Annotated in this window: 34 protein-coding genes (1 of these 34 running past the window's edge); 17 read left to right on the plus strand and 17 right to left on the minus strand. The window is 70.1% G+C overall.

The genetic code is table 11. The features are described from left to right. Positions 1–170: 170 nt before the first annotated feature. Complete coding sequence (locus OEB96_RS13675) at positions 171–1,592, plus strand: Vgb family protein (RefSeq protein ID WP_266216073.1); 1,422 nt, start codon at positions 171–173, stop codon at positions 1,590–1,592. A gap of 69 nt (positions 1,593–1,661) precedes the next feature. Next, positions 1,662–3,380 carry a patatin-like phospholipase family protein gene (locus OEB96_RS13680; RefSeq protein WP_266216074.1) on the plus strand — a complete coding sequence of 573 codons (1,719 nt, stop codon included), beginning with the start codon at positions 1,662–1,664 and terminating at the stop codon, positions 3,378–3,380. A 21-nt stretch (positions 3,381–3,401) separates the two neighbouring features. Here OEB96_RS13680 and OEB96_RS13685 read toward each other — a convergent pair whose 3' ends face one another. Continuing rightward, positions 3,402–5,720, minus strand: a complete 2,319-nt coding sequence (locus OEB96_RS13685) for a S41 family peptidase (RefSeq protein WP_266216075.1) — start codon at positions 5,718–5,720, stop codon at positions 3,402–3,404. Between the two features lie 47 nt (positions 5,721–5,767). Next, on the minus strand, positions 5,768–6,874 hold the full coding sequence (locus OEB96_RS13690; protein WP_266216076.1) for a coproporphyrinogen III oxidase: 1,107 nt from the start codon (positions 6,872–6,874) through the stop codon (positions 5,768–5,770). A 135-nt stretch (positions 6,875–7,009) separates the two neighbouring features. Here OEB96_RS13690 and OEB96_RS13695 point away from each other — a divergent pair, with 135 nt between their 5' ends. Next, positions 7,010–11,629, plus strand: coding sequence for an SUMF1/EgtB/PvdO family nonheme iron enzyme (locus OEB96_RS13695; protein ID WP_266216077.1), 4,620 nt, complete (start codon positions 7,010–7,012; stop codon positions 11,627–11,629). 53 nt (positions 11,630–11,682) lie between these two features. Here OEB96_RS13695 and OEB96_RS13700 read toward each other — a convergent pair whose 3' ends face one another. Both OEB96_RS13700 and OEB96_RS13705 read right to left on the minus strand, forming a co-directional pair. Further along, positions 11,683–13,104: a trypsin-like serine protease gene (locus tag OEB96_RS13700; RefSeq protein ID WP_266216078.1), complete on the minus strand. Its 1,422-nt coding sequence runs from the start codon at positions 13,102–13,104 to the stop codon at positions 11,683–11,685. A 228-nt stretch (positions 13,105–13,332) separates the two neighbouring features. Continuing rightward, complete coding sequence (locus tag OEB96_RS13705; protein WP_266216079.1) at positions 13,333–16,593, minus strand: VIT domain-containing protein; 3,261 nt, start codon at positions 16,591–16,593, stop codon at positions 13,333–13,335. 191 nt (positions 16,594–16,784) lie between these two features. Here OEB96_RS13705 and OEB96_RS13710 point away from each other — a divergent pair, with 191 nt between their 5' ends. Next, positions 16,785–18,389, plus strand: a complete 1,605-nt coding sequence (locus OEB96_RS13710; RefSeq protein WP_266216080.1) for an MYXO-CTERM sorting domain-containing protein — start codon at positions 16,785–16,787, stop codon at positions 18,387–18,389. A gap of 46 nt (positions 18,390–18,435) precedes the next feature. Beyond that, positions 18,436–19,596 carry a DsbA family protein gene (locus OEB96_RS13715; RefSeq protein WP_266216081.1) on the plus strand — a complete coding sequence of 387 codons (1,161 nt, stop codon included), beginning with the start codon at positions 18,436–18,438 and terminating at the stop codon, positions 19,594–19,596. Positions 19,597–19,620: 24 nt separating this feature from the next. On the opposite strand, the gene ahcY is transcribed toward OEB96_RS13715, so the two are convergent. After that, positions 19,621–20,904, minus strand: a complete 1,284-nt coding sequence (gene ahcY / locus OEB96_RS13720) for an adenosylhomocysteinase (protein WP_266216082.1) — start codon at positions 20,902–20,904, stop codon at positions 19,621–19,623. 107 nt (positions 20,905–21,011) lie between these two features. Between ahcY and OEB96_RS13725 the strand changes: the two genes are divergently transcribed. Beyond that, positions 21,012–21,938, plus strand: a complete 927-nt coding sequence (locus tag OEB96_RS13725) for a LysR family transcriptional regulator (RefSeq protein ID WP_266216084.1) — start codon at positions 21,012–21,014, stop codon at positions 21,936–21,938. Between the two features lie 162 nt (positions 21,939–22,100). Beyond that, the gene (locus tag OEB96_RS13730; protein ID WP_266216085.1) at positions 22,101–25,694 is read left to right on the plus strand and encodes a hypothetical protein; all 3,594 of its coding nucleotides are present in this window, start codon (positions 22,101–22,103) and stop codon (positions 25,692–25,694) included. Positions 25,695–25,840: 146 nt separating this feature from the next. Here OEB96_RS13730 and OEB96_RS13735 read toward each other — a convergent pair whose 3' ends face one another. Next, positions 25,841–29,002, minus strand: a complete 3,162-nt coding sequence (locus tag OEB96_RS13735) for a hypothetical protein (RefSeq protein ID WP_266216087.1) — start codon at positions 29,000–29,002, stop codon at positions 25,841–25,843. A gap of 87 nt (positions 29,003–29,089) precedes the next feature. On the opposite strand from OEB96_RS13735, the gene OEB96_RS13740 reads away from it, so the two are divergent. The 3 genes from OEB96_RS13740 to OEB96_RS13750 all read left to right on the plus strand — a co-directional run bounded on the left by OEB96_RS13740 (position 29,090) and on the right by OEB96_RS13750 (position 33,231). Next, positions 29,090–30,115, plus strand: coding sequence for an AraC family transcriptional regulator (locus tag OEB96_RS13740; RefSeq protein ID WP_266216089.1), 1,026 nt, complete (start codon positions 29,090–29,092; stop codon positions 30,113–30,115). Positions 30,116–30,203: 88 nt separating this feature from the next. After that, positions 30,204–31,544 (plus strand): cytochrome P450, encoded by a 1,341-nt coding sequence (locus tag OEB96_RS13745; protein WP_266216091.1) that lies wholly within the window; start codon positions 30,204–30,206, stop codon positions 31,542–31,544. Positions 31,545–31,848: 304 nt separating this feature from the next. Beyond that, positions 31,849–33,231, plus strand: a complete 1,383-nt coding sequence (locus OEB96_RS13750; RefSeq protein WP_266216092.1) for a single stranded DNA-binding domain-containing protein — start codon at positions 31,849–31,851, stop codon at positions 33,229–33,231. A 1,167-nt stretch (positions 33,232–34,398) separates the two neighbouring features. Here the strand turns inward: OEB96_RS13750 and fusA are convergent. Both fusA and tkt read right to left on the minus strand, forming a co-directional pair. Beyond that, positions 34,399–36,504: an elongation factor G gene (gene fusA, locus OEB96_RS13755; protein WP_266216093.1), complete on the minus strand. Its 2,106-nt coding sequence runs from the start codon at positions 36,502–36,504 to the stop codon at positions 34,399–34,401. Positions 36,505–36,662: 158 nt separating this feature from the next. After that, on the minus strand, positions 36,663–38,702 hold the full coding sequence (gene tkt, locus OEB96_RS13760; RefSeq protein WP_323137376.1) for a transketolase: 2,040 nt from the start codon (positions 38,700–38,702) through the stop codon (positions 36,663–36,665). A 107-nt stretch (positions 38,703–38,809) separates the two neighbouring features. Between tkt and OEB96_RS13765 the strand changes: the two genes are divergently transcribed. Both OEB96_RS13765 and OEB96_RS13770 read left to right on the plus strand, forming a co-directional pair. Beyond that, positions 38,810–39,850, plus strand: coding sequence for an aspartate-semialdehyde dehydrogenase (locus OEB96_RS13765; RefSeq protein ID WP_266216094.1), 1,041 nt, complete (start codon positions 38,810–38,812; stop codon positions 39,848–39,850). A 172-nt stretch (positions 39,851–40,022) separates the two neighbouring features. Then, positions 40,023–41,459: a hypothetical protein gene (locus OEB96_RS13770; RefSeq protein ID WP_266216095.1), complete on the plus strand. Its 1,437-nt coding sequence runs from the start codon at positions 40,023–40,025 to the stop codon at positions 41,457–41,459. Between the two features lie 48 nt (positions 41,460–41,507). Here OEB96_RS13770 and OEB96_RS13775 read toward each other — a convergent pair whose 3' ends face one another. The 4 genes from OEB96_RS13775 to uvrC form a co-directional block, all read right to left on the minus strand. Further along, on the minus strand, positions 41,508–42,740 hold the full coding sequence (locus OEB96_RS13775; RefSeq protein ID WP_266216096.1) for an aminotransferase class V-fold PLP-dependent enzyme: 1,233 nt from the start codon (positions 42,738–42,740) through the stop codon (positions 41,508–41,510). A 273-nt stretch (positions 42,741–43,013) separates the two neighbouring features. Continuing rightward, positions 43,014–44,357, minus strand: a complete 1,344-nt coding sequence (locus OEB96_RS13780; protein ID WP_266216097.1) for a DUF1552 domain-containing protein — start codon at positions 44,355–44,357, stop codon at positions 43,014–43,016. 2 nt (positions 44,358–44,359) lie between these two features. Continuing rightward, positions 44,360–46,072 carry a DUF1592 domain-containing protein gene (locus OEB96_RS13785; protein ID WP_266216098.1) on the minus strand — a complete coding sequence of 571 codons (1,713 nt, stop codon included), beginning with the start codon at positions 46,070–46,072 and terminating at the stop codon, positions 44,360–44,362. Positions 46,073–46,201: 129 nt separating this feature from the next. Next, positions 46,202–48,460 (minus strand): excinuclease ABC subunit UvrC, encoded by a 2,259-nt coding sequence (uvrC, locus tag OEB96_RS13790; protein WP_266216099.1) that lies wholly within the window; start codon positions 48,458–48,460, stop codon positions 46,202–46,204. 106 nt (positions 48,461–48,566) lie between these two features. Between uvrC and OEB96_RS13795 the strand changes: the two genes are divergently transcribed. Together OEB96_RS13795 and OEB96_RS13800 are read left to right on the plus strand one after the other, a co-directional pair. Next, positions 48,567–49,520, plus strand: a complete 954-nt coding sequence (locus tag OEB96_RS13795; protein ID WP_266216100.1) for a hypothetical protein — start codon at positions 48,567–48,569, stop codon at positions 49,518–49,520. A 35-nt stretch (positions 49,521–49,555) separates the two neighbouring features. Beyond that, positions 49,556–51,067 (plus strand): kelch repeat-containing protein, encoded by a 1,512-nt coding sequence (locus OEB96_RS13800; RefSeq protein WP_266216102.1) that lies wholly within the window; start codon positions 49,556–49,558, stop codon positions 51,065–51,067. A 33-nt stretch (positions 51,068–51,100) separates the two neighbouring features. Here the strand turns inward: OEB96_RS13800 and OEB96_RS13805 are convergent, their stop codons facing one another. From OEB96_RS13805 to OEB96_RS13820, 4 genes are all read right to left on the minus strand, one after another. Then, on the minus strand, positions 51,101–51,433 hold the full coding sequence (locus tag OEB96_RS13805) for a type II toxin-antitoxin system RelE/ParE family toxin (protein WP_266216103.1): 333 nt from the start codon (positions 51,431–51,433) through the stop codon (positions 51,101–51,103). After that, positions 51,430–51,717 (minus strand): type II toxin-antitoxin system Phd/YefM family antitoxin, encoded by a 288-nt coding sequence (locus tag OEB96_RS13810; RefSeq protein WP_266216105.1) that lies wholly within the window; start codon positions 51,715–51,717, stop codon positions 51,430–51,432. Before OEB96_RS13810 ends, OEB96_RS13805 begins: the two co-directional genes overlap by 4 nt. Before the next feature lie 70 nt (positions 51,718–51,787). Next, positions 51,788–52,870: a M50 family metallopeptidase gene (locus OEB96_RS13815; protein WP_266216107.1), complete on the minus strand. Its 1,083-nt coding sequence runs from the start codon at positions 52,868–52,870 to the stop codon at positions 51,788–51,790. Between the two features lie 95 nt (positions 52,871–52,965). Then, positions 52,966–53,586 (minus strand): hypothetical protein, encoded by a 621-nt coding sequence (locus tag OEB96_RS13820; protein ID WP_266216108.1) that lies wholly within the window; start codon positions 53,584–53,586, stop codon positions 52,966–52,968. 333 nt (positions 53,587–53,919) lie between these two features. Between OEB96_RS13820 and OEB96_RS13825 the strand changes: the two genes are divergently transcribed. The 3 genes from OEB96_RS13825 (at position 53,920) to OEB96_RS13835 (ending at position 56,840) form a co-directional block, all read left to right on the plus strand. Next, on the plus strand, positions 53,920–54,510 hold the full coding sequence (locus tag OEB96_RS13825; protein WP_266216110.1) for a single-stranded DNA-binding protein: 591 nt from the start codon (positions 53,920–53,922) through the stop codon (positions 54,508–54,510). A gap of 226 nt (positions 54,511–54,736) precedes the next feature. After that, complete coding sequence (locus tag OEB96_RS13830) at positions 54,737–55,687, plus strand: dienelactone hydrolase family protein (RefSeq protein ID WP_266216112.1); 951 nt, start codon at positions 54,737–54,739, stop codon at positions 55,685–55,687. Positions 55,688–55,748: 61 nt separating this feature from the next. Next, entirely contained in the window at positions 55,749–56,840 is a 1,092-nt protein-coding gene (locus tag OEB96_RS13835) for a GH25 family lysozyme (RefSeq protein WP_266216114.1), read from the plus strand. Positions 56,841–56,851: 11 nt separating this feature from the next. Here OEB96_RS13835 and OEB96_RS13840 read toward each other — a convergent pair whose 3' ends face one another. After that, a protein-coding gene (locus OEB96_RS13840) for an RNA ligase family protein (protein ID WP_266216116.1) crosses the window boundary here: on the minus strand, positions 56,852–57,671 show its 3' portion. Its footprint extends 131 nt past the window's final position; 820 of the gene's 951 nt are visible here — the last part of the coding sequence; its start codon lies beyond the right edge, outside the window; it ends in the stop codon at positions 56,852–56,854.

Raw genomic sequence — 57,671 nt, forward strand, 5'->3', positions numbered from 1 at the left:
ATCGTGAACAACCCGCCCCCAGGGTGGGCCATGGTCGTGAACAAACCCCGGCTACGGGTGGGTCATGATCGTGAACAACGACAGACGGCGAGCTGCTCGTCGCGCTCGTAGCGGAGATCCTGCAGGTCCATGCGCGGGCACATACCACGGGCAAGGGGTCGGGTGTTACCGTGGCGGGGTTCGGGGGCGCGATCGACATGAGCGGTGAGCGACGGCGAAGGGGTACGACGGTCGAGGCGGGGATGCTGGTGCTGGGCGTGGTGGTGGGCACGGGAGCCTGCAACCAGAGCCCGGGCGACGGCGGGGTCTTCAACGACGGCACCGATTCGTCGATGGGCACGTCGACCATCATGGGCACGAGCACGGGCACCGTGGACGACGGGACCACGGCGGTGGGCACCCACGGCACGGGGACGTCGACCGCCGACTCGAGCCAGGTGGACTCGACCGGCGTGACCTTCGACGTGGGTGGCTTCGACGACCTGTGCGGCTGCGGCGGCTACTTCATCTGGATCGCCAACGCCGAGGAGGGCACGGTCTCGAAGATCGACGTACAGACGCTGGCGGAGGTGGGTCGCTACATTACGCGGCCCGATGGCGCGGGCAGCCCCTCGCGCACCTCGGTGAGCCTGACCGGTGACGTGGCGGTGGCCAACCGCTACGGGGGCCTGGTGAAGTTCCACGCGGACATCGGTCGCTGCGAGGAGTCCAATGGCATGCCGGGGATCCAGACCTCGAGCGGCCCGGGCGACGTGCTGGCGTGGGACGTGGAGGAGTGCCGGGCGTGGTACATGGACTTCCCTACCTCCAACCAGCGGCCGGTGGCCTGGGCCCCGCCCGACGATCCCATGGCGGTCGACTGCGAGGATCCCCCGCGACAGCGCCTGTGGACGGTGGGGAGCACCACGCTCGGCTTGCCCGGCACGGGGGGCATGGACGGCGTGACGGTGTGGCTGGTCGACGGCGACGATGGCTCGACGCTCGAGCAGATCGACGTGCCCGAGTTCAGCGGATTCCAGCTCGGTGCGTATGGCGGCGCGGTCAACGGGCGAGGCGACCTGTTCTTCTCCACCCAGGGAGCGCTCACGTTCGGCAACAACCGGCTCGCGCGGGTGGACATCGAGACCCTCGACGTGACGATCTGGATGGTCCCGCCCGAGATCGCCCCCTATGGGATCACGGTCGATCACGAAGGGCGGCCGTGGCTGTCGTCCATGCTCGGTCAGAGCGCGGTGCGCTTCGACCCCGAGACCGAGACCTGGGACATCGTGGACGGCAGCTTCACCAGCCAGGCGGGCCTGATGGAGCATCCGAGCGGGCACATGTGGATCGGCACCGACGTCGGCGCGATCGAGGTCGACGTGGAGACGCTGGAGCTCGGGAACGTGTTCGTCCCCACCGGCGGCGGGTTGGTCAAGGGGATCAGCGTCGACCGCGAGGGGTTCGTGTGGGCGGTCAACCAGATCGCGCACAGGTTCGACCCCGCCACGGGGGTGGCGGTCGGGACCTACAATGGGCTGTCGAGCCCGTATACGTACTCGGACATGACCGGGTGGGCGCTGCTCAACGCGGCCTGCGTGCCCGAGGGCTAGGAACCTCGCCTCGACGAGCTTGGTGCGAGCCCGGGAGGACGGTCGGGTATGGGTGAGACACGCTCCAGCTTGAGCCGGATCGTCGCCGAGAATTCGCTGTTCTCCGTGCTCCCCGAGGCGGCGCGCCGCAGCGTCGTGTCGTGCCTGCATCCGCAGTCGATCGACGATGGGGCCTATCTGTTCCACGCCGAGCAGGCGGCCGACCGCCTGTACGTGGTGGCCAGCGGCGAGCTCGAGGTGGTCCGCGTGGGCGAGGGAGGAACGGTGGAGCGCCTCAACCTGGTGGGGCCGGGGGAGCTCGTGGGGGAGCTGGCCTTGCTGCGTGGGGCCCTGCGCAGCGCGAGCGTGCGGGCCCACGGGCGCGCCCTGGTGTACTGGATGCACGCGGCCGACTTTGCCGCGCTCGTGCATCGCTGGCCGGCGCTCGCGATCGAGGTTGCCGGGAGGGTGGCGGACAACTTCGTGGTCTCGGAGCGACGCTGGCACGCCCGGACGCGCGCCCGCGTGTGGTGCGTGCATGCCTCGCTGCCGTTCGAATTCGTCGAGGCGCTGATCTCCGCCGCGATCGGGCATCTCGACCTCGATGCTCCGCGCCGCGTGGTGCTGGCAGCACGCGAGCCTCGCGAGCCCCGCGACCTGGGTGGATTTCGCGTGGAGGCGCCGACCTTGCCCTCCGAGCCCGTCGCGCGCCAGCAGCGGCTCGAGCACGAGGCCGAGCACTCCGCCCTCGTGCTGGTGCACGACGACGGGCCGGAGCTCGCGATGATGCTCCCCGGCAGCGACGCGCTGCTGGTGGGGGCAAGGGCCCCGCGGATCGAGCCGCCGGTCTCCGTGCGCAGGCTGGAGATCACGCGCACGGGTCTGCCCACGCGCGATCGGATCAAGGCCCGCCGCGATGCCCCACTGTCGAGCGTGGCGCCCCGCGTGGCCCGCACCCTGCTCGGCCGCAGCGTGGGGCTCGCCCTGGGCGGCGGCGGGGCGCTCGGCTACGCCCACCTCGGAGTGCTCGACGTGCTCGAGGAGCTGGGGGTGGGCATCGACTTCGTGCTCGGCACCAGCATGGGGGCGATCATCGGTGGCGCCCATCTCTGCGTCGGCTCGGAGGCCCTGCGTCGGCGCATGGACGAGCTGCGGCGCCCGCTCGACTGGATGACCGTGGTCGACCCCACGGTCGTGACCTCCGGGGTGCTCTCGGGACATCGCGCGAGCCGATTCCTCACCGATCTCCTGAAGCTCGAGCGCTTCGACGAGCTGTGCACCCCGTTTGCCGCCGTGGCGCTCGACATCGAGTCGGGCGAGGAGTGCGTGATCCGTGAGGGTTCGATCGTCGACGCGGTGCGAGCGAGCATCGCCATCCCGGGGGTGCTCATGCCCCATAGCTACGACGGCCCGTTCGGCCCCGGCGCCCGCTTCGTGGATGGCGGCATGATCAACAACGTGCCGGTCGACTGCGTGCGTGCGATGGGAGCCGACCGGGTGATCGGAGTGCACGTGATGGGCCGCGCTCCGCGGGGGCCGAGCGACCGCGGACGCTCCCTCCTGCGGAGGCGTCTGCCGGGCCTGGGCGGGCTCGACCGCCTCCATACGGCCGCCCTGACCTACGTGGTGGCGCTCGCCCGCAGCGGCGAGCGCCAGGTCTACATGGCCGACGTGGGGCTCATCCCCGACACCTCGGGCTATTCGGTCTACGAGCTGTGGCGTGGTCGCGAGATCGCACAGACCGGGCGTCGAGCGGCCGAGAAGGCCCGGGATCGGCTTGCCGTGCTCGCTCCGCGGCGGCTCGAGTGAGCCGCGGGAGCTCGCTGCGGATCAACGCGGCTTGCGTGCCCGCGGCCCCGGCGTGCGCCTGGGCGGTCGGACCACCTCCATCGCGCGCTCGAGCAGCTCGTCGCGACCCGCCCGGAGGCCCTCGAGCGTGGGCTCCATGGGGATCGTGGGAGTGACCCCCACGACGTGATGGGTGGAGCCATCGTGCTTGACCACCCGCATGCCGGTGGAGATCACGACGTAGCCGCCGGGCGTGGTGAACGGATTGACGTTGCCGTTGGCCCCCGCGGTGGGTCCCCCGATGATCTCGCCGAGCCCGAAGCCCTCGACGTAGCCCATGACCGACTCGGCGTAGCTGATCGCGCCCGCGCCGGTGATGAACGCCACCTTGCCCGTGATGCGCGGCTCCGCGGGGGTGAGGTCCCAGCCGTGCTCGGTCCACCCGGCCGGGGCCACGTGATCGGGTCGGATGATGCGAGGCACGAGCATCCAGCGATCGTTCTCGGGCGCGGTGAGCAGGTGCTGGAGCACGAGGAAGTTGTCGCCCTTGGGGTAGGCGCGCAGATCGAAGATCACCCCCGAGGCGGCGGCGAGGGTCGCGAGCTCGGGCTGGATGTCGGCCCAGACCGCTCGTGACAGGTCGACGTACCAGACTCCGCGCTCGAGCTCCTCGATCGGCTCGTGCTCGAACGAGGTGGGGGCGTGCGCGTTGCGGCGCTGCACCTCGACCGTCATCGTCTCGCCGCTGCGCTCGATCTCGAAGCTGGCCATGGAGCCGGGGGGACCCTCGGAGAAGCCCGACCACGCGAGCAGTCGATGCTCGACCCACTGAGGGGATCCCGAAGCCCGGGTGCTGGCGGCCGCCACCACCTCGTCGATGTCTCGGCCCTCGTAGCGCCGCACCACGTCGCCGCGCCGGAGCAGATCGGCCTCGGCTGCGGCCAGCACGACGACGCGCCCCTCCACGCGAGCGAACGACACGGGCACCGGCGCCGCCTCGCGGGCGAAGGGCGGCTGCACCCAGCCATGTCCGTCGTGCAGCGCGGACACCATGTGCTCGAGGGTCTGCACGGTGTCGGCCGCGCTGCCGTCGAGGAGCACGGCCGCGAGGGCCTTGTCGAGCACGGCCGACCAGTCGACGTCGACCGCGTCGAAGTAGGGGTAGAAGTGCTGGAACACGTTCCAGGTCACGATCACCGCGGCGATGCGTACCGCGGGGTCGTTGGCCGACCGTGGCACCGCGGACGGCAGGACCGGCTCGACTGCGCTCCAGCCGGGTGGAGGCAGGGTGTGGCCGCCCTTGGAGTAGAGCGAGATCGGGAGCTGGCACCAAAGACCCGCCCCCAGCGATGCGCGCAGCAGCTCGCCCGGCTCGGGCTGCTCCTCGAACGGCGCCTCGGTGAGCGTGATCGTCTTGCGAGCGAGCCACAGCGATCGATTGCCGCCGCGGGCCTGCGGACGGATCTGCTGGGTGAAGTTCGGGGCGTCGAGCTCCCAGCCCGTCGCCTCGGTGCCGTCCTCGAAGCCGGGGTTGACCAGGGGAACCGGGCGCCAGCTCGCGCCGTCGCGGACGTCGAGCGAGAACTCGTCGACCCAGACCGCGCCCTGGCCGGTGACCGCGGCGCCCAGCGTGATCGTCGTGGCGTCATCGGGGACCTCTTGCTGCACCGAGACCTCGCCCCACTCGAAGCCCTCGTGGTCGCCGCTCTTGGCCCACACGCTTTGCTCGGACGGTTGATGGATCCGCATGTGCAGCTTCGTGCTGGCCTGCGGGGCCTCGGGGTCGGTCCGCGCCCAGCCGCGCAGGCGGATGGTCTTGCCGCGCAGGGCCGAGGCCTCGACGTCCTGGACCGCGAGCACCGTGCGCTGCTGACCGGCGGGCACGTCGCGCCGCCGATGGGTCCGCTTGCTCGAGTACACCGTGGGCATGTCCCCAAAGCCGTAGCCCAGGTGCTGCCACGCCACGAGCTCGAGGCCCTCGGTGCTGGCGGGAAACAGGTCCGCGGCCGTGCGAGGCGACTCGCCGTCCACGAACACGTCGAGGGTGGGCGCGATGGGCAAGAACAGCTCCTCGAGGGCGGCGTCGAGCTCGGCCCGATCGGTGCCTCGCATGACCCTGCCGACCCCGTGCACCACGAAGCGATCCCAGTCGACGGCGGCAGCCTCGTCGCTGGGGTGGAAGTAGCGGGCATAGCCGTAGAGCCGGGCGAACGCCCGCAGCTCCTCGAGGTCGGTGGTGGCGGGCGCATCGACGGCCTTCCGCGCACCCACGGGCGGCGGCGGCTCGGAGGGCGCGGGGGAGCGACAGCTCGTCGGGATCGCCAGCGACGAGGCGAGGACGAGGGCGGTGCGAACGTTCATGAGGCGTAACTCCTGGCAGGAGGCTCGAGCCGACGGGATCATGATCCTCACACCGGGCGATGGTTGTCGACCGTGGGCGGCACGATGTCGGCCGAGGCCTGCATGTGGAGCGCGTCGGGGTGCCGCCGGTAGTGCTGCCGCACCGCCGACGCGAGCGCCTGCTTGACCTCGGTGGTCACCGGTGAGGCGCTCGGACCGACCTCCCTCGCCACTGGATCGGGCAGCGCGGCGACGAGCGCCCGCAGCAGCTCGTCCTGCGGCCCGGGCATCCACGGCTCCCACGAGGCAAGCCGCTCGCGATCCACGTGAGACGGCAGCGAGCCGAGGATCCCCACGTCGTTCTGGTCGTGCACGAGCAGGCCCGAGGTGGTGCCGCGATCGAGCGTGAGCACCTGGAACAGGTAGACGGTGTGGTACTCGAGCTGCCGCGCGCGATCGTCCTCGGAGACCTCGCGACGCTTCGCGAGCGCGTCGCTCAGGATCCCGCAGTAGGTGTCGATGCTGCGCTCGCCGACCGTGCGCACGAGCGTGGCATCGGCCTCGTGATCGCCGGTGTCGTGGCCCTCGAGGTAGAAGTGGATCACGCCGCGGTGCCGCTGCAGCGCGGGGATGTGGAAGTAGCGCGCGCCCTGGGCGATCGCATGCTCGTACCAACGCGGCGCGGCCCCGCGCAGGCTGGCCGCGAAGCACTCGCGATCGACCTCGACGGGAATCGACGGGTTGAGGTCGGCCATCAGGCGCCAGTAGCCGCTGCGGTTGCGCAGCTCGGTCCAGCTGAAGTGCATGTGCACCGACGGCGCGTGGGGATTGCGGGGGTGGATGATCGTGGACAGGGCGGTCGCCGACCCGAGCGGTCGCGCGGGGTCGTCGTCGTAGTGCACCTGCGAGACGTTGACCGAGCCGCGATCGAACACGGCAGTGTCGCCGAGCTCCCAGCGCGTGCCACCGCCGTGCCGCCCCTCGTCGCGGAGCCACGTGACGGCCCGGAACCGATCCCAGCGGGAATCATGATCGCGATCGGGGTCGGAGCCCCCCCCGGTCGATGCGTGGGCGTTGGCCACCGCCTCGAGACCATCGACGAAGCGGCGCTGGAGCGACTCGACGAGGGCGTGAGCCGCGATGGCACGGGGGGAGCGGGCGCGGGTGGGATCCACGAGCGGACGATAGCGCAGGCCAACCGGCTCCCATGCGCCAAACCATGCGCCAAACATGCACGAGTCTGGCGATCGCGGTGCCCCCCGCGGTTCGTGAGCCTTGCAACGGCGGGCCATGCGGGGGATCGTGGTGGCGTGGCGGACGGGCGCGCACGGATCGGCTGGCTGCATGTCTCGGATCTCCACGTGACCAAGCAGAAGGTGGGCCACCACCACCTGCGCCGGCCGGGCGGCGAGCTGTGGGCCGAGGTCCTACGGGAGTTCCTCGACGACCTCGACGCGCAGCTCGAGGCCACGGGACTGCGGCCCGAGCTCGTGCTCATCACCGGCGATCTGGTCTACAGCGGTGAGCCCGCGCAGTACGAGGATCTCGATCGCGAATTCCTCGGGCCGTTGCTCCGGCACCTGCGATCGCGCGGCGTCGACCCGGTGGTGTTCGGGGTGCCGGGCAACCACGACGTTCGCCGCCCCTCGGCGAAGCAGGCGCGGAACTATCGACTGCTGCGAGAGTACGACCGCCCCGACGACGAGGATCCGGACCTGCACGGCCTGCGAGAGGAGCTGTGGCAGGCCCGCGACGCCGGGTTCCTGACGCCGCTGTTCCCGGGCTACCTCGAGTGGATGGAGCGCACGATGCTCCCGACGCTGTCCTCGAGAGCGCTGTCCTCGGGGCTCTCGGTGGAGGGGCTGCACCGCTCGCACGTGCCGGGCGATCTGTCGGTGATCGTCGCGCGCGACGGCCTGCGGCTGTTGCTGGTGGGGCTCAACTCGGCGTGGATCCAGTTCGACGGCGGCGACTTCCAGGGCAAGCTCCACGTGCCGATCGAGCAGCTCTACGCCGCGCTGGCTTCCGACGTGCACGAGGCGCGGCAGCGCTTCGACCACGTGCACGGGGCGCTGCTGCTCATGCACCACCCACCCAACTGGCTGTCGAAGGCGGCCAGGCGGAGCTTCGACGTGCAGGTGTACCCGTCGCGGGACGATCGCTTCAGCGCGTGTCTCTTCGGCCACATGCACGAGGCGCGCTCGGAGATGGTCGCGGGCAACGGGGCTGCGATGCGCTACTTCTATCAGTCGCCGTCGCTGTTCGGGCTCGAGCACTACGGGCAATCACAGGCGCGACTCGACGTGGGGTACTCGCTCGGCGCGCTCTACGAGGACGAGGAGATCCGGCTGTGGGTGCGACGGCTGACCAAGCACGGGCGCTTCTCGGTGGACCCCGAGCTGGTGCTACGGCCAGACGGAGCGCTGCAGCTGCGACCGGGCCGTGCCCACCCGAGGTCGACGCGATCCGCTGCCTCCCCGACGGAGCCCCCGACGAGGATGGATCTCGCCGCGGCCGGGCTGGATCCCGTGCGACCCAGCGACGCGGCGATGCTGCGAAGCTGGCTGCTGACGCGCTACGATCGTCTCGAGCTGCTGGCGCCGATGTCGACGTTCTCGGTGCCGTTCGACGAGGTGTACATCCCGCTCTCGCTGTCGATGCAACCGGCGTGGCAGGGTCGACGACGCCACCGTCGTGGCCTCGAGCCCGGCGGCACCGGACGCGAGCTCGAGCTGCCGGAGCTGTTTGCGCGCGCGCAGGGCGATCGCGAGGTGATCGTCCTGGGCGAGCCCGGCTCGGGCAAGTCCACCACGCTGGAGAAGATCTGCCACCAGCTGCTGGTGGAAGGCGGAGAGGCCGTGGGGCTCCCCCCGCAGACGCTGCCGCTGCTGCTCCCGCTGCGGCACCTGACGGCGGCCGACCTCGAGCAGGACGATCCGCTGCGAGCGCTGGCGCGACGCGAGGCGGTACGAAGCGAGCCCCGGCTCCCCGTGGAGGTGATCGAGCGGCTGTGGTCGTGCGGAGGCTTGCTGCTGCTGCTCGATGGCCTCGACGAGGTCGCCGACGAACCACTGCGTGACGAGTTGTTCGCTCGCCTCGTGACGCTTGCCGCCAGGTGGCGGCGGCACGGCGTGCGCATGGTGCTGTCGTCGCGGTTCTCGGGGCTCACGTCGCGAGCGCTCGAGGGCCTCGATCGCAGCTTCTTGCGGCTCGACGTGCGACCGATGGAGCGCACGCGGCTCGAGGCGCTGGTGCAGCGATGGTTTCGTGCGGCCAAGCACTGGCAAGCGGCGCCGCGAACCGCCGACGAGCGTGCACGCGCGGACGCCGATGCCGGGGAGCACGCCGCGAGGGTGATCGTCGAGCTGCGGCGCATCGAGACCTTCGACTTCGAGTTCAAGGCACTGGTCGCCTCGCCGCTGTTGCTCACGCTGGTGTGCGCGGTGGCGCTGGCGAACGGGCAGATCCCCCACGAGCGACCGGAGCTCTACCAGCGCTGTCTCGAGGTGCTCCTGCGTCGCAGCACGCACAAGACCGGCGAGCCGGCGCCGCTGCCGGAGGCAGAGGCGCTGCGCGTGCTGCAGGTGGTCGCCTTCCGCATGCACGAGCAGCGCCGTCGCGATGGACTGACCGCCGCCCGACTCCAGCAGTGGGCGCTCCACGACCGCGAGCAGCGTCGGGGTCCCGGGGGAGAGGGACTCGATGCCGCGGCGCTGCTTCGCTGGCTGCACGAGCACGCGGGCGTGCTCACGGCCCACGGCGAGGACGACTACGGGTTCGCGCACCTGACCTACCAGGAGTACCTCGCGGCACTGCACGTGGCCTACGAGGGCGGCGAGGCGATCCGCGAGCTGGCCGAGCGCTTCGGGGATCCATGGTGGCAGGAAGTCACGCTGCTGAGCCTGGCGCAGCGGCACCGACGCACGTTCGAGACCTTCATGGACCACGTGCTCGCGGGCGACCGCTGGCTGGGGGACGAGGTACGGGACGAAGGTGATTCGCCGGAGCTCCGCCGCGGGGCTCGCCCGCCGATGGAGCTGCTGCGTCAGTGCTGGGAGCAGGCCAGCGAGCGCTCGGTCGCACCGTTCCTGCCGGTGCTCGAGCGACCTCGCGCGAGCGGCTGGTGGCGTCGCATGCTGGGGTTGTTCGGCCGCACCATGGACACCGGCGAGCTGCACCGACGGCGTGCCCGCGTGCTGCAGCTGCTGCTCGGGCAGACCGAGCCCGAGCTGCTCGATCGGGCCCGGCGGCTGCGAGACGACGAGAGCGAGGACGGTGACGTGCGAGCGCTGGCGCGCGAGCTGGTGGATCGCGCCGAGCGGAGGCGGCCGGTGCATGAGAGGCCGAACGTTGCCGCGGAGGTGACGGGCACCGCGTCCGTGATTCCGAAGGCCGAGCCGGAAGCGCCGCACAGCGAGGAAGAGTCGCTCGCCGACGAGGCACTGGTGGCCCTCGACGATCTGGAGCTGGTGGTCGAACGGCCCGAGGGCCTGACGGCCGAGCTCGCATACGACGGCGACTACGACGAGGATGATGGCGGATTCGCAGAGGACGACGGGATCGCCGAGGCGAGCCCCGTGGAGCGAGAAGCGGTACCCAAGGACATCGACGGCGACGACGATGACCAGAGCGGGTTTGCCGTCACGGCAAAGAGGTTGGGGCGTGCGATCGGTTCGGCACGAAGGTCTGCCCACCCGGGCGCCGCGAGACAGGAACGCCGCCGAAGCGAGCCGACGCGAGGACCCGCCAAGCCATCGATGACGTCCGACGAGCCGACGCCCACTCCGGCGCCGCAGCGCAGTCCCATGCCCTCGACGCTCGCCGCGCCTGCACCGGTACCCGAGCCCGAGCTCGTCGCCGAGCCGGCACCCGAGCCCGAGCCACTTCCTGACATGGCTCCTCCGCCTCCTCGACCCAAGCCGCGCCCGCGGCCGCCCGTCCAACCTCCGGCGAAATCCGCTTCGAGCCTCGGGGAGGAGGCCAAGCCCGTCATCGTCACAAGAGACATCCCGCGTGCCGAGGCCGAGCCGAGCGGGATGCCGATGATGGGCGCCCCCTTGCCTGGGTCCTTCGATGCACCTCCTCCCAGCCCAGCCGCGGCATCCACGGCCAGGCCTCCGGCCACGAAGCCGTGCGCCCCCGAGCCCGAGCCCAAGCCCGAGCCCGAGCCCGAGCCATGGATCGAGCCCACCACGGGCATTCGGTTCCTGTGGGTTCCAGGCGGCACCTTCGCGATGGGCTCGACCGACGACGATCCCGAGGCCGATCAAGAGGAGCAACCCTCGCACGTGGCCACGGTGACCGGCTTCTGGCTCGCCGAGACGCCCGTTACCAACGCGCAGTACCAGGCGATGCTCTTGGCAGACGCCGACGCACCGGAGCCCGCATACTGGCGCGCCTCCGGGTACTCCGGCCGCAACCATCCGGTCGTGGGCGTACGATGGTCCGACGCCCAACGCTTCTGCAGCTGGCTGAGCCGGATCACCCAGCGACGCATCGCGCTTCCCAGCGAGGCCCAGTGGGAGCGCGCCGCGAGGGGCGACGATGCACGCCGCCATCCGTGGGGCAACGAGCCTCCCAGCGAGCTTCGAGCCTGCTTCGGGCGCGGACCCATTCCCGGACGCACGAACCCAGTCGGCGACGTCCCGCTAGGACGAGGCCCCTACGGCCACCTCGACCTGGTCGGCAACGTCTGGGAGTGGTGTCAGGACACATGGGATCCCCGCGCCTACGCGCGAGCGAGCCTCTGGTCCAAGGTCGATCCCGTGGTCGTCTCGGAAGGAGCCGACGACCACACCGGTCGAGGCGGAGGCTGGAGCGACGATGCTTCGCGCATGCGCTCGGCCTGTCGAGTGGGGATCGCGGACGAGGTCTGGGACGTCGACGTCGGCTTCCGCGTGTGCGTGCTCGACCGAGCTCGCGGAGAGTGACGATCGACCAGGTCGGTCGCGGGGCGATTCGGAGCGAAGCGCCCCAAGAAGTCTCACCGACGGCGCCGCAGCCCCCACAGCCCCAGCAGCGCCAGCAGCCACGGTGCGCCCGACGGCGAAGTGCTGCGGCAGCCGCAGCCCTCCAGACCACCGCCCTCGTCGCCGCTGCCATCCTGGCCCGGCGGCAAGCCCGAGCCGGTGCCTTCCTCGCCACCCGTACCCATGGGCCCACCGGATCCGTCTGCGCCCGTACCCGAGCCGCCCTCGGTGTCACCACCGGTCGAGTCCTCGCCCTCCATCGGAGGCTCGGGCGGATCCATGTCGACGCCCACGTAGACGATGAGCGACTCGCCCACGTTGCCCGAGTAGTCGGTGGCGATGGCCTGGAAGGTGTACTGCCCCGGAGGATAGGACCCGTTCCACACGTAGGGCGGTGAGGTCAGCACCCCGCCGGGAACCTCGGCGCCATTGATGAGCAGCGAGACCGTCTCGACGCCAAAGCCCATGCCGTCCTCGGCGATCGCCTCCACCGGGAACGCGGCCTGTCCCGTCCCGGGGTCGCTCATGAACACGGCGTTGTTCATGGGGTTCTGGATCGCCACGACGGGGGCATCCACGTCGCTGCTGGCATCGAACGGATTGCCGCACGAGGCCGAGAGTCCGCCGAGCGGGCCGGGATCGCAGCCTTCGGCCCACACGCCACCGGGATTGGCGGGCTCGAGGGGGAAGCTCTTGCAATCGGGCGTGGGAGCCCAGGTGCCGTCGACGTCGTGGCAAGGGGTGAGGTCGAAGCCCGACTCGGACTCGAACCAATCGATCCCCGTGTGCATCATCGAGTAGTAGCCACCACCCCCGCATGCACCGCCGTACGAGGTGATGCCGAACACGCGCCAGGTGTCGTCGCCGCCCTCGGCGGCCGGCAGCCGCACGAACACGGGACCACCCGAGTCCCCCTGGCAGGTATCCAACCCACCGCCACCGATGAACGGCTCGTTGTTGGAGATGCCGTTCAGCTGCATCGTGACCTCGCGCTTGATCCCGTAGGGACCGGTGTTGGCGGTGCCGAAGCCCACCGCGACCACCTCGCGACCGGGGGTGAGGATTCCGGTTTCGCAGCCCATCAGGATCGGCACGATCTGGATGTCGTTCTGCGGCTCTTGCAGCACGCACACCGCCCAGTCGTCGCCACCCCCGGGACCTCCGCCGGGATACGTGCTGCAGAACTGCGTGGGCACGCTACGTCCCGGCGAACCGTCGATGGTCTCGCCAAACGTGATCGAGCCGTATCCCGTACCGCAGTGTGCAGCGTAGATCACCACTTGCGGATGGACCAAAGTGCCCGTGCACGAGCCCTCCAGCGAGACGGTCGTCGGCCATCCGCAGCTCACCACCTCGGTCCCGCCGTAGATCTCTTGGGTGGGGGTCGCGGAGGCAACGGGAAAGGCGAAGGCAAGCAGTAGCGGAATTCCCAACATTGCGGACGAGCCTTCCATGCGAGTGGCTGCGGCGGCAAGGGGTTTTGGTGCCGCGCGTATCGCCCAGTGAGAATTGTCGACCTGGCACAACGTCCCCGAAGGGGAGCCGAACCGCGGTTATTCGGACCGAGCCGAGATGACCGGTCGCACGATCGACCGCATGGGTGTGATCAGTCTCGTCGCGTCGTCACCGCGATCGACGACGACGCGAGCGCCGACTCTTCGCCTTCACTCGGCTTGGTAGATCACCTTCATGCCGGGGCGAGGCTCGTCTTCGAGCGCGGACCGAGCACCCGACGGCGGAGGTGGCTCGACGATCGTCGCCCCCACCGTGGCGAGCTCGACGTAGCCATCGTCCTTCATGATCACGAAGGGGTGCTCGCCAAAGCGCAGGTGCCCCGCGCCGTCGTGCTCGATGATCTCGAGCTTGCCCATGCCGTAGCCCATGGGACCCCGCGCATAGTAGTGCGCGAGCACCTGGTAGGGCCCGGCGCGGCGCTTGCCCTCGAGCGCGAAGCACTCGGGCCCATAGCCGGTGGTCACGTCGGCATAGAGCTGTCCGCCCGAGCCAAGCGTGCGGTTGCTGAAGTAGGCATGACCGCCCTTGGCGTCGTACACGTGCAGGTCGACGTCGTTGGCATCGGTCTCCCAGTTGAGCACGAACCGCGTGGAGGCGGTGGTGGCCAGGGTCGCGCCGTGCTTGGTCAGCGAGGCCTCCACCTTGGCGCGCTGGCTTGGATCGGCCGCGATCCAGGCGGCGCCGATGAGGCCGAGATCCTCGCGCAGCACCTGCTCGACTCCGGCGAAGCGACCGCCCGGGTAGCTGCGATCGAGCGAGGCCTCGATCGCCGCGAACGCCTCGGCGTGGCGACCGGCCTTGAGCAGCGCGTAGGCGTGGAGGCGATGGCTCGAGGGATGGTCGGGCCGCTGCTCCACCGCGTGCGCGTAGGTATCGATGGCCAGCGCCAGTGCATTGCCCCCCAGCCGCTCGAGCCGCTCGCCCGCCATGCGCCGCAGGTCGGCCCGCGAGGGGAACAGATCGATGAGCGAGCCGTACGCCCGCGCCGCATCGTCGCGACGCCCCCGGGCCTCGTGCACCTCGCCCACCGCCACCAGGGCCAGCACGTCGCCGGGACTCTCGCCGCGCCAGGCCACGGCCTCGCGCTCGGCTCCATCGAGGTCGCCGCGGGCGAGCGCGGCCATCACGATCGCGAACCGCCCCTGGTAGGGATCGGCGACCGGGGGCTTCTCCTTCGACGCCACGGCGCCACCATCCGCGAGCTCGGTCATGGGGCGAGCACGACGAGCACGTGCGGGTCGCTCCTCGTCGGCCGGGGCCGCCGAGGGCTCGGGAGGAGGCGCCGCCTGCGAAGGCTCTCCCACGCCGCCGCCACCGCTGCCGGTGCCACGCAGCCCGAGCCCGCCAACCCCGAATGCATCACCATCGTCCTCTCCGCCGCGACCTTCGGCCAGCGGCCCTCCGGGTGCCGGCGCCGAGGGCAAGAGCGACGACGGATCGGCCGGGCCGCCGAAGCCCTTGTCATCGTCCTTGCCGTCGACATCGGCGGCGGCCACCTCGGCCTTCTTCTCCACCGCCACGATCTCCTCGGGAACCTCCGGCTCCTCGATCGGCATCGGCTCGGCCACGATCGGCTCGACCCTTCGCAGGCGCTCGACCCCCGAGGGCCCCACCGTCAGGATGTCGGCCAGCGCCCTTCGATCGATGCCGAAGCGGGCGTAGTCGGCCTCGGTCTCGAGCACGAGCAGGGCCGTGAAGTCGCTCAGCACGCGGTGTCGCGTGGAGAGCCCCACGATCTCGTCCTGCAGCGCGCGGCGGCGTTCGTGCTCGTCGGCCGCGAGCGCGCCGCGCTCGGCCTGGAGCGCGGCGATCCTCGCCTGCGCATGCGCCCGACCGAGCAGCGCCTCGGGCACGGAGGCGAGCACGGGCTGGCGATCGCGCACCGCGGCCCCGTCGAGCTGGATCTCGAGCGGCAGCTCGGGCGGCAGCTGGACGTAGACGAGCCGCGCGTCGCCCGGCTGCACGCCGTCGAAGGTGGTGGGCCACACCCACTCGGCCCCGGGCACCGTCACCCGCAGGCCCGAGCGCGTGGCCTGGCCCAGGCGCTCGGCGAGCGTGGACGCGGGCATGCGAGCATCGAGCACCACGCCGTCTTGGGGCAGCTCGGCACGGGTGAGCGCCGCGAGCATCGCCTGGTCCTGGATCCCGCCGTCGACGATCGCATCGACGCGCCGCAGGCCATGGCTCATCAGCCCCCGCAGCGCGAGCTGCAGCTCGCTGGCCTCGTGGGCACCGGCCGTGACCACGCCGTCGCCCACCAGCACCAGGCGCGGCGAGGCGGCTCCGAGCCCGGGCAGCGCGGCCAGAGCCTGCGAGAGATCGGAAGCCCCCATGGCCCCGCGCTCGCGCAGACCCTCCAGCATGGCGGTGCTCAGCCCGTCGGCGCGGCCCGAGTAGACGAGCTCCGTGCGCTGGTCGTACGCCACCACGTGCACGCGGGCCTCGCCCGGCAGCGACGCGACCAAGGCGCCGAGGCGCTCGACCTGCCCGCGAAAGTCGAGCGCTCGCGAGGCGCTGGTGTCCATGAGGATCGTGAGCGCGGTGATCGACTCGGCCGGGTTGTCGAGCACGGGCACCACCCGGGCCACCGCGAGGTCTCCGTAGCGCAGCCCCTCGGCGGGCACGTGGCCCACGCGCGCCTCGAGATCCTTGGTGGGTGCGAGCTTCTCTCGCTGGAGACCGAGGTGATAGACCGACGTGCCGACGCCTCCGAGCGAGGAGTCGCCCCCCACCGTGCCCTGCACGATCGCCACGTCCACGTCGAGCAGGTCGAGCTGCGGCAGGCCGCACAGCGGCAGGCGATAGGGCTCGGCCTCGTGGACCAGCTCTTGCGAGTACGAGAGCACGAGCTCCTTGCGCGCCCGCGGTGGAATGGGAAACACGCGCGCACGAAACACGTTGCCGGCGTCGTTCTCGAGCAGCGCGGGATCCTGGCGGCGGTGCAGGAAGTCCTCGTAGGCCACGCGCGCGGCCTGGCGCTCGACCACCTCGCCCTCCTGCCAGCGACCGTCGATCTGCATGGCGAAGCGGCTGATCGCGGACCCGGGCGGCAGCGTGATGGAGAAGCGTCCCTCGAGCTGGCGATCCTCGGGGTTGTCGAACGAGAGGCGCAGCTCGGTGAACGCCAGCGGCCCCTCGACGACCGCACGCGCCGTGAGCGAGGCCAGCCGCAGGCCCGTGCCATCCGAGGCGGTCAGCGACATCGGAGCCGCGTCCTCGCAGGCGTTGGCACGGACCCACGCGAGCTCGGCCCCGGGTGGAGCTGGCACCTGCACCACCTCGACGGGGACGGACGGCGTGCCGGGGGGAACCGTGGGCGCGGGCTCGGTGGGTTCGGCGGGCGCCTGGTCATGGTTGGTCGACTCGGGGGGCGCTTCTCGCGACGTGCAGCCCGTCACGGCCAAGGCCATCGCAATCGAACAGAGCAGTGCGGAGCACGACAGGGCACGGACCAGGCGGTGATTCACGGCCCGTCGAACGTATCAGCGTCGCGATGGGTGTTGTGTGGATTCCAACGCACCCCCGGGGCACCAACTCCGGTAGAGTGACCGGTGCGGTGTCGGCAAAGCTCGTAAAACCCACGCCCCCTGCCTTCCTCTCCATGGCGTTGGTGCTCGCTGCCACCGCTCGGCCCGACGTGGCCGAGGCGGCACCGCCCGACCCCGGTGGTTCCGCCGTGGTGCAGAACCCGTCGATCGAGCCGGTCGCGGACCCGGTGGTGATCGATTTCTCGAGCGACGCCAGGCCCGAGCACCGCCCCCGGATCGATCGCGATCGTCCGGCTGCGATCCGGTTCTCGGACCTCGACGCGCACCAGCGCGACGTCGAGCCGAGCGAGCCCGTCCCTCACGCTCCGTGGGCAAGCCGTCTTCCCGAGGGGCTGGCCCAGGTGGGCGGGATGGTGGTCCCGGAGGCCATGCTCGATGGCGCCACCATGGTGCCCGATGCGGCCACCGCCCTGACCCAGGGAACCGATCCCCAGGCGGGCGGACCCGATCTGAACGAGATCTGTGCCTTCCCCGACGAAGTGCCGCCCGGGATCTACGACTACGACCATCGCCCCGGCGGCGAGACCCCGCGCTTCCATACCGTGTACTTGAACTTCCTCGGCGGCGTGCTGAACACGGGCGCCGAGAACTCGGCCGAGAACCTCTCGAACATCGCGATCTCGGGGCACATGTTCCCCGTGTACGCGGGCGGCGAGGAGCGGGCGATCGCGGCCGCGCAGGCGGTGGCGGCCGACTTCGAGGACTGGGCCGTGCGCGTGGTGTACCTCGAGCGACCGCCCAAGGTGCTGCCCTACACCATGGTGATGGTGGGCGGCCACTACTCCGACACCACCGCGGGCCCGTCGGGCGGCGTCGCTCCGCTCGATTGCGAGGACTTCGGTCAGCGCAACGTGTGCTACGCGTTTCAGAACAACTCGCCCGCGACCACCCAGGCCAACGTGATCAGCCAGGAGATCGGCCACACCCTGGGCCTGGGCCACACCACCGCCAGCGACAGCGTGATGGCGTTCGGCTACGACAACACGCAGCCGGGCGACCTGGGCTTCCACGACGGCTGCGTGGACACGATCCAGGTGCAGGGCCAGAGCGCCGCCTGCGTGGGCGTCAACAAGTGCCATTGCGGCGTGGGCGACCAGCAGGACGACAAGGCGACCCTGTTCGCCACCTTCGCCCCGGCCGGCGTCGACGTGGTCGAGCCCACGATCGCGATCGTGCAGCCCCCCGACGGGGCGATGTACGAAGAGGGAGAGACGGTCCGGATCGAATTCGAACCGTGGGACGACGTGGGCGGCTACGGCTGGAAGCTGCTCGTCGAGAACGGCGCCGGCGAGGTGCTGGTCGACCAGGTCGACTACGACCGCGCCATGATCTTCGATCTCACGGGGCTGCCGCCCGACGTGTACACGATCACCGCCTACATCCAGGACCACGCCGATCACATCGTGACCGCCTCGGTGACGATCACGGTGGGCAGTTCCGAGGCGCTCGACGACAGCGGCGGGAGCGACGATGCGGGCTCGGGCAGCGGCGGGGGCACGCAGGGCGAGGACAGCGGTAGCTCGGGCGACACCAGCGCCAGCGCCGGCCAGGACACCGATCTCGACGACGGCTGCGGCTGCACCACCGGCGCTCCCCCGACCGCCGCGCTGGCGCTGTGGCTGCTGGGGCTGCTCGGCATGGCACGCCGACGGCGGTGACTCGCGGCTTGTCGCGGCCCCGGTGACACCGCATGCTTCGCCGACCATGCGGCGACCTTCCCCTGCCCTCCTGCTGCTCGCGGCCCTCGGCTGCGGCAGCTCGTCTGCGTCTCCTCCGGCCTCGGAGGGCGTGCCCGGTCCCGATGGTGTTCCGGCCGTCACGCCTCCCGCGGTCACGGCTCCGGTTGCCGCCGCCCCCTCGCGCCCCGCGGGCCCGGCCGACGATGCGTGCAGCAACGCGGCGCTCGAGCTGCCCGCAGGCACCGTGATCGCCACCGTCGACGGCGAGCCGATCCGCGCCGAGGCGCTCGGTGCCGAGAGTCGCGAGGCCGAGCGCGAGGCCCTGCACACGTACTGCCGCGAGGTGCATCGGATCCGCCAGATCACCACGCGCAACGCCATCGACGACCACCTGCTGGCCCGCGCCGCCCGCAAGGACGGCATCGACGTCGATCAGCTCGTGCGCAAGCACCTCGACGCCAACGTGCAGCGCCCGGACGCCAGCGAGGTCGATGCCTACTACGCGGCCAACAAGACCGAGCAGGCCCCGCCGCTCGAGCTGGTGCGTGGCCAGGTCGAGGAGGCCATGGTCAAGGAGCGCTCGCAGGCCGCCTACGACGGACTGCTGGCCGACCTTCACAAGGCCGCCAAGGTCGAGTCCAAGCTGCCCGACATTCGCCCGCCCGCCTACGACCTCGCGCCTCCCGATCACGCCGCGACCTTCGGCCCGGCCGACGCCAAGGTGCAGATCGTGGAGTTCTCCGACTTCGAGTGTCCCTACTGCTCGCGCGCGGCCACGACGGTGGCCGCGGTCAAGCAGCGCTTCGGCGACCAGGTGCAGTTCAGCTACCGGCACTTCCCGCTGTCGTTCCACCCGGCCGCGCGCCCTGCCGCCGAGCTGAGCCAGTGCGCGCTCGAGCAGGGCAAGTTCTGGGAGGTGCACGACGAGATCTTCGAGCACCAGAGCGAGCTGTCGGCCGAGAGCCTGCGCGGCATGGCGCAGAATGCCGGGCTCGACATGAGCAAGCTCGACGAGTGCCTGGCCTCGGGCCGGGCGCGCCAGCAGGTCGACCAGGATCTCGCCAAGGGCCAGGAGGTCGGCGTGCGCGGGACCCCGAGCTTCTACATCGACGGGCGGCCCTACGACGGCGACCTCGGCCCCGACGCGCTGGGGGCCGCGATCCAGGACGCGCTGGGGGCGTCGTAGGGCTCCACGCCTCACGAGCCCGGATCACGTCCCCACGCGCCAGCCGCCCAGGTAGCGCTGCTGCGCGTCGGTCATCACGTCGAGCTCGATGCCCCGCGCCTGCAGCTCGAGCCGCGCCACCTGCTGGTCGAGCGCCGGTGGCATCACGTGGACCGCCGCCGACAGCCCATGATCCGGGCGCGCCACGAGCTCGGCCGCGAGCGCCTGGTTGGCGAAGCTCAGGTCCATCACGTCGGCCGGGTGCCCCTCGGCCGCGCCGAGGTTGACCAGCCGCCCCTGGGCCAGCAGGTAGAGCCGACGGCCATCGGACAGCCGCAGCTCCTCGAGCGACGGCCGCACCTCCCGACGCGCCACCGCCATCTCGTAGAGCGCCGGCAGCTCGAGCTCCACGTCGAAGTGCCCGGCGTTGGCCACCATCGCTCCGTCCTTCATCACGGCGAAGTGCTCGCGGCGGATCACGTCGCGATTGCCGGCCACCGTGCAGAAGAAGTCGCCGATGCGCGCCGCCTCGGAGAGGGGCAGCACCTGGTAGCCGTCCATCACCGCCTCGAGCGCACGGATGGGATCGACCTCGGTGACCACCACCCGCGCGCCCATGCCCGCCGCGCGCATGGCCACGCCGCGCCCGCACCATCCATAGCCGCACACCACGAAGCACGCACCGGCCAGCAGCCGGTTGGTGGCGCGCAGGAACGCGTCGATCGTGCTCTGCCCGGTGCCGTAGCGGTTGTCGAACAGGTGCTTGGTCGCCGCATCGTTGACCGCGATCATCGGGAAGCGCAGCACTCCATCGGCGGCCATGCCCCGCAAGCGGGTGACGCCGGTGGTGGTCTCCTCGGTGCCGCCCACGATGCCGCTGCCGAGCGCGGTGCGCTCGGTGTGCACCAGCGTGGCGAGGTCGGCTCCGTCGTCCATGATGACCGTGGGGCCGAGCTGCGGACCGTGCTCGAGCGCCTGGTGCAGGTGGCGGTAGTAGGTCGGCCGATCCTCGCCGCCGACCGCGAACACGCAGATCCCGTCCTCCTCCGCCAGCGCCGCCGCCACGTCGTCCTGGGTGGACAGCGGATTGCTGGCGCACAGCCGCACCCGAGCGCCGCCGTCCCGCAGCGTGCGTACGAGCGCGCCGGTCTCGGCCGTCACGTGCAGGCAGGCCGACAGCCGCACGCCGTCGAGCGGGCGCTCGTCGCCGAAGCGGCGGCGGATGGCCGCGAGCGCAGGCATGGCTTGCTCGGCCCAGGCGATCCGATCGCGCCCCGCCGAGGCCAGCTCGATGCTCTTGATGTCCATGGTGGTGGTGGTCGTCGTCATGCTTCGTCGTTCACCCGCAGCACTGGCGGGTGCCTTCCAACGCCAGGATGACCGACCCCACGATTCGGTCACGTTGAACGATCTTTCATTTCGCATTAGCATGACTAATGCTTCCCGACTGGAACCGACTGCGGGTGCTGTTCCACGTGGTGCGGTCCGGCAGCGTGAGCGCGGCGGCTCGCGAGCTGCACGTGACGCAGTCGGCCGTGAGCCAGAGCCTGGCCAAGCTCGAGGCCGAGGTGGGCGCCCAGCTGTTCGTGCGACGGCCCCGACGCCTGGTGCCCACGCCGGCCGGGACCCGGCTGTTCGGCGTGGTCGCACCGTTCGTGGAGGCGCTCGAGGGCGGGGTGGAGGAGATCCACCGCGCGCATCACGAGCTCTCGGGGGTGGTGCGCCTGGGCGCGCCCGTGGAGTTCGGGACCCACCGCCTCCCGCCGCTGCTGGCCGCGTTTCGGCACGAGCACCCCGGGATCCGCTTCGAGCTGACCTTGGGTCATCCCTCGCTCCTGCTCCCGCGGCTCGACGAGGGTCGGCTCGAGCTGGCGTTCGTGGACGTGTTCGACGCCCCGGGGTCGCGCCCGAGCACCGCGGGTCTCGAGGTGGTCGAGGTGCTGGAGGAGCGGCTGGTGCTGGTGGGGTCGCGCGCCTACGAGGCCGAGCACCTCGCAGGCAGCCGCGCCCAACGACGACTCGAGGCCGCGAGCTTCGTGGCCTACCAGCCCGCGGCGCCCGAGATCCGCGGGTGGTTCCGCCACCACTTCGATCGGGTCCCGGCCCGGCTCGAAATCGCGCTGGCCGTGGAGAGCGTGCAGGCCGTGATCGAGGCGGTGAGGCTGGGCATGGGCCTGGGCGTGGTGCCGTCGCACACGGTGAGCGCGGATCTCGACACGGGTGCGCTGGTCGCGATCACCACCCGACGGCGGGCGATCCGCAGTCGCGTGACGCTGGTACGCCTGCTCGACAAGGTCCCGTCGCGCGCCGAGAAGGCATTCGTGCGCGCCTTGGGTCGCAGCCGCGGCTCGGGGGCGACCTAGTCCGCCACGAGTCCATCACCGGCCGCGGCCCCCATGGTTCGTTCACCCCTGTAAGGAGGTGCAGGTGCGTGGTCGGCCGCGCAATTGGCTTTGGGCGATCACGCGGCCTTCATGTACGATCGAATGCTGCTCGTACGCCGCGGACGAGCGAGGAATTCTGACATGCGTTGGTCTTGGCTCTTCTGTCTGGTTTGGCTACTGACGCTCGGCGCCTGCGGGCGGACGGACTTCGAGCTCGACCCGCCGCCATCGTCCTCGGCCACCGAGACGGGCACGGGTACCGACACCGAGACCGATACCGAGCCCGACCCAGACTCGACCACGGGGCCCGACGACTTCTGCGGTGACTTCGTGTGCAACGCGGGAGAGAGCTGCGGCACCTGTCCGATCGACTGCGGTCCTTGCGCGGTGTGTGGCGACGCGCTCTGCAACGGCGACGAGGACTGCGCGAGCTGTCCCGGCGACTGCGGCCCCTGCCCATCGTGTGGCAACGGCGACTGCCAGCCCGAGCTGCTCGAGAGCTGCTTCTCGTGCGCGGTGGACTGCGGGCAGTGCCCCTCGTGCGGCGATGGAGACTGCGATCCGGCGTTCGGCGAGGAGTGCCGGACCTGTCCCATCGACTGTGGTCCCTGCGGAGGCTGTGGCGACGGGCTGTGCGAGCCGATGGCCGGCGAGTTCTGCTTCAGCTGCCCCGAGGACTGCGGGCCCTGTGGCGGCGACTGTGGCGATGGCTTTTGCGATCCGATCGCGGGCGAGCTGTGCTTCACCTGCGAGGACGACTGCGGTCCGTGCGAGGACTGTGGCGATGGCGTGTGCGACCCCGCAGCCGGCGAGCTGTGCTTCAGCTGCCCCGAGGACTGTGGCCCCTGCGGGGCGTGTGGCGACGGCGTCTGCGACCTGATCTCCGGAGAGGTCTGCTTCACCTGCCCCGAGGATTGTGGCCCCTGCGGGGCGTGTGGCGACGGGCTGTGCGACGCCATGTCCGGTGAGTTCTGCTTCAACTGCCCCGAGGACTGCGGTGGCTGCGGAACCTGTGGCGACGGACTGTGCGATCCGGGCTCGGCCGAGTTCTGCTTCAACTGCCCCGAGGACTGTGGTCCCTGCGGAAGCTGTGGCGATGGGGTCTGCGATCCCGCCGCCGGAGAGACCTGCTCGACCTGCGAGGACGACTGCGGGCCGTGTGCCCAGTGCGGTGATGGGGTCTGCGATCCCGGGTCCGAGGACTGCGGCTCCTGCCCCATCGACTGTGGGCTGTGCCCGACCTGCGGCGACGGGGTCTGCGATCCCGCCGCGTTCGAGGACTGCGGCTCCTGCCCCATCGACTGTGGGCCTTGCCCGAGCTGTGGCGACGGCGTCTGTGATCCCGCCGCCGGAGAGGATTGCGGCTCCTGTCCCATCGACTGTGGGCCCTGCATCACGTGTGGCGACGGGATCTGCGATCCCGCCGCGGGTGAGGACTGCGGTTCCTGTCCCATCGACTGCGGACCTTGCAACCCCTGTGGCGATGGGATCTGCGATCCCGCCGCGGGTGAGGACTGTGGTTCCTGTCCCGTCGACTGCGGACCTTGCAACCCCTGTGGCGATGGGATCTGCGATCCCGCCGCGGGTGAAGACTGCGGTTCTTGTCCCGTCGACTGCGGGCCCTGCCCAACCTGCGGCGATGGCGTCTGCGATCCCGCTGCCGGCGAGGACTGTGGCTCCTGCCCCGTCGACTGCGGACCCTGCCCGACTTGTGGCGATGGCGTCTGCGATCCCGCCGCCGGTGAGGACTGCGGCTCCTGCCCCGTCGACTGCGGACCCTGCCCGACTTGTGGCGATGGCGTCTGCGATCCCGCCGCGGGCGAGGACTGCGGTTCCTGCCCCGGCGACTGCGGACCCTGCCCGACCTGTGGCGATGGCGTCTGCGATCCCGCCGCCGGCGAGGACTGCGGTTCCTGTCCCGTCGACTGCGGACCCTGCAACCCGTGTGGTGACGGGGTCTGCGATCCCGCCGCCGGCGAGGACTGCGGCTCCTGTCCCGTCGACTGCGGTCCTTGCCCGACTTGTGGCGATGGCGTCTGCGACCCCGCCGCGGGGGAGAGCTGTGGATCTTGTCCTGCCGATTGTGGCCCGTGTGCGGTCTGCGGTGATGGATCGTGCGATGCGGTGGCCGGGGAGACCTGCGGTTCCTGCCCGGCCGATTGCGGCATGTGCATGCCGTGTGGCGACGGCGTCTGCGACCCCGCAGCCGGCGAAGACTGCAGCGCTTGCCCGATCGACTGCGGACCCTGCAATCCGTGCGGCGACGGCGTCTGCGACCCCGCGGCCGGCGAAGACTGCGGATCCTGCCCGCTCGACTGCGGCACCTGCAACCCCTGTGGCGACGGCGTCTGCGACCCCGCGGCCGGCGAAGCCTGCGACACGTGCCCGCTCGACTGCGGTGCCTGCCCCTCGTGTGGCGATGGGGTCTGCGATCCCGCCGCTGGCGAGGATTGCAGCACCTGCGCGGCCGACTGTGGCCCGTGTATGACGTGCGGCGATGGAGTCTGCGATCCCGCCGCCGGCGAGGACTGCAGCACCTGTGCGGCCGACTGTGGCCCCTGCGTCACGTGTGGCGATGGCGTCTGTGACCCCGCCGCCGGCGAGGATTGCAGCACCTGCGCGGCCGATTGTGGTCCCTGCAACCCCTGTGGCGACGGGATCTGCGATCCCGCCGCCGGCGAGGACTGCAGCACCTGTCCCGTCGACTGTGGCGCCTGCGTTCCCTGTGGCAACGGCGTCTGCGAACCGGCCGCGGGCGAGGACTGCGGCACCTGTCCGCTCGACTGTGGCGCATGCGTGCCGTGTGGCGACGGGGTCTGTGATCCCGCCGCCGGCGAGGACTGCGGTACTTGCCCCGTCGACTGCGGCGCCTGTGTCCCCTGTGGCAACGGCGTCTGCGAGCCCGCGGCCGGCGAGGACTGCGGTACTTGCCCCGTCGACTGCGGCGCCTGCAACCCCTGTGGCAACGGCGTCTGCGAGCCCGCGGCCGGTGAAGACTGCGGCACCTGTCCCGTCGACTGCGGCGCCTGCAACCCCTGTGGCAACGGCGTCTGCGAGCCCGCGGCCGGCGAGACCTGCGGGTCCTGCCCGGCCGACTGCGGCGCTTGCAACCCCTGTGGCAACGGCGTCTGCGAGCCCGCGGCCGGCGAGACCTGCGGGTCCTGCCCGGCCGACTGCGGCGCTTGCAACCCCTGTGGCAACGGCGCCTGCGAGGCCGCGGCCGGCGAGGACTGCAACACCTGCCCCGCCGACTGCGGTGCCTGCGGAGGCTGCGGCAACGGCATCTGCAGCGGCTTCGAGAACTGCGTCACCTGTGCCGCCGACTGCGGTGCCTGCCCGGGCTGTGGCAATGGCGTCTGCAGCGGCTTCGAGACCTGCTTCACCTGCCCTGCCGATTGCGGCGCCTGCCCGGGCTGTGGCAACGGCGTGTGCAGCGGCTTCGAGAACTGCATCACGTGCCCCACCGACTGTGGCTCGTGCAGCTGCGGCAACGGGTTCTGTCAGGCCGGACTGGGTGAGTCGTGCATCACCTGCGAGGACGACTGTGGCTCGTGTGCCACGTGCGGCGACGGGAGCTGCGACGCGAGCGAGACCGACGTCGGTTGCCCGCAGGACTGCGGCTGCGCCTCGGGAGCGTGCGGAGGCTTTGCCCCCGCTGGCTGCTTCTGCGACGACATCTGCGTGATGTTCGGCGACTGCTGTGCGGACGCCTGTGCCACCTGCGGCGCCTGCTGAGCGTGCCTTCGTCCGACCAACGTCGCATCGCCCACGCCATGGAGGCCGCCGCCGCGGCGCTCCACAGCGTGGGCGCCGATGCTCGCGAGCTCTCGCTGCTACGCGTGGGCGAGTCCGTGCTGGTGCGAGCCTGCCGTACGTCCGCGCTACATCGAGGTCATCTGCCCCGCATCGGCCGCGCTGTACCCGTCCGAGCTCCCCGCACCCGCCAACCCGTGGTCGCAGTGGGTGAAGGTCGCCCCGCCATCCCCGCTGAAGCGGTAGGCGAAGTCGTAGGTCCCCACCGCGGGCACCACGAGGTCGGCCTGGTACTCGTCGTTGTTGGGCTCGCCCGCCGCATTGCCATCCCAGCCCACGTTGGGGATCGCCGCCGTCCACACCCAGCCCGTGTCGTCGATCGACGGATCGCTGCCATCGGGCCCATGACCCACCCAGGCCTGGACCGAGGGGTGCGTGTCGTTGAGCGGTGACTGGTCGGTGAGGCCCATGATGTAGAGCCGTCCGTAGACGGTCTGCACCGCGTCGGGAACGTCGGTGATGCTCAGCGGGAACTGCAGCCGGCAAAAGTCGATGGGCAGGGTGCAGCCGTCGGTCACGTAGCCCGAGCAGTCGGCCGCGCAACCCAGCACCCCCGCGTCGAAGCCCTGCGTCTGGCACGTCTCGGCGCCCAGGTCGGTCCCGTCGCACACCTCCAGGCCCTCGGTCATGTCGTTGCCGCAGACGAAGAAGCCACAGCCCGTCACGTCGTAGCCCGCGCAGTCCACCGCGCAACCCAGCGTGCCGAAGTCGTAGCCCTGCGACTCGCACGTCTCACCGTCGAGATCCATGCCGTCGCAGGTCTCCGCGCCCTCGATCACATCGTTGCCGCACGAGAACATCACGCAGCTCGACGTGTCGTAGCCCGAGCAGTCCACCGCGCAACCCAGCACGCCCGCGTCGAAGCCCTGCGTCTGGCACGTCTCGCCGTCCAGATCCGTCCCGTCGCACACCTCCAGGCCCTCGATCGTGTCGTTGCCGCACATGAACATGCCGCAGCCCGACGTGTCGTAGCCCGAGCAGTCCACCGCGCAACCCAGCACGCCGAAGTCGAAGCCCTGCGTGATGCACGTCTCGCCGCCCAGATCCGTGCCGTCGCACGTCTCCGTGCCCTCGGTCGTGTCGTTGCCGCACATGAACGTGCCGCAGCCCGACGTGTCGTAGCCCGAGCAGTCGGCCGCGCAACCCAGCATGCCGAAGTCGAAGCCCTGCGTCAGGCAATCCTGCCCCGCCAGGTCCGTCCCGTCGCATGTCTCCCCCGCGTCCTGGGTGTCGTTGCCACAGTTGGTGCAGCCGCTGGTGTCGAACATGCACGACGCATCGCACGCCAGCATCCCGCCGAAGAAGCCCTGCGTCGCACAGCTCTGCCCGTTCAGGTTCGCCCCGTCGCAGCTCTCGCCCGGATCCACGCTGCCATCGCCGCACGCGAAGCACCCGCTGGTATCGAACATGCACCCCGCGGTGCAGCCCAGCGTGCCGCCATCGAAGCCCTGGCTCACACAGGTCTGACCGCCCAGGTCCATGCCGTCGCACTGGTCGCCGCCGTTGATCACCCCGTCGCCACACGCAAACGAGATGCACGCCGTGGTGTCGAACGCAGAGCAGTCGGCCGCACACCCCAGCATGCCCGCGTCGAAGCCCTGCGTCAGGCAATCCTGCCCCGCCAGGTCCATCCCGTCGCAGGTCTCCCCCGCGTCCTGGGTGTCGTTGCCACAGTTGGTACAGCCGCTGGTGTCGAACATGCACGACGCATCGCACGCCAGCATCCCGTCGAAGAAGCCCTGCGTCGCGCAGCTCTGCCCGTTCAGGTTCGCCCCGTCGCAGCTCTCGCCCGGATCCACGCTGCCATCGCCGCACGCGAAGCACCCGCTGGTGTCGAACATGCACCCCGCGGTGCAGCCCAGCGTGCCGCCGCCAAAGCCCATGCCCAGGCTCGCGCAGTCCTCACCGCCGAGGTCCATGCCGTCGCACTGGTCGGCTCCGTTGATCACCCCGTCCCCACAAGCGAACGAGATGCAACCCGTGAGGTCGAATGCCGAGCAGTCGGCCGCGCACTCCAGCATGCCTGCATCCAAGCCCTGCGTCACGCAGTCCTCGCCGTCCAGATCGGTCCCATCGCACGTCTCCCCGGGATCGGCGATGTCGTCGCCGCAGTTGGTGCACCCGCTGGTGTCGAACCCGCACGCGGCATTGCACGTCAGCACGCCCCCCACGAAGCCCTGCGTCACGCAGGTCTGCCCGTTCAGGTCCACCCCGTCGCAGCTCTCGCCCGGATCCACCGAGCCGTCGCCACACGCAAAGCAGCCCGTCGTGTCGAACGCACACCCCGCGGTGCAGCCCAGCGCGCCGCCGTCGAAGCCCTGGCTGACGCAGGTCGCTCCGCCCAGATCCATGCCGTCGCACTGGTCGCCGCCGTTGATCACCCCATCGCCGCACATCTCCGACACGCAGCCCATGGTGTCGAACGTGCACACCGCGGTGCAGCCCAGCGACCCCTGGTCGAAGCCCTGGCTGACGCAGGTCTCCCCGCCGAGATCCGCTCCGTCGCACTCCTCCATGCCGTTGAGGGTGCCGTCGCCACAGTTGAAGCAGCCCGAGAGGTCGTAGGTGCAGTCCGCGTCGCAGGCCAGCGTGCCACCGTCGAGGCCGATGCCCAGGCTCACGCAGGTGTCTCCGGCCAGATCGATCCCGTCGCACTGCTCCCCGGGCTCGATCTGATCGTTGCCGCACTCCCAGCACACGGTCGTGTCGAGCGTGCACGAGGGCGAGCACAACAGCACGCCGCCGCCCTCGAAGCCCTGGCTCTCGCACGTCTCCCCGCCGAGCTCGACCCCGTCGCACTCCTCTCCGGGATCGAGCGAGCCATCGCCGCACTCGTAGCAATCGGAGGTCTCGAGCTGGCAGCCCGCGGTGCACGACAGCGTGCCGCCCACGAAGCCCAGCGCCTCGCAGGTCTCGCCTCCGAGGTCGACGCCATCACAATCCTCGCCGGGCTCGAGCGCCCCGTTGCCGCAGACGGCCCCCAGCGTGTTCGCGCCGCTGCTGCTCGAGTCCAGACCCATGGTGCCGGACGTCGTGCCCTCGGTGTCGGTCTCGTCGGGATCCGTCGTCGCGCCCGAGCTCGAATCGTCGGGCGCGCCCGTCACCGGCACGATCTGCTGGGGAGGCGCGGTGCAGGCCGCCAGGGGCAACGAGAGCAGCAGCCCGAGGCCGGGCACGATGCGAAACGACGAGACACGAGAGGGGCAAGAACGACGCTCGGTAGCGGTCACGGGCCACAATCCTACGCCAACCGGCCCGTGGGAAGGGTAAACGACACGCTCCCCCGGAGGGCGTTACCCTGGAAGAGGATTGCCCACATGCCAGCTTCCTCCCCCGACGACGTGGTGTTCGCGTCGCTGCCCCTGGCCGTGATCGCATATTGCGCGACTCTGGGGCTCGACCCCAGGGAGATGATCGAGGTCTCGGGTCTGACATCGGACGAGCTGCGAGACCCCGACGCCCTGGTCGACTACGAGTCCCTGATCCGCCTGTGGGAGGTCCTGCTCGCGCGCTTCCCCGAGCGCCCCCTCGGCCTCGACTACGCCAGCTACATCACCCCGACCACGCTGGGGGTGCTGGGCTATGCCTGCGCCCACGCCAAGGATCTGGGCGCAGCCGTGGAGCTCTACGCCCGGCACTGCCGCCTCGCGGACCCCAGGCTGGTCCTCACGATCGAGCGCGGCGACGATGTGGCCCGCATCACCTTCTCCCACGAGCCCCGGGTGGAGGCCATGGCCGAGCCCATCGAGATGATGGTTGCCGCCCTGGCCTTCACGTCCCGACGCATGAACCCCAGCAGCCCTCCACCGCACGAGGTCTGCTTCCGCCATCCCCGACGTCATCCCCTCGCCCGCTACGAGCAGATCTTCGAGGCTCCCGTGCGCTTCAGCGCTGGCTTCACCGGCGTGGCCCTCTCGACCGCATCGCTCTCGCTGCCGATCATGGGAGCGGATCCGCGCGTGGGGCGGTACCTGCAGCAGCAGGTGGAGGCCCTGCAGGCCACCCGCGAGCCGGTCCCGGCTGGGGCACCTCTGGATGCGCGCGTCCGCGAGACCATCGACGAGGGTCTGGTGACCGGCGCCTCCGATCAGGCCGCCGTGGCCCGAAGCCTGGGCATGTCGTCCCGGAGCCTCCAGCGTGGTCTGCAGAACCTGGGCACCTCCTTCAGCGAGCAGCTCGACGCCGTCCGGCGAGAGCGCTCGCTGCTGCTGTTGCGCGACCCCGAGCGCTCCGTCCGGGAGATCGCCTTCATGCTCGGCTACGCCGACCCACGGGCGTTCTATCGCGCGTTCCGACGCTGGACCGGACACACTCCGGCCGAGCACCGCCGCCCGTCGCGTTAGGCCACCCGCGTCCCGGTGGCGCAATCGGTCACTCCTTGGGCGCCGCATGCCCCTGGGTACGGCCCGGCCCCGATCGTAGGCTCCGTCCATGCCCGACCGCCCCCGTGGTCCGTCGATCCGACTGTGGTCCACCTATCAGGTGCTGGCCCACCCCATGTCCTCCTTGCCCCGCTGGTTCCAGCGCTACGGAGACCCGCTGCTCGTGCCCACCATCAACGGCAACGTGGTGATGACGGGACGGCCCGAGCTGGTCAAGCAGATCTTCGCCTCCTCGGCCGCGAGCTACAGCCCCTTTGCCGCCGATGGCATCGCCGCGCTCACCGGGCCGCGCTCGGTGTTCCAGCTCCGCGACGTCGAGCACCGCCGACACCGACGCCTCATCATGCCCTCGTTCCATGGCGCGCGCATGCGGGCCTACGCCGAGGCCATGCGCGACACCACCCGCACCGTGCTCGGCGAGGCCGCCGGTCGGGGCACGGTGCGCCTCCACGATCTGACCCAGCGGATCTCGCTCGAGGTCATCATCCGCGCCGTGTTCGGCGTGCAGGAGCCGCAGCGCGTGCAGGCGTTCGCCACTGCCATCACCACCATGGTGGATGCCGTGTCGCCCTCGTTCCTGTTCATGCCGTTCCTCCAGCGCGAGATGTTCGGCGTCGGCCCCTACGCCCGCTTCCGCCGCACGTTCACCGCCCTCGACGAGATGCTGCGCGACCAGATCGCCCGTAGCCGCCGAGGCGGCGAGGGCCAGGACGTGCTGAGCATGCTGCTGCACGCGCGCGACGAGGACGGCGACCAGCTCGACGACGACGAGATCCGGGACGAGCTTCGCACCCTGCTGTTCGCCGGCCACGAGACCACTGCCATCGCCCTGTGCTGGGCCGTGGACGCGGTGGGGCGACACCCCGACGTGGCCCGGCGCCTGCAAGGCGAGCTGCTCGAGCTCGGCGACGAGCCCGAGGCCGAAGCGATCGCCAAGCTGCCCTACCTCGAGGCGGTGTGCAACGAGAGCTTGCGCCTCTACCCCATCGTGACCGAGGTGCTCCGCAACCTGCACCAGCCCATGGAGCTGGGGGGCTACTCGCTGCGACCCCCCACCGCGGTCTCGGCTTGCATCCTCGAGGTCCACCGCAACCCCACCCTCTACCCCGAGCCCCATGCGTTCCGCCCCGAGCGCTTCCTCGACCGCAAGTACGGGCCGCACGAGTTCCTGCCGTTCGGCGGGGGTCACCGTCGCTGCATTGGAGCCGCGTTCGCGAGCTTCGAGCTCCGCGTCGTGCTCGGCACCTTGCTGCGGGAGTTCGAGGTGGCGCTCCTGGATCCATCGACCCCTCGAGCCGTGCGTCGCAACGTCACCATGGCTCCCGAAGGCGGCGTGCCCGTCACCCTCGTCAGGGCCCGTCCCGGCTCCGTGCGCGCCGCGGCGGCATGAGCGTGCGGGGCGGTGGCACTCGATCATCGGCGCTCGCTCACTGATCGGGGTTGGAGCCACGCGGTGTCACCTGACCGTCACCGATGAGATCCCCCGCCGAGCGGTGCCGATGTCTTTGCGCACTGTGGATGCCTTGGCAGGCGCCACCAACGTCCTTGACAGGCCTGCCCCCCTCGTCGACGCTCGCGCGCACGGGTTCCGCCCTCTAGCAATCACCCCGCGGCGGCCCGGGGAAGCGCCTACGATGACTCGATGGACACGATGGTCGAAGGGCCTGGTCGTTTGCGGTACTGCATCGCTGACGGTGGCCGGCTGCCTCAGCGATGACCCCAACATGGATGGCGTGGCCACCATGACCGAGGGCACCACCACCGCCACCACCAATGGCCCCGGGAACGGCCCTGGCGGCACCCTCGACGACACGGGCACCGACACCCAGACGACCGCCCCCACCGACGGTCCCAACCCCACCGGCGAGCCCGAGGGCACCACCATCTATGACATCCAGATGGGCAGTGTGGCCCCGGGAACCGTGGTCACCCTGACCGACCTGGTCGTGGTGAGCCCGGTGCAGGCCAACGACGGCGCCGTGTTCCTGCAGGAGGCCGAGGGCGGCCAGTACTCGGCCATCTACGCCTACCTCTACGCCGACGTCGTGATGGGCGTACCGCTGTCCCCGGGCGATCGGGTCACCGTCACCGGCACCTACGACGAGTTCTTCAACGAGTCGCAGCTCACCATCGCCTCGCCCACCGACATCACCGTCGGCGGTACGAGCCCGATCCCGGCCCCGCTCGAGGTGAGCACGGCCGACGTGGTGGCGGGGGCGGCCGATGCCGAGAGCTACGAGGGCGTCCCGGTGTGCGTGCACGACGTGACGGCCACCGACGCCACCAACCAGTACGGCGATTTCCACATCGACGACGGCATGGCGGTCACCAACTTCTTCTTGTTCGGCACCCCCGATTTCCTCGAGGTGCTGCCGGGCACGTACTTCGCCACCCTGTGCGGACCGATCCGCTTCTCGTTCGACGAGTTCAAGCTCGCGCCGCGCGACGCCGACGACTACGACGCCACGCTGGTCGATTGCGCCGACGCGGCCACCCCCGTGTCCATCTACGAGATCCAGCAGGGCATGGTCACCGTGGGCGACCTCGTCCTCGTCGAGGACGTCGTGGTCACCACGCCATGGGACTTCGGCGGCGACACCTACTGGGTGCAGGACCCGGCCGGCGGGGCCTACTCGGGCATCTCGGTCTACATGCCCAGCGCGGGGGCCTTCGTGCCCTCCCCTGGCGACGTGGTCACCCTGTGCGGTGAGTACGACGAGTACTTCGATCAGTCGCAGCTCCAGATCGCGGCCGCGGGTGACGTGACCGCCTCGGGCAACGGCCCCGTGCCGGCGCCCGAGATGCTCACCGCCGAGGACCTCGGCAGCGATCCGCCCGCCGAGCAGTGGGAGGGGGTGCTCGTCCGGATCGGACCCACCACGGTGACCACGGCGGCGAACATGTTCGGCGAGTGGGAGGTGGACGACGTGCTCCTCCTCGACGACCTGTTCTTCATGATGGCCAGCTGGCCCAACCCGGCCGTCGATACCATGTACACCTCGATCACGGGTGTGCTGACCTACTCGTTCAACAACTACAAGCTCGCGCCGCGCACGGCGGCCGACATCGTCCCGTAGCGTAGCGCATCGAACGAACGACGGAGGGGCGCTTCCCTACGGGGGGCGTCCCTTTTGCTTTGCGCGAGGGTCGTGTCGACGACGGGGGGGCGCGGGGGGTGGTGTGGGGTAGGGCGGAGGGGCGTGTCGACGGCGGGGGGCGCCTCTTTCGCAGCGTTGATGTTTCCGCCCGTGCTCAGACAGTTGGTCGCGCCACGACGCTGCGTACTACCGCGCTACCCGATGGTTGTTCACCAGGGCCTGGAACCGGCGCTACAAACTCGCGCGGGCGGAAACATCAACACTGCGAACGGCGCTGCGTAGTGCAGACGCATGTGCCCGCAGCAACCGGCCATCACATCGGTGCGACGCCGCAACCGGCCATCACATCGGTGCGACGCCGCGGCCGGCCTTCACATCGGTGCGACGCCGCGGCCGGCCTTCACATCGGTGCGACGCCGCGGCCGGCCTTCACATCGGTGCGACGCCGCGGCCGGCCTTGGAACGATGGGCGTCGACACGAGTGTGACCACCAACCAACGCTGCCACCCAGTCCGGGATACACCCCAGCCGTCGATATCGTCTCCATGGGCGCAACCATGCGGGATGCGCAAACCCAACGCACGCGAGTCAGCCGACTTCGCTCATCCATGCCGTCGGGCTACCTTCAGTAGGGACAGTGGAGACCCCAGATCACGCCGTTGCAGATCAATGACTCATACGTCGGCCACCTCTGTGCGATGGCGCCGCCTCGAACGAGCGCCGCCGTGCATGGCAACTCGAGCATCCCGGCTCGATGCCAGGCCGATGTGATGGCCGGTTGTCGCGGGCACATGCGTCTGCCCCACGCAGCGCCGTTCGCAGTGTTGATGTTTCCGCCCGCGCGAGTTTGTAGCGCCGGTTCCAGGCCCTGGTGAACAACCATCGGGTAGCGCGGTAGTACGCAGCGTCGTGGCGCGACCAACTGTCTGAGCACGGGCGGAAACATCAACGCTGCGAAAGAGGCGCCCCCCGCCGTCGACACGCCCCTCCGCCCTACCCCACACCACCCCCCGCGAGCCCCCCGTCGTCGACACGACCCTCCGCCCCACCCCATCCCCACCCCCGAGTCGACCCCACCCCTCGAAATGCAAGAGGGGCCGAGGCTCCCGCCCCGACCCCTCGCAATCGGCCCTACGGCACTCCGCCCTACTTCTGCCGATCCTTGTACTTCTCGATCAGCTCCTTCTGGATGCTGCTCGGAACCTCACCATACTTGGCGAACTCCATCGTGTACTCCGCCTTCCCCTGCGTCGCCGACCGCAGCTCCGTGGAGTACCCGAACATCTCCGACAGCGGCACGTTCGCCTCGATCGAGGTGGTGCCATACGCGGTCTCGGAGCCCTGGATCATCCCGCGACGCCGGATCAGCGTGGTCTGCACGTTGCCCTGGAACTCCTCCGGCGACTCCACCACCACCTTCATCAGCGGCTCGAGCACCACCGGCCCAGCCGAGCGCATCGCCTCCTTGAAGGCCGTCCGCGCACAGATCTTGAACGCCATGTCGCTCGAGTCGACCGCATGGAAGCCGCCGTCGTTGAGCTCCATCTCCACGTCGACCACCGGGAACCCGATGAGCACCCCGCGCTCGAGCGCCTCCTGGAAGCCGTTATCACACGACGGGATGTACTCGCGCGGGATGATGCCGCCCACGATCTTGTCCACGAAGCGGTAGTGCTGCCCCTGGTCGGGATCGACCAGCGGGCGCATGACGCCACCGATCTTGGCGTACTGACCCGAGCCACCCGTCTGCTTCTTGTGGATGTAGTTGTAGGGCACCTCGCGCGTGATGGTCTCGCGGTAGGCCACCTGCGGCTCGCCCACGTTGGTCTCCACCTTGTACTCGCGCTTCATCCGCTCGATGTAGACGTCGAGGTGCAGCTCGCCCATGCCCGCGATGATGGTCTCACCCGACTCGTCGTCGCGGCGCACGCGGAACGTGGGGTCCTCCTTGGCGAAGCGGTTGAGCGCCTTGGAGAAGTTGGTCTGCGCGCTCTTGTCCTTGGGCTCGACCGAGTAGTAGATGACCGGATCGGGCACGAACATCGAGCGCAGCGAGTACTTCTCGTCGGGACCGTGGAACGTGTCGCCGGCGGCACAGTCCACGCCGAACATCGCAATGATGTCGCCCGCGCCGGCCGCCTCGATGTCCTCCATCGAGTCGGAGTGCATGCGCACCAGGCGGCCGAGCTTGATCTTCTGGCCGGTGCGGGTGTTGAAGACCGTGTCGCCCTTGGTCACCTTGCCCTGGTAGATGCGCAGGTAGGTGAGCTGGCCGTAGCGACCTTGCTCGAGCTTGAACGCCAGCGCGCACAGCGGCTTGTCGTCGGTGGTCTCGAGCTCGACCTCGACCTCCTTGCGCTCCTTCTCGTCGATGTGGAACGCCTTGTTCGTGACCTCGGTGGGGTTGGGCAGGAACTGGACCACGCCGTCGAGCGCCACCTGCACCCCCTTGTTCTTGTAGGCCGAGCCACAGAACACCGGGGTGATCTCGAGGCTCAGGCAGCCCTTGCGAATGGCGGCGTTGATCTGCTCGGGAGTGACCTCGTCGATGTCCTCCTCGAGGAACTTCTCCATCAGCTCCTCGTCGTAGTCCGCCGCCACCTCGATGAGCTTGGCGCGATACTCGGTGACCTTGGCCTCGTAGCCGTCGGGCAGCTCGCTGGTGCGGCGCACGTGCTCGCCGTTGTCACCGTCGAAGTACACCGCCTCGCGGGTGCGCAGGTCGATGACCCCGGCGAAGTCGTCCTCGGCCCCGATGGGGATGGTGATCATCACCGGCTTGTGCTTGAGCTTGTCGCGCAGCTGGTTGGTCACGCGGTAGGCATCGGCGCCGGCACGGTCCATCTTGTTGATGAAGGCGATGCGCGGAACGTTGTAGCGCCGCATCTGACGGTCGACGGTGATCGACTGCGACTGCACGCCCGACGAGCCGCACAGCACCAGGATCGCGCCGTCGAGCACCGACAGCGCGCGCTCCACCTCGATGGTGAAGTCCACGTGTCCCGGGGTGTCGATGATGTTGACGTGGTGTCCGGCCCAGCTCACGAACGTGGCGGCCGACTGGATGGTGATGCCGCGCTCGCGCTCGAGCTCCATCGAGTCCATCGTGGCGCCGACCCCCGACTTGCCCTTCACCTCCTCGATCTTGTGGATGCGACCGGTGTAGTAGAGGATGCGCTCGGTCAGGGTCGTCTTCCCCGAGTCGATGTGGGCCGAAATTCCGATGTTGCGGGTCTTGCTGAGGTCGAGCATGGCTCTCTTCTTTGGCTCGAAGCGGCGCGGAGCATGCCACAGCGATGGGGCATGAGCACGCCGGGGGCCGGTGGTGAAGGGTCAATTTCCTGAATGCGTCGTGAGTTGCCTCGTAGAGCGGTCGACGCGCGAGCGCTCCCTGGCCGTCGGTGTGGCACCTAGGGAAGCGAGCGTACGCGGGCCATCACGGCCTCCACGGTGAGACCGTAGTGCTCCGCGAGCGCGGACGCCGGAGCCGAAGCACCGAACTCGTCGATGCCGTGCTGATGCGCCGCCCAGCGCGCCCAGCCCAGCGTGGTGCCGGCCTCGATCGACAGCCGGCGGGTGATGGAGGGCGGCAGCACCTCGTCGCGGTAGGCCGCGTCCTGGGCCTCGAACGCCTCCCAGCACGGCATCGAGACCACGCGCAGCGCCAGGCCCTCGTCGTGCAGGCGGCGGGCCGCATCGAGCGCAAGGCTCACCTCCGAGCCGGTGGCAACGAGGATCCCGTGCAGCGCCTCGGTCGCGACGCCCTGGGGCTGCCAGAGCACGTAGGCGCCCTGGGAGACGTCCCGTCGCCCGTGCTCGAGCACGGGCACCCCCTGGCGCGTGACCAGGATCGCGGTGGGCCCATCGCCGCGCTTGCGCGACAGTGCGTAGAGCCAGGCACCCACGGTCTCGTTGGCATCGGCCGGGCGCACCACGTGCAGGTGCGGAATGAGCCGCAAGCTCATGCACTGCTCGATGGGCTGGTGGGTGGGCCCGTCCTCACCCAGGAAGACGCTGTCGTGGGACAGCACGTGGATCACCGGCAGCCGCATCAGCGCCGAGAGCCGCAGTGCACCCCGCATGAAGTCCGAGAAGATGAGGAAGGTGGCGCTGACGGGGCGCAGGCCATGGAGGGCCAGACCGTTGCAGATCCCCGCCATGCCGTGCTCGCGCACGCCGAAGTGGATGAAGCGCCCGCCGGGCTGCTCGCGCGACTGCACGCCCAGCCCCTGCTCGGTCACCCCGTTGCTCTCGGCCAGGTCGGCCGAGCCGCCCACCAGCGAGGGCAGGTGCTCGGCCAGGGCCGCGATGATCTTCGCGCCGGCCTTGCGGGTGGCGACCGAGCTGCCCACGGGGAATTCGAGCCCGAGCAGGGCCTCGCGCACCGCGGGCGAGGGCTCGTCGGCCCACACCGCGCGCAGCTCGGCGGCCAGCGCGGGGTGCTGGGCCTCGTAGGCCGAGAAGCGCCGCTCCCAGTCCTCGCGCAGCACCTGCAGCGGGCGCACGCGGCCTTGCAGCGCGGGGCGCAGGTCCTGCGGCACGTAGAACGACTCGAGCGGCCAACCCATCGCGCGCTTGGTGCCCTCGATCTCCGCCTCGCCCAGCGGCGCCCCGTGGGAGGCCGAGGTCCCGGCCTTGGTGGGTGCACCCTGGGCGATGGTGGTACGGCAGGCGATGAGCGAGGGGCGCTTGCCCTGGGCGCGCGCGGCCGCGAGCGCCTCGCCCACCGCCTGCGCGTCGTGGCCGTCGACCCGGGCCACGTGCCACCCGTAGGCGGAGAAGCGAGCCACCACGTCCTCGGAGAACGCCAGGTCCGTTCCGCCGTCGATGGTGATGTGGTTGTCGTCGTAGAGGTAGACGAGCTTGTGCAGACCCAGGTGGCCGGCCAGGCTGGCCGCCTCGGACGCGATGCCCTCCATGAGATCGCCGTCGCTGACGATCCCGTACACGAAGTGGTCGACCACCGTGTGACCGGGACGATTGAAGCGAGCCGCGAGGATCCGCTCGGCCAGGGCCAGGCCCACTCCGGCGGCAAAGCCCGAGCCCAGCGGGCCCGTGGTCACCTCGACCCCCGGCGTGTGATCGACCTCGGGGTGGCCCGGGGTCAGCGAGTGGAGCTGTCGGAACTGCTGCAGCGCTTCCAGGGGCAGGTCGTAGCCGTAGAGGTGCAGCAGCGAGTAGAGCAGCATCGAGCCATGGCCGGCGCTGAGCACGAAGCGATCGCGATCGGGCCAGCGTGGCGCGCTGGGGTCGTGCACCAGGAAGCGGTTCCACAGCGCGGCCGCCATGTCCGCCGTGCCCATCGGCATGCCCGGGTGACCGGAGTTCGCCTTCTGCACCGCGTCCATGGCCAGGCCCTTGATGGTCTTGACCAGGGTGGCGTGCAGCGAGGGATCGTGATCTCGCGGGGGCAAGGCAGCGCGCACCGACATCGCGCCGGTGCGTACCACGACCGCACGTCCGGGAAAAACCCCCGCGTAGGGGCTCGTAGGCGCGGTTTGGCGGGAGGAGATCTCCTCCCTCGTCGCTGCCGTCGTTCGTGCTATGCACCACCGCCATGAAGATCTGCATCCTGGGTGCCACGGGCTTGGTGGGTCGCGAGACGCTGGAGCTGGCCCTTCGGGCCTGGCCGGGGGCGCAGCTCGACCTCTACGCCAGCCGCGACCAGACCATGGAGCTGCCCGACGGCCGCGCGCTCGCGGTGAAGGCCGCCGAGCGCCTCGAGCAGGCCGACGCGGTGGGCGGCGACCTGGCGATGGTGGCATTGGACGACGACTTCAGCGCCCGCTACGTGCCGCGGCTGCTCCAGCTCGGCTATCGCGTGGTCGACAAGAGCAACACCTACCGCATGGATCCCAAGGTTCCGCTGGTGGTGGCCGGGGTCAACTGCCACCTGCTGACCGGCGAGGAGCGGCTGGCGGCCAATCCCAACTGCACCACCATTCCGTTTGCGCTGGCGTGCAAGCCGCTGCACCAGCGCTACGGGCTCACGCGCGCCACCTTGAGCACCTACCAGGCGATCAGCGGCGCCGGCGTGGGCCCGCTCGATGCGTTCCTCGAGACCTCCAGGGCCGGCTACGCGAAGGCCGACCGCCTGGGCCAGAGCTTCGATCCCGGCGGCTACCCCGGCAACACCGTGCCGCACAACGGCAAGACCGACGACAGCGGGTTCTCCTCGGAGGAGCGCAAGCTGATGATGGAGAGCCGCAAGATCCTCGACATCGCCGAGCTGCCCGTGTCGGCGCAGTGCTGCCGGGTGCCGGTCGCCGTGGGGCACTACATCAATGCGTGGGTCGAGCTACGCGAGAAGGTCTCGCTCGAGGAGATCGCCGCGGTGCTCTCCGATTCGGTGCAGGCGCCGTTCGTGCGCTTCGTGCCCGGAACGATCGGCGAGGGGCTCAGCGCGCTGCACTGCGTGCACGATCGCGATCGCGCCTTGGTCGGCCGCATGCGGCTGGATCCGCGCGGGGGCGAGGGCACGGCGCTGTGCCTCACCGTCACCGCCGACAACCTGCGGCTGGGGGCGGCGACCAATGCGGTGCGCATGGCCAGCCGGTGGTTCCCGGGGCAGGACCCCGAGCTGCGGCTGCCGGGGTGAGAGCACCCCCGCAGAGCGCAATCGGGCCGGCGAGGCGTGATTCGACCCTCGGCGATTTTCGCAGCGGGGGCTTGGGTCTATCCTCTCGGTCTCGATGCTCCGCCGCGGGACGTGCTCGACCATCACGCTGCTGACCGTGGCCGCATGCGGCCCCTCTGTCCCGGGGGAGCCCATGCTGGATGACGTCGTCGAGCACGGGGTGCTCGCCGAGCGCTGCGGGAGCACCGACCCCGTTCGACTGATGCCGCTCGCACCCAATGAGTCGATTGGGCTCGCGTTTTGGTACTATCCCAACGACACTCCCACCTCCTTCGACATGGCGCCGAGCGGGGATGGTTGGGTGCTCCTCATCCATACCTACGACCAAGACCTCACACCGACCACCCCCTACCACTTCGAATATGGGGATGAGAACGCGCCGCAGCGCGTGTCGTCGCGCATCGTTCGGGTCGATGGCTGCGGCGGTGATGCTCGAGTGGTGGTCGAGAACTCCCACCGATTTCGGGCCCCGTCCGGCAATGAACCCTGGATCGCGTGCAATACTCGAGACGTCTTCACGTTCGACCCAGAAGAGGAGCACAGCGGGCAGTGGCACATGGATTTGACGTGCCCCTGGAGCACGGTCGGCGATGCATTCGTCTCGAAGGTCGGTACCGCGAGTAACGAATCACATACTCTCGTTCGAGCCCGGCTCCCGCTCGACGGACCGGCCGACATCACGCCACTGGCAACCGTCCATCCGATCTGGCCCGTGGTCAGGGTGGGGAGCTCGGACCAGTACATGGCCCTGACCGAGATGTACGAGCTGATCGAGATCGACGCATGGTCGGGGCAGGTGACCATGCTCCGCCCCGAGGCCGGTCACTCGTTCGGCGTCAGCAACGACGGCCGCTTCGTGGTCTACGAGGCAGGCGCAACGTCCCCGCGGGTTCGACTGTGGGATCGGTGGACCGACGAGGAGCAATACCCGACCCCATCCGGTTGGGAGGACGAGCCCCACGACGCTCACCTGGCGGGGAACGTGGTCTCCGTGGAGAACTTCGAACGGGAGGTCACGCGGCTCGTGTTGTTGCCGAGCGGCGCGGACCTGCTCCTCGATGGCTCATGGCAAGGCGTGGCGCAGCTCGGCGACACGTACGTGCTGAAGCACACCTCCGACGACCGAGTCGAGTCGCTGGCGATCCTCGAGCCGGGCTCGGATACCCCACGCCCGATTCCTCACGGCACCTTGCGCGAGCATTGGGTGCACGACGAGCGCCTGTGGGTCCTGGGCGTCGTGGACGATGCCGATCCCTCACGCCTGGGCCTGCTCGAGCTCGCCGGCCCCGACTTCACTCCCCGAGTCGTCGCCACCGGCATCTGGTACCCGAAGCGCCTGGCCGACGGACGCCTGCTGACCGTGATCGACCGCAACTCGGAGGACCGCTACGGGACGCTGGTGCTCGTCGACGCCGATGGCGGCATGGTGGACATCGACCACGACGTGCTCGTCACCAACGTCGACATGGCGCCGCTTCCGAACGACGTGGTGGTGTACGCCGTGCGCGACGCCGACAACGAGCGCACGGGAGTGTGGGCCGCCCAGATTGCACCGATCGCCGAGCCATGAGCTCGGCTCGGGACCTCGGCACTCCGCCAGCGCCTCCCGCCCCGGCGCTCACCGCAGCGCCTGGCCCAGCGCCTTCACCAGCCGCTCCACCTCGGCCAGCGTGTTGTAGTGGACCATGCTCGCGCGCACGATCCCTTCGTGCCGCACCAGCCCCAGCGCCTCGATGGCGCGCCTGGCATAGAAGTGGCCCCAGCGCACGGCCACGTGGTGCTGGTCGAGCGGCGGCACCACCTGCGAGGACGGCATCCCCTCGACCACGAAGGCGATCGTCGGTGCCCGCATCCAGCGATCGGAGGTGTTGGGGCCGATGATCCGCACCCGTGGGTGCTCGCGCAGGAACTGCAAGAGCCGCTCGGCCAGCTGCTCTTCGTGCTCGGCGAACAGCCTGAACGCATGCGCCCACCCCTCGCGGCGCGTCTCCCCTCGCACCCCGTGGCGCTCGGCCACCGCATCGAGATAGGCCCCGATCCCCGGCAAGCCTGCCGCCAGCTCGTGAGCCACGCCGCCCGGCTGCAGCTTGGCCGGCAGCGCATCCTCGGGGAAGAAGAAGTGGTTCTGCCCCTTGGCGTGCTCCAGCAGCTCGCGCCGCACATAGAGCGCCCCCAGGTGCGGCCCGTAGATCTTGTAGAGGCTCACCGCGTAGGCATCGACGTCCAGCGCCTTGACGTCCACCAGCCGATGCGGGGCGTAGGCCACCCCGTCGACCACGATCCAGGTGTCGGGCCGATTGGCGCGGATCCGCCGGACCACTTCCTCCACGTCGATGAACTCTCCCACCACGTTGGCGCAGTGGGTGAACGCCACCAGGCGCGTGCGCGGGGACAACAGCGGCTCGAGGTCCGAGAGGTCGAGGGTGGCGCGCTCACGGTCGATGGCCCAGGTCTTGATCACCGCCCCGTGCGCGGCGAGCCCCCGCCAGGGCCCGATGTTCGACTCGTGATCGAGCTCCGTCACGATCACCTCGTCGCCCGCCTCGATCCGAGGCGCGAGCGCCCGCGCCAGCGTGGCCAGGTTGACCGTGGTCGATGACCCCACCACCGTCTCCTCGGGGCTCGCGCCCAGCAGCTCGGCCGCGATCTCCTCCCCCCGTCGCACGCGGCGCTCGGCCTGCGCCGAGAGATCGTAGCTGGCCCCCAGCTGGACTCCGAAGCGCTCGAGGTACTCCACGATCCCCGCCGTCACCGCCTGCGTGGGCACGCTGCCCCCGGCGTTGTCGAACAGGGCCCAGTGCTTGGACAGCCCGGGAAAGAACGCGCGCACGAACTCGAGATCGAGCTGCACCTTGGATCGCTCCTTGCTCGATCATACCCTCGAAATCCCGGAGGGTTCCTCGAGCCACCATTTCTGGCATGTAGCCGCGTAGGCCACCGCACGAACGTACGTGAGGATGAGCTGCTCCTCGAGGGCGGAGTCGTCGAAGCCCGGGAGGCGCCCCATCCGCGAGACGCTAGCGAACATGTACGGCAATCGCCAGTGGTCCCCACGACCTCGGTCGCAGGATCGGGCGACGCCCGCTGGCGAGAGGCCAGCGGGCCGTCACGGCAATCTCAGCCGCTACGTGAGCCCCGGCAGCCCGCCCGAGCCCGTATCCGTGTCGCCGAACGTCTGCTGCTCGTCGAGTCCCATGGCGTGGCACAGGCTCACCAGCATCCGGCTGTGCGAGACGTTGTCATATTGCAGGAACCGACCCATCTGCAGCCGGCCGCCCGCGCCGCCGAGCAGCACGAAGGGGATCGGCCGGTTGCCGTGGCTGTTGCCGCGCGACAGCTCGTTGCCCCACACCACCAGCGTGTTGTCGAGCACCGACCCGTCGCCCTCGGGGATCGCGGCCAGGGCATCGAGCAGGTACTTGACCTGCTCGGCGTACCACAGGTTGACCGCGGTGATCTTGTCGATCATGTTCGGGTCGCCGTCGCCGAGGTGGCTGAGGTCGTGGTGCCCTTCGGGCACGCCAGCCCAGGTGTGCCGGGTGTTCGACACCGAGCGCGACCACTGGAGGCTCGCCACCCGCGTCATGTCGCAGGTGAGCGACATGGCCAGGAGGTCGCTCTGCAGCTGCGACACCGTGGGGAAGTTGTCGTTGGCCTGGTGATCGACGCCCCCGGGCGCCCCGGGGATCTCGCACGCGGGCACCTCGGCCTGGTTGCGCATCTCGATCCCGCGAATGGCATCGAGGTGGGCCTGGATCTTCAGCTGATCGTCCGCCGACCCGTGCCGCACGAGCAGGCTGTCGAGATCGCCGCGCACCAGATCGATCACGCTCTGGCGCTGCGCCTTGATCTTCTCGAGCTCGCTGGCATCCACGTTGTAGTCGGCGAACAGCCGATCGAACATGGCCTGCGGGTTGTCCTCGGGCGCCAGCGGCTGGTTGCCGCCCGCGTAGCTCATCCGCGACCACACCGTGGCCCCACCGGTCTGCACCCCGAACTCGAGCGAGGTGTAGGGGGTCTCGGTGCCGACGGTGTTGGCGATGTGCTGGTCGACCGAGATCCCGCCGCCCCAGCCGGCCGAGCTGCCGTCGCCGCCGGCGAACTCGGTGCCCTCGAGCAGCCTGGAGGCCGTCCACAGGATGCCCATGCCCTTTTGGTGGCCGTCGCCTGGGCCATCGCGCGACATCTGCAGCCCGTCGAGCACGATCATCTGGTCCTTGTAGGGCTCGAGCGGCGACAGAATGGTCGAGAGCGTGAAGTCGCTCTCACCACCCGACGGCACCCAGTTCTCGTGCAGCGTGCCATTGGCCGAGAACAGCAGGATGAGCCGCAGCGGGAAGTCGCCCGGGGCAGCCTCGAGCTCGCGATCGAGCATGGGCAGGAACGGCACGAGCACGCTGGATGCCCCCAGCGACTGCAGCAGCCGGCGGCGAGAGAAGCTCGGATTGAAGCGCTTGCGGGAAGCCATGATCACTGCTCCTCCGGGGCCATGCGGTGGCGGAAGGCGTCGCTCAGCACGATCTCGTGGATGAGGCTGCGAACGTCGTGGTCGGCGTCGGTGAAGGCGGTGGCCAGTCGATCCATGGTGCAGGCATCGTCGTCGGTGTCCATGCGACCGAGCGAGAAGCGGAACCACTGACGCGCCATGCAGTCCTGGACCTCGGGGGTCTTGGCCAGCATGGCCGACAGCTGCACCGCGCCGTCGAAGGTGCCGTCGTTGGCGTCGGTGCCGATCACCTCGCCCGAGGCATCGACCGGCAGCTCGCCTTCCATGGTGCGGAACGCTCCGATGCCGTCGTAATTCTCGAACCCGAAGCCCAGCGGATCGATGAGCATGTGGCAGGGAGCGCAGGCCGGATCCTCGCGGTGCTGCGCAAAGCGATCGCGCGTGGTCGCGTTGGGATCGGGATCCGGCGGCACGTTGTCGACCTCCGGCGGAGGCGGCGGTAGCGGCTGGCACAGCAGGTTCTCCCGCACGAGCTGACCGCGATGCACCGGCGAGGTCTGGTTGGCGTGGGCGTGCTCGGCCATCACCGAAGCCTGGGTCAGCAGGCCCGCCCGCTCCCCGGCCGGCAGCGGAATCGGATCACCCGGCACGTGCCCCACCGGCAGCTCGACCCCGTAGAGGGCCAGCAGCGCCGGATCCTCGGTGAACGTGAACGCCCCCGTCAGCAGGGTCTCGAGCCGACCGTCACCCTCGGTCAGCACCCAGTTGGCAAACCTCGCCGTGTCTTCCTTCATCGACTCGGCCAGCGCGTCGTCGAAGGCAGGGTAGACCTCGGGGACCTTCTCGAGGCTCTCGATCTCGTCGACGCCGAGCCACTGCAGGTGGAAGCTCGCGACGGCCTCCTCCGCGCGGGGATCGGCCAGCATGCGCTCCACCTGGGCCTCGATGCCCTCGTCGGTGGCCAGCTCACCCGCCTCGGCCGCGTCGAACAGGGCCTGGTCGGGCATCGAGTCCCAAAGGAAGTACGAGAGGCGCGACGCCAGCTCGTGCCCGGACAGCGGCACCGGCTCACCATCGACCACGTCGGCAGCGGGGTCACCCAGCTCCACGTGATAGAGGAACCAGGGCGACTGAAGGATCCCCTGCAGCGCGACCTTGATGCCGGTCTCGAAGTCGGCTTCGGCCTTGCCCGTGGCGTACACGCTCATCAGGCGATCGATGTCGGCCTCGGCGAGAGAGCGCCGGTAGGCCAGCGGCGCCAGCTCGCGCAGCCACTGCTCGGCGCAGGCATCCTCTCCGATCACCGCGGGATCGCAGGGCAGCAGCGCCGCGAGCTCGGCCGTGGCCTCGCTCGCCACCTGCTCGGCCGCGCCCATGTACTGCTCGACCTGCAGGTCACCCACCGGAGCCACCGCGTTGCTCTTGAACGCCGACACCCGCTCGTCGGGGGCAAAGCCCTGCGCCGCGGTGGTCTCGAACCCGAGCAGATCGCGAATCGTGTGCTCGTACTGGCTGCGCGTCAGCCGGCGCAGCTTGGTCGGGCCGGCCTGGGGAGCGGCGCACTGCCCCTCCACGCCCCCGTCCTCGCCGTCATCGCCTGCGTCTTCCCCACCGTCTTGGCCCCCTCCCCCGTTGGGATCCCAGCCCTCGACGCCTGCATAGCAACCGCCGAGTGACAGCGCCCCAACGAGGACGAACCCGACGGGCAACCACCCCGCCTCACCCCGTAGACCCATGGCGACACCCTACGGAGATCCCCGAGCCACCGCAATCGACGTTCGTGGGGATCTCGCGCCAAATCGAGGCTGGTGGATGTTCGACCGGTGATGGCCTTCACCACTGCCACCGACGGTGTCCGATTGGGGTCAGCCTCCCCCAAGCGACTCGCGGATTCGAGCCGCCAGGGCCGGGCCGATCCCCTTGACTTCGCCGAGCTGCTCGACGGTGGCGGCCTTGATCGCACCGACCGAGCCAAAGTGCTTGACCATGGCCTTCTTGAGCGCAGGGCCCACCCCGGGGATGTCGTCGAGCGCCGAGCGCAGCGATCGCTTGCCGCGACGCTTGCGATGGTGGGTGATCGCAAAGCGGTGGGCCTCGTCGCGCACCCGCTCCATCAGATAGCGCTCGGAGCTTCCGGGGCGCAGGCGGATCGCCTCCTTCACGCCGGGCACGAACACCCGCTCGGGCTTGACCTCGACCCCGTCATCGGCCGCGGGCTGGTCCGCCGCCTCCCCGTCGTCGCCCGTCCCCTCGCTCGCGCCGGGCTCACCCACCGCGTCCGCGAGCACGAGATCCTCGTAGCGGCGCTGGTCACCGGCCTCGCGCCGGGCCCGGAGCTCCTTCAGCGCGGCCCGGCCGTGGCCCAGCGCGTGCTTGCGCTCCTTGGCCAGCGCCACCACGTCGACCCCCTCGGCCCCCAGCGGCACCCCGAGATCCTGCATCGCGGCGATCACCCGACCGAGCTGCCCCTTGCCACCATCGATGACCATCAGATCGGGCAGCGCCCATGCCTCGTCGTCGCCCTGCAGCGCCCGACGGAAGCGACGGCCGAGCACCTCGTACATGCTGGTGAAGTCGTCGTTCTGGAACGCCCCCTGGCGCAGGCGGGCCTCGTCGTCGGCGCCGGTGCCCGCCCCGATGCCCTTGATGCGAAACGAGCGGTAGCGCGACTTGTCGGCCACCCCGTCCACGAACACCACCATCGAGGCCACCGTGTCGCTGCCCTGGATGTGGCTGACGTCGAAGCACTCGATCACCCGCGGCAGCTTGGACAGCTGCAGGCGTGCCTGCAGCCGGGCCAGCGCGGCGTCGCTGTCCTCGCGACGGTTGCGGCGCGTCACGAAGTTGGAGCCCGCATTGCGATCGGCCAGGCGGGTGAGCTTGCGGCGATCGCCTCGCTCGGGGGTGGCGATCGTCACCTTCCTGCCCTTTTGCTCGCGTAGCCACTCTTGCAGCGGCTCGGCGTCGTCCTCGGCGATGGGACCGGGCAGCAGCACCTCGTCGGGGATGAACGGCGCGCGGGCGTAGTAGCTCGACACGAAGTCCGCCAGCACCTCCGCATCGGGGTGCTCGAGCCCGGTGGCCGAGTGCGTCTCGGTGCCCAGCAGCTTGCCCTGCCGCACGTGCAGCACCACCAGCTCCACCTGGCCGCCCTCGCGATACATCCCGATCGCATCCTGATCGAGCGCCGCGCTGCCCACCACCTGCTGTGCCGTCAGCGTGGTCTCGATCGAGGCGATCTGATCGCGCAGCCGCGCCGCCACCTCGAAGTCCAGACCCTCGGCCGCCGCCTGCATGCGGGCCCGCAAGCCATCGGTGAGCTCGCGGTGACGCCCCGAGAGGAACAGCCCCACGTCCTGCACCTGCGCCGCATAGGCGGCCTCGTCCACCTCGTACACGCACGGGCCCGGGCAGCGCTCGATCTGGTACTGCAGGCACGGCCGGGTGCGGCGGTCCAGCACGTAGTCGGTGCACGTGCGGAGCTGGAAGTGGCGGTTGACCACCCGCAGGGTCGCGCGGGCCGAGCTCGCCGAGTGATAGGGGCCGAAGTGCTGGACCCCGTCCTTGCGCTGGTCGTGCTCGATCTGCCGGCGCAGCTCGAGCCGCGGCCAGCGCTGCTTGGGATCGAGGCGGATCACCAGGTAGTTCGAGTCGTCGCGCAGCTTCACGTTGAAGCGCGGCCGATGCTCCTTGATGAGGTTGTTCTCGAGCAGCAGCGCCTCCTTGTCGTTGGCGGTCACCACCGTCTCGATGTCACCCACGATCTTGACCAGCAGAGGCACGAACGCGCGGGTGTCGTGTCCGTTGAAGTACTGCTTGACCCGCGCCCGCAGGCGTCGCGCCTTGCCCACGTAGATCACGTGGCCCTGGCGATCGCGCATGACGTAGACGCCGGGCGCCTCGGGCAGGCGACCGAGCGCCTCCTCGAGCGCGGCCTCGTCGGTGATGCGCGGCTGCCAGGCCTCGGGCACCGCGGGCGCCGGGCTGGGGCGACGCGTCGACGCCACGCTCGCACCCGGGGCCGCGTCCTCGGCCCCACCCGAGGCCCGGCCTCGGCCGCGCGCACCTGCGCGCTTGGCCCTCCGTGACGGCTCGTGCTCGCGATGCTCTCGTGCCTTGGCCACGCGTCGCCTCGGCCCTCGTCATACCTCAGGACCCGGGCCCGCGCGAAGTCACTGGGGGCGGTCGTCCTCTGGCCAGGGCTGGGGCATTGGGGTAAATGCGGCCTCCATGGATGGCCTTCGCCTGCGCTTCTTCTCCCTGGTGCTCCCGCTCGTCGTCACCGCCGCCTGCGGCACCGATGCCCCCCCCGGCGAAGAGACCAGCACCGGCGACGACTCGACCAGCGCCCCCACGTCGATGACCAACGGGACCACGCCCACGTCGACGAACTCCACCAGTGGCTCGACCACCACGCCCGCCACCTCCACCACCGTCGATCCGACCGACTCGGCCGACAGCGGCTCGACCACCATGATGTTCGTGGGCATCCCCGACATGCCCGGCGGAGGCGAGTGCGACGTGTTCGCCCAGGATTGCCCCGTTGGTGAGAAGTGCATGCCGTGGGCGAACGACGGCGGCAATTCGTGGAACGCCACCACCTGCTCGCCGGTGATGCGCAACCCCGGGCAGGTGGGCGATCCCTGCACGGTGCAAGGCAACGGCGTCAGCGGCATCGACGACTGCGACCTGGGTGCCATGTGCTACAATGTCAGCTTCGAGACCAACATGGGCACGTGCTTCGAGCTGTGCCATGGCAGTCCCGAGGTGCCCGAGTGCGACGACGGCCTGTGCGCCGTCTACAACGACGGCAACCTCCCGCTGTGCCTCACGGACTGTGACCCGCTGTTGCAGGACTGCCCCGGCCAGCAGCTGTGCCTCGCCAGCCCCTCCGTCAATGGCTTCGTGTGCATCCTCGACGCGCTCCCGGCCGCGATGGGCGACTACGGGGCACCGTGCACCTACGTCAACGACTGCGATCCCGGCTACTTCTGCGCGATCCCGGACATCGTGTTCGGCTGCGGCAACCCCACCGGCTGCTGCGCCGAGTTCTGCGACATCTCGGCGGCCGACCCCTCCTCGCAGTGCACCGGCCAAGCCAACGGTGAGGAGTGCCTGCCGTGGTACGGGATGGACACCCCACCGCCCGGCTACGAGGACGTGGGCTTCTGCGGGCTTCCGTGACCCGACTCGACTCCACGATGCACCGAGACTCCATCATGAACGACCGCACGCCAATCGTCCTTGCGTTGACCCTCGCGACCGCCCTCGGCTGCGGTGACTCGACCGGCGAGACCGCCGACGAGGGTTCATCCTCGGGCGTCACGACCGGGGGGCCCACCACGGGTCCGACCATCGCCACGACCACCGACGCCGACTCGACCGGCACCACCGAGGTCACCTCGGTGGACTCGACCAGCACCGAGGCCACCACCGTCGGCGGCGATGCCGAGATCGAGGTGAGCATCGCCGCCCGCCCGGTCGCCAGCGGCGACGCCTACGAGCTGAGCGACCCCGTCGACGTGGGTGCCATGGGCGATGCGGTGACCGTCACCATCGACAACATCGGCGGCAGCGATCTGAGCATCGCGTCGGTCGTGCTCGGAGGCGGCGACGTCGACTCCTTCGTGCTCGACGACAGCGGGCTCGCAGCGGTGGTGGCCCCGGGCGCCTCGACCTCCGTCACCGTGGCCCTCGCGCCCGGCAACGGCGGCCGCAAGTCCACGCTGCTCACCATCGACAACGACGACGCCGACGAGGGCACCTACGCCATCGACCTGCGCGCCCGCACCACCCCCAACACCTACCGCGAGCTGCTGCCCGCCACGGCCCCTTCCCCCCGCTTCAACACCGCCCTGGCCGCCACCGACGACGGGCGCGTGGTGCTGCTGGGCGGTCGCGGAGCCGACAGCGTGCGCCTGGCCGACACCTGGGTCTACGACGTGGAGGCCAACGAGTGGACCGAGCTGCTGCCCACCACCGCGCCCGGGTTCCGCGACGCCCACGACATCGCCTACGTGGGCGGGGGCCTCGTGGTGCTGTTCGGCGGCAACGCGACCAACGGCCCCACCCCGATGCCCTTCGACGACACCTGGGTCCTCGACCTGGCCACCGGGGAGTGGACCGAGCTCATGCCCGCGGCCTCGCCCCCCGCCCGGTTCCAGCACGCGATGGTGGGCACGGCCGATGGCGTCGCGATCCTCTATGGTGGCCGCGTCGAGTTCGGCGTGGAGCTGTCGGACACCTGGATGTTCGACCCGACCACGCAGACCTGGACCGACCTCGCCCCTGCCAGTGCCCCCGGCCCGCGCTCGGCGTTCCCGCTGGTCTACGACGGCATCGGCACGCTCGCGATCACGGGTGGGACCGTCAACAGCTCCGCGCTCACCGACGAGACCTGGCTGTACGACATCGCCGGCAACGACTGGACGATGGTCGCCGCCACCGACCAGGGCGTGCGGTTCACCCACGTGGGCGCATGGCTCGAAGCGGGCGTCGTCACCTTCAGCGGCAAGTACGACGTGTTCGAGAACCCCGTGGCCGGAACCTGGCTCTACGACGCAACCGCCGACGCGTGGTCCGACCTCGCCCCCGCCACCGAGCCCGCCCCTCGCCTCGCCGCTCGCATGGTCTCGGTGGGCAACGACAAGGCCATCCTCTTCGGCGGCCTGCTCGTCAACGCCGACAACACCAGCGCCGTGAACGAGACCTGGGAGTACGTGGGGCCCTGAGCCCACCACCGCGGCACTGAAGGGGCGAGCGTGTCAGGGATCGAGCGCGCGCTCGATGAGGAGGGCCTCGAGATCGCGTCGGCCGTCGAAGACGCCAAGAACGACCACGTGGCGTTCCCGAATGCGAAACAGCACGCGATACGGACGGACGATGAGCTCTCGGTACATCGGGAGGCCATGCGACGCCAGCTCGGGCACTGCACGGCACCGCTCGGGGTGCTCGGCCAGGGCTTCGACCCGCGTGAGCAGCTTGTCGGTGAGTTGCTCGGCGACGATGGCTCCGCCGTGAATGCCCACGTACTGGATGATCCTTCGAACGTCGGCTCGTGCAGCCTTGGTCCAGCGGAGAGCGGAACGCCGCGTCACTCGCTCTCCCGCAGCTCGGCGAGCTGCTGGTGGAATTCCTTGCGCGCCTCGGCGTGCGACACCGTACGCCCTTCGGTGTAGTCCCGCTCACCCTGTGCCATGAGCTTGAGCAAGAGGAAGGCGCTGCGATCGCGCTCGTAGGACTCCACGTCGACGAGCACGGCGGTGGGCTTGCCGCTCTGCGTGATGACGATCGGGGTCGCACGCTCGCGAGCGCGGCTGATGAGCACCGCCGCCTCGCGCTTGAGGACCGTCACCGGCTCGATGTCCTTGGTGTACTTCACGGTGCACCAAAGATAGCACCGGATTCGGTGCCGTCGCGCGCGCCCATCTCGTGTGAGCGCTGGGCTCGCCTCAGAACAGTCCCGGGAAGATGTCGCGTACCGTGACCACCGCGAGCAGCACGAGCAGCGCGAGCATGCCGTAGCCGTGCACCATCTCCTCGACGTGGGCCTTGGCCCGGCGGCGAGCGATCCCCTCGAAGAGCAGGAAGCTCAGGCGCCCACCGTCGAGCGCAGGCAGGGGCAGCAGGTTGAACAGGCCCAGCAGGGTGCTGATGATCGCCGTCATCTCGGCGAAGTCGATGAGGCCCCGCTCGACCGAGCGCTTGATCTGCTTGACGATTCCCACCGGGCCCTCGACCTTCCCCGACGTCTGGAAGGTCGCGAGCTTGTAGAGCCCCACGAGCTGGAGCTTGCTGTACTCGATCGGTCGGCTCACCCCGAGACTGGCCGCGGTGCCGAGGCTCACCGGTATCCGAGGTCCGAGCAGGCCGAGGCCGATCTGGATCTTGCCGTCGCCGTCGGGCGTGACGGTCTGCACCAGCGTCTGCTCGTCTCGGAGCACGGTGATGGACACCGGCTCGTTTCGATGGGCCTCGAGCGCCTCCGTGAGGTCCCGACCGTTGACGGTAGGATCGATGGTCACGTCACCCACCGCGACGATCCGGTCGCCGGTCTGCAGGCCAGCCCTTGCGGCTGGGCCCCCTTCGGCCACCTGCCCGACCTCGATGCGATCGGGCGGCCCCGGCACTCCGACCGCCGCATAGAGCCCGAAGAACAGCAGCATCGCTCCGATGTAGTTGGCCACCGGCCCGCCGAGCAGCACCGCGGCCCGGGCCCACAGCGGCTTGTCGCGGAAGTTGGGCGACGCGGCCTTGGCCTTCTTCCAGGCATCCTCGTCGATCGGATCGCCCGTGAACGTGCGCTCCTCGTCGCTCAGCTCCATCCCCCGGATCAGCACGAACGCCCCGAACGGGATCGCACTGATCACGAACTCCGTGCCCCGCCAGGTGCCGAGCTTGACGACGGTGGGGCCGATTCCGAACACGCTGAACCGGTCCACCTTCATCCCGGTCCACACCGCGGCCAGGTAGTGCCCGGTCTCGTGGAGGATGATGACGACGCACAGCGCCACGATCGCGATGACGATCGACATTGGTCGCGACTATAGCAGCGCCCGCAGGCCGCGCATCCGAGCGGAAGCCCGCGTGGCCGCTCGGCGCCGCCCGGAATGCACCGATCGAGCCGCGCTCAATCGAGTACGCCCGGCCGATCGAGCCATCCGAGCCCGAAGCGACCGAGCTGCCCTCGCACGAACAGCCGCGCCCGGTCGATCGGGCCCTTCTTGCTGGGCGGGCTCCACACCGGGCGCAGATTCTGGCCGCGCAGGTGTCGAGTCACCGCCTGCTGGGCCGAGACCAGACCCCCGGGCAAGCGGGGGAGCACCGTGATCCCCAGCGGCTGATCCACCACCAGCATCTCTCCCGGGATGATCGCCGCGCGATGCCCGCGAAACACCTGACCGACTCCCCAGGCCCCGAGCTCGGGATCGATGGGGTGATCCATCACCAGCCACACGGCGCCGCGGGCCACCCGAGTCGCACGGCGGATCGCCTGGCCCGGCTCCACGTCCTGCAGCGTGCGCAGCGAGGGGATCTTCCCGTGCAGCAGGCTCAGCACGCTCAGCGTGTTGTCGCCCGAGCGCTGGTCGAGCGCGAGGATCTCTGCCTCGAGCGCCTCACGAGCCCCGGCCGAGTATCCCTCGGGGAGGCGCGCTCGCGCAGCGATCTCCGCCGCCACCCGCACCGTGGCCGCCGTCTCGGCTTCCTGGTCGCGGAGGGGAAGGATCAGCGAAACGTCGATATCACTCACGGGTCGGCTGATTTTCAGCTTCCGCCGCGAGCCCCGGAAGGTCAAGTGCGCGTCGTTCTGCACGCCTGGTCACCCGAGGGGTCCGCCGGCAAGATGGCCGCGACCCACCGGCTCGACCACGCACGCGCGCTCAGGGTCGCGCCCCGAGCGCGCCCTCTGAGGGGTTTCTTGCTGGAGATCTCGAAAATTCGACCGTCGCGATGCAACACACTCCGCAAGTGGTCGATGTAGAAAGCGCTCTTTCGTACCCTTTTGCCCCCAACAGCGCGCGTCCGCCGCCCGGAGCACCCAAGGGTACGCGGGTCGGGCGGCGCCAAGGAGTCCCAGTCACCCATGGCCGGAATCAACAAGGTCATCCTCATCGGCAACCTCGGGCGCGACCCCGAGCTTCGCTACACCCAGGGCGGCACTGCCGTCTGCCAACTCAACATCGCCACCACGCGCGCATTCACCAAGGCCAACAACGAGCGGGTCGAGGAGACCGAGTGGCACCGCGTCGTCGTGTGGGGCAAGCAGGCCGAGTTCTGCAACCAGTACCTCTCGAAGGGCCGCCAGTGCTACGTGGAGGGTCGCCTGCAGACCCGCAACTACGAGGACAAGGACGGCATCAAGCGCTACACGACCGAGATCGTGGCCGAGACCGTGCAGTTCCTCGGCGGCCGCGGTGGCGGCGGTGGTGACTTCGAAGGCGGCGGAGGCGGAGGCGGTGGCAACTACGGCGGCGGCGGCGGTGGTGGTGGCCGCGGTGGCGGCGGTGGTGGTGGTCGTGGCGGCGGCGGTGGTCGAGGCGGCGGCGGTGGCTACGGCGGTGGTGGTAGCGGCGGCGGCGGTGGCGGTGGCGGTGGCTACGACCAAGGCCCGTCCGACGGCGGCGGCTACGACAGCTACATCCCCGAGCCCGCGGACGACGACATCCCCTTCTAGCGAGGGGTGGTCGGCCGAAGCATCGGCACGAAGCGGTCGATCCTCGACGGTGAGGATCGGCCGCTTCTCGTTCCCCGTTGCTGCATCGCACAAATGGACTCGCCCCGGCCGTCTGCTCCCTGCCGGTTTCATCACCGTGTGCCCGCAATGAAGGCCATCTCGCGCGAATAACTTCTTGCTGCGTTGCAGCATACGCCCTATACCGAGCGGGGATTCGAGGATGCGGATGAAGAGCCTTCGCGCGATCGTGCTCATGGGACTTTGGTGTCTGCCGCTGGCGTGCGTCGAGGACGACCCCGACCGAACGCTGGGGGAAGGCGAGTCGGACGACGCGGGCGAGGCCGATGGCGACGAGTCGGCCGACTCGGACGAGGGCAAGCTCGACGACCCCAACGGGGGGACGACGTCGGTGTGCACCGCGGGCCTCTACTGGCTCGACTGCCACGCCCAGAGCACCACGTTCGTGGTCGACGGTGAGGAGCGCGAGGTGCTGTGGCAGGTCCCCAACGGCGAGCCACCCCCGGAGGGCTGGCCGGTGGTGCTGGCGTTCCACGGCACCAACGACCCCGCCGGCAAGTTCTTCGACTGGAACTACTGGAACACCATCGACAACCTCTTTGGTGGCTACTACCAGCTCAAGACGGTGCAGGGCCTGCTCGATCACGGTTTTGCCGTGATCGCGCCCAAGGCCCTGGTGCGCGCGGGCGGGATCTACTGGGACACGAACATCCCGCCCTACGACACCGACTGGGAGTCGGCCCCCGATGCGGAGCTGATGGAGCGGCTGTTCGACGAGATCGCCGCGGGCACCCTCGGCCCGCTCGACCCCGGTCGCCAGTACGCGATGGGCCTGTCGAGCGGCGGCTACATGGCAAGCCGTCTCGCCGTCGACTACCCCGACCAGATGAAGGCCGTCGCGCTGCAGTCGGCCTCGTACGCCGCCTGCATCAGCACCCTGTGCTCGGTGAGCGCCGAGGACATCCCCGAGGACCACTCGCCCACCCTGCTGATGGCGGGGTACTGGGATGGGATCGTGCCGCTCTACACCATCGAGGGCTACGAGGACGCGCTGGTGGAGGCCGGGGTCGACGTGGAGCTGAAGGTCGTGAACAACGCCAGCCACCAGTGGACCTCGCACTCGCCGGGGTGGGTGCTGGCCTGGTTCCAGACCCACTGATCTCGCCTGCGGCCTCACTCCCGCCCCCTCGGGGCATCTGCGTCCGGTAGGATCCGGGCCCATGGACGCCAAGCTCCTCTTCGGCATCGACGTCAGCCATGCACAGGGCAACGTGGACTTTCAGGCGCTCGCCCGATCCACGCAGCCGGGTCGCCCGCCGTTTCGCTTCGTGATCCTCAAGGCGACCGAGGGCGGTGACTTCGAAGATGCCGGGTTCCGCGACAAGTGGAAGGCGCTGGTCGAGCTCGATCCCGGGCGGAGCGATCCCTGGCTCGTGCGCGGTGCGTATCACTTCGCTCGCCCGGACAATCGCACCAGCATGCCGGGTCGTGAGGCGGGGCAGACCGAGGCGAAGTGGTTCTGCAGCGTGTTGAAGCAGGTCGGCAGCACGGGCGCGGGCAGCCTCCCGCCGATGGTCGACTGGGAGAAGTGGGCCGGCAAGGCGGACCGCAACCGCGACTGGCTCGAGGGCTTCATCGACGTGGTGAGCAACGAGCTGGGTCGGGTCCCCGGGATCTACACCGGTCCGGACGTGTGGGAGGGCACCACCGGCAACTGGGATGGCCTGGTGGGCAAGGTCGCGCTGTGGCAGGTCAAGTACGACGCAGGTGGAGCCGATCCGAGCGCCACCGGGCCGAAGAATCGGCTGATCAAGGGCTCGGCGGTGTGGCCGTGGACGATCTGGCAGTGGTCGGGGGGTGGAGACTTCGACTACTACGGGAAGACGTTCGGGGCGGTTCCGGGGGTCCAAGGTGGGATCGCCGATGTCGATCGGTTCGACGGGACGGCGGAGCAGCTGCTGGCGCTGGCGATGATCGGGGGCGCCAGCACGAGCGCTTCGACGACCGGCACGAGCGCTTCGACCGCGACGACGAAGGCGTCGGTCGGCACCGACCAAGGCACGATCACCTTGCCCACCGTGGACCTGGCGAGCTTCGGGACCTCCCGGCGGGTGCAGGTGGTGGCGGAGGTGCAAGGGTTGTTGCTGGCGGCCGAGCTCGGTCCGGAGGGGCTGGTGGGCAGCAACGGCCGACCCGACGGCAAGGCCGGCAGCAAGACGCTGGCAGCCCTGCGGGCGTTCAAGCAGGCGCAGGGGCTGGCGGTGGATACGGTGGTGGACGAGCGCACGTGGAGCGCGTTGCTGCGGTCGTAGCGGCGATGCGCTCACCCTACCGCCGCCTCGGCCCTCGCCGTCAGCCCCTCTCGAAAGCTCGCGGCCTCCGCCTCCGTCAGCCCCGCCATGCGTCGCGGGAACATGGCCTCGAGATCGATCCACACATCCAGCACCATCTCCTCCACCACGCTCGCCACGGCGTGCCCGACCTTCGAGCGTGCGCTCGCGACCCGCATGGGTCCCATCATCACGCGCGACAGCTCGAGCAGCTCCTCCACCGACAGGTGCGCATCGGCGTCGAACGGGCGGCTGGCGTCGAAGCGGTTGTCGTCGAACTCGGGGATCTTGTGCTTGACCACCGGTCGGCCCGCAGCGGGCAGCTCGGCGTCGGGCTCGAGCACGAAGCCCTCCGCCACGTTGCTCGGCAGCTCCGGCAATCCCAGCTCGGAGGCCACGCGGCTGGGATACCGCACGGGCAAGCGCGTCAACTCGGCGCGCGTGCCCCGGCCCAGCCGCGGGGGCATGCGCAGGCCGACCTCCTCGGCCAGCGCCTCGAGCTGCGCATGCGCCAGGAACACGGGAGTGCCGTCGTCGACCACCACCAGCGCACCAAACACCGCCCACGCGATCCCCGGCGTGTACCAGATCCCCGTCTGCACCGCCGAGATCCCCGGCAACGCCGCCACCTCGGGGTGCGGATACCCACCGCCGAACAGCTCGCCGTAGAGATGCAGCTCGCCGCCGCGTCCGAGCGCGCCGTACATCGCCACCGCCTTGGCCCGTAGCTCCCCGCGCAGCAGCTGCCAGCCGAAGAACGGCTCGTCGTCATCGAGCCACGCCTTGCGCTTGCCCAGGCGCACGACCTCGCCG

This window comes from Paraliomyxa miuraensis (assembly GCF_026337845.1).
GTDB classification, from domain to species: Bacteria; Myxococcota_A; Polyangia; order Nannocystales; family Nannocystaceae; genus Paraliomyxa; species Paraliomyxa miuraensis.

Coding starts and splice junctions, on each gene's coding strand:
- OEB96_RS13685 (WP_266216075.1), bottom strand. CDS start 5,720: ATGAACGTTCGCACCGCCCTCGTCCTCGCCTCGTCGCTGGCGATCCCG.
- OEB96_RS13700 (WP_266216078.1), bottom strand. CDS start 13,104: ATGTTGGGAATTCCGCTACTGCTTGCCTTCGCCTTTCCCGTTGCCTCC.
- OEB96_RS13705 (WP_266216079.1), bottom strand. CDS start 16,593: ATGGCCTTGGCCGTGACGGGCTGCACGTCGCGAGAAGCGCCCCCCGAG.
- OEB96_RS13710 (WP_266216080.1), top strand. CDS start 16,785: ATGGCGTTGGTGCTCGCTGCCACCGCTCGGCCCGACGTGGCCGAGGCG.
- OEB96_RS13715 (WP_266216081.1), top strand. CDS start 18,436: ATGCGGCGACCTTCCCCTGCCCTCCTGCTGCTCGCGGCCCTCGGCTGC.
- ahcY (WP_266216082.1), bottom strand. CDS start 20,904: ATGACGACGACCACCACCACCATGGACATCAAGAGCATCGAGCTGGCC.
- OEB96_RS13725 (WP_266216084.1), top strand. CDS start 21,012: ATGCTTCCCGACTGGAACCGACTGCGGGTGCTGTTCCACGTGGTGCGG.
- OEB96_RS13730 (WP_266216085.1), top strand. CDS start 22,101: ATGCGTTGGTCTTGGCTCTTCTGTCTGGTTTGGCTACTGACGCTCGGC.
- OEB96_RS13740 (WP_266216089.1), top strand. CDS start 29,090: ATGCCAGCTTCCTCCCCCGACGACGTGGTGTTCGCGTCGCTGCCCCTG.
- OEB96_RS13745 (WP_266216091.1), top strand. CDS start 30,204: ATGCCCGACCGCCCCCGTGGTCCGTCGATCCGACTGTGGTCCACCTAT.
- fusA (WP_266216093.1), bottom strand. CDS start 36,504: ATGCTCGACCTCAGCAAGACCCGCAACATCGGAATTTCGGCCCACATC.
- OEB96_RS13765 (WP_266216094.1), top strand. CDS start 38,810: ATGAAGATCTGCATCCTGGGTGCCACGGGCTTGGTGGGTCGCGAGACG.
- OEB96_RS13770 (WP_266216095.1), top strand. CDS start 40,023: ATGCTGGATGACGTCGTCGAGCACGGGGTGCTCGCCGAGCGCTGCGGG.
- OEB96_RS13780 (WP_266216097.1), bottom strand. CDS start 44,357: ATGGCTTCCCGCAAGCGCTTCAATCCGAGCTTCTCTCGCCGCCGGCTG.
- OEB96_RS13785 (WP_266216098.1), bottom strand. CDS start 46,072: ATGGGTCTACGGGGTGAGGCGGGGTGGTTGCCCGTCGGGTTCGTCCTC.
- OEB96_RS13795 (WP_266216100.1), top strand. CDS start 48,567: ATGGATGGCCTTCGCCTGCGCTTCTTCTCCCTGGTGCTCCCGCTCGTC.
- OEB96_RS13800 (WP_266216102.1), top strand. CDS start 49,556: ATGAACGACCGCACGCCAATCGTCCTTGCGTTGACCCTCGCGACCGCC.
- OEB96_RS13815 (WP_266216107.1), bottom strand. CDS start 52,870: ATGTCGATCGTCATCGCGATCGTGGCGCTGTGCGTCGTCATCATCCTC.
- OEB96_RS13825 (WP_266216110.1), top strand. CDS start 53,920: ATGGCCGGAATCAACAAGGTCATCCTCATCGGCAACCTCGGGCGCGAC.
- OEB96_RS13830 (WP_266216112.1), top strand. CDS start 54,737: ATGAAGAGCCTTCGCGCGATCGTGCTCATGGGACTTTGGTGTCTGCCG.
- OEB96_RS13835 (WP_266216114.1), top strand. CDS start 55,749: ATGGACGCCAAGCTCCTCTTCGGCATCGACGTCAGCCATGCACAGGGC.